The sequence below is a fragment of the Streptomyces sp. NPDC001781 genome, assembly GCF_053596035.1.
In genome coordinates this window covers 167696-224772 of record NZ_JBSFFI010000003.1, presented here as the reverse complement: position 1 = coordinate 224772, position 57077 = coordinate 167696, and the positions used below count along the sequence as shown (strand labels likewise).

General features: G+C 72.0%; 53 protein-coding genes and 1 pseudogene (2 of these 54 running past the window's edge). 40 read left to right on the top strand and 14 right to left on the bottom strand.

The genetic code is table 11. The features are described from left to right. The 14 genes from ACWCV3_RS04220 to recQ all read left to right on the top strand — a co-directional run. Positions 1-482, top strand: the 3' portion of a protein-coding gene (locus ACWCV3_RS04220) for a NuoB/complex I 20 kDa subunit family protein (RefSeq protein ID WP_364817752.1). 73 nt of this gene lie to the left of the window's left edge; the window shows 482 of its 555 coding nt (coding positions 74-555); its start codon lies off the left edge, out of view; it ends in the stop codon at positions 480-482. Further along, positions 479-1213, top strand: coding sequence for an NADH-quinone oxidoreductase subunit C (locus ACWCV3_RS04215; protein WP_451218030.1), 735 nt, complete (start codon positions 479-481; stop codon positions 1211-1213). The genes ACWCV3_RS04220 and ACWCV3_RS04215 overlap by 4 nt, the downstream gene beginning before the upstream one ends. After that, the gene (locus ACWCV3_RS04210) at positions 1210-2532 is read left to right on the top strand and encodes an NADH-quinone oxidoreductase subunit D (protein ID WP_451218027.1); all 1323 of its coding nucleotides are present in this window, start codon (positions 1210-1212) and stop codon (positions 2530-2532) included. The genes ACWCV3_RS04215 and ACWCV3_RS04210 overlap by 4 nt, the downstream gene beginning before the upstream one ends. Then, entirely contained in the window at positions 2529-3386 is an 858-nt protein-coding gene (nuoE, locus tag ACWCV3_RS04205; RefSeq protein ID WP_451218024.1) for an NADH-quinone oxidoreductase subunit NuoE, read from the top strand. The genes ACWCV3_RS04210 and nuoE overlap by 4 nt, the downstream gene beginning before the upstream one ends. After that, positions 3386-4735, top strand: coding sequence for an NADH-quinone oxidoreductase subunit NuoF (gene nuoF / locus ACWCV3_RS04200; protein WP_451218021.1), 1350 nt, complete (start codon positions 3386-3388; stop codon positions 4733-4735). Before nuoE ends, nuoF begins: the two co-directional genes overlap by 1 nt. Then, complete coding sequence (locus ACWCV3_RS04195; RefSeq protein WP_451218018.1) at positions 4732-7236, top strand: NADH-quinone oxidoreductase subunit G; 2505 nt, start codon at positions 4732-4734, stop codon at positions 7234-7236. Before nuoF ends, ACWCV3_RS04195 begins: the two co-directional genes overlap by 4 nt. Continuing rightward, complete coding sequence (gene nuoH, locus ACWCV3_RS04190; protein WP_451218015.1) at positions 7233-8594, top strand: NADH-quinone oxidoreductase subunit NuoH; 1362 nt, start codon at positions 7233-7235, stop codon at positions 8592-8594. The genes ACWCV3_RS04195 and nuoH overlap by 4 nt, the downstream gene beginning before the upstream one ends. Beyond that, entirely contained in the window at positions 8587-9216 is a 630-nt protein-coding gene (gene nuoI, locus ACWCV3_RS04185) for an NADH-quinone oxidoreductase subunit NuoI (protein WP_451218013.1), read from the top strand. The genes nuoH and nuoI overlap by 8 nt, the downstream gene beginning before the upstream one ends. After that, positions 9213-10055 (top strand): NADH-quinone oxidoreductase subunit J, encoded by an 843-nt coding sequence (locus ACWCV3_RS04180; RefSeq protein ID WP_451218010.1) that lies wholly within the window; start codon positions 9213-9215, stop codon positions 10053-10055. The genes nuoI and ACWCV3_RS04180 overlap by 4 nt, the downstream gene beginning before the upstream one ends. Then, on the top strand, positions 10052-10351 hold the full coding sequence (nuoK, locus tag ACWCV3_RS04175) for an NADH-quinone oxidoreductase subunit NuoK (RefSeq protein ID WP_030742982.1): 300 nt from the start codon (positions 10052-10054) through the stop codon (positions 10349-10351). Before ACWCV3_RS04180 ends, nuoK (ACWCV3_RS04175) begins: the two co-directional genes overlap by 4 nt. A 15-nt stretch (positions 10352-10366) precedes the next feature. Then, positions 10367-12262 (top strand): NADH-quinone oxidoreductase subunit L, encoded by a 1896-nt coding sequence (gene nuoL / locus ACWCV3_RS04170; RefSeq protein WP_451218007.1) that lies wholly within the window; start codon positions 10367-10369, stop codon positions 12260-12262. Positions 12263-12276: 14 nt separating this feature from the next. Next, positions 12277-13848 carry an NADH-quinone oxidoreductase subunit M gene (locus ACWCV3_RS04165; RefSeq protein ID WP_451218004.1) on the top strand — a complete coding sequence of 524 codons (1572 nt, stop codon included), beginning with the start codon at positions 12277-12279 and terminating at the stop codon, positions 13846-13848. Further along, positions 13845-15494 (top strand): NADH-quinone oxidoreductase subunit NuoN, encoded by a 1650-nt coding sequence (gene nuoN / locus ACWCV3_RS04160; protein WP_451218002.1) that lies wholly within the window; start codon positions 13845-13847, stop codon positions 15492-15494. Before ACWCV3_RS04165 ends, nuoN begins: the two co-directional genes overlap by 4 nt. 149 nt (positions 15495-15643) lie before the next feature. Continuing rightward, positions 15644-17650, top strand: a complete 2007-nt coding sequence (gene recQ, locus ACWCV3_RS04155) for a DNA helicase RecQ (protein ID WP_451217999.1) — start codon at positions 15644-15646, stop codon at positions 17648-17650. A gap of 9 nt (positions 17651-17659) precedes the next feature. Here the strand turns inward: recQ and ACWCV3_RS04150 are convergent, their stop codons facing one another. Then, positions 17660-18598 carry a M56 family metallopeptidase gene (locus tag ACWCV3_RS04150; protein ID WP_451217996.1) on the bottom strand — a complete coding sequence of 313 codons (939 nt, stop codon included), beginning with the start codon at positions 18596-18598 and terminating at the stop codon, positions 17660-17662. Positions 18599-18761: 163 nt separating this feature from the next. Then, positions 18762-19988, bottom strand: coding sequence for a fumarylacetoacetase (gene fahA / locus ACWCV3_RS04145; RefSeq protein WP_451218241.1), 1227 nt, complete (start codon positions 19986-19988; stop codon positions 18762-18764). Positions 19989-20233: 245 nt separating this feature from the next. Between fahA and ACWCV3_RS04140 the strand changes: the two genes are divergently transcribed. Together ACWCV3_RS04140 and ACWCV3_RS04135 are read left to right on the top strand one after the other, a co-directional pair. Beyond that, positions 20234-21505 (top strand): carboxylate--amine ligase, encoded by a 1272-nt coding sequence (locus ACWCV3_RS04140; protein WP_451217993.1) that lies wholly within the window; start codon positions 20234-20236, stop codon positions 21503-21505. A gap of 124 nt (positions 21506-21629) precedes the next feature. Further along, positions 21630-22448, top strand: a complete 819-nt coding sequence (locus ACWCV3_RS04135; protein WP_451217990.1) for an HAD family hydrolase — start codon at positions 21630-21632, stop codon at positions 22446-22448. Positions 22449-22513: 65 nt separating this feature from the next. Here the strand turns inward: ACWCV3_RS04135 and ACWCV3_RS04130 are convergent, their stop codons facing one another. Next, complete coding sequence (locus ACWCV3_RS04130; RefSeq protein WP_451217987.1) at positions 22514-22993, bottom strand: transglycosylase SLT domain-containing protein; 480 nt, start codon at positions 22991-22993, stop codon at positions 22514-22516. Between the two features lie 787 nt (positions 22994-23780). Here ACWCV3_RS04130 and ACWCV3_RS04125 point away from each other — a divergent pair. The 5 genes and pseudogenes from ACWCV3_RS04125 (at position 23781) to ACWCV3_RS04105 (ending at position 29503) form a co-directional block, all read left to right on the top strand. Next, complete coding sequence (locus ACWCV3_RS04125) at positions 23781-24791, top strand: polyprenyl synthetase family protein (RefSeq protein ID WP_451218238.1); 1011 nt, start codon at positions 23781-23783, stop codon at positions 24789-24791. A 375-nt stretch (positions 24792-25166) separates the two neighbouring features. Continuing rightward, positions 25167-26351, top strand: a complete 1185-nt coding sequence (locus tag ACWCV3_RS04120) for a LolA family protein (protein ID WP_451217984.1) — start codon at positions 25167-25169, stop codon at positions 26349-26351. A 37-nt stretch (positions 26352-26388) separates the two neighbouring features. Further along, positions 26389-27350, top strand: a pseudogene (locus tag ACWCV3_RS04115) (ABC transporter ATP-binding protein). Then, on the top strand, positions 27337-28209 hold the full coding sequence (locus ACWCV3_RS04110) for an ABC transporter permease (RefSeq protein WP_451217981.1): 873 nt from the start codon (positions 27337-27339) through the stop codon (positions 28207-28209). The pseudogene ACWCV3_RS04115 and the gene ACWCV3_RS04110 overlap by 14 nt, the downstream one beginning before the upstream one ends. Positions 28210-28474: 265 nt before the next feature. After that, the gene (locus tag ACWCV3_RS04105; RefSeq protein WP_451217978.1) at positions 28475-29503 is read left to right on the top strand and encodes a hypothetical protein; all 1029 of its coding nucleotides are present in this window, start codon (positions 28475-28477) and stop codon (positions 29501-29503) included. Between the two features lie 7 nt (positions 29504-29510). On the opposite strand, the gene ACWCV3_RS04100 is transcribed toward ACWCV3_RS04105, so the two are convergent. Then, positions 29511-29723 (bottom strand): hypothetical protein, encoded by a 213-nt coding sequence (locus tag ACWCV3_RS04100; protein WP_451217975.1) that lies wholly within the window; start codon positions 29721-29723, stop codon positions 29511-29513. Between the two features lie 155 nt (positions 29724-29878). Beyond that, positions 29879-30352, bottom strand: a complete 474-nt coding sequence (locus ACWCV3_RS04095) for a VOC family protein (RefSeq protein WP_451217972.1) — start codon at positions 30350-30352, stop codon at positions 29879-29881. Between the two features lie 271 nt (positions 30353-30623). On the opposite strand from ACWCV3_RS04095, the gene ACWCV3_RS04090 reads away from it, so the two are divergent. Then, positions 30624-30887: a hypothetical protein gene (locus ACWCV3_RS04090; RefSeq protein ID WP_451217969.1), complete on the top strand. Its 264-nt coding sequence runs from the start codon at positions 30624-30626 to the stop codon at positions 30885-30887. Positions 30888-30973: 86 nt separating this feature from the next. Here the strand turns inward: ACWCV3_RS04090 and ACWCV3_RS04085 are convergent, their stop codons facing one another. Beyond that, positions 30974-31417: a hypothetical protein gene (locus ACWCV3_RS04085; protein WP_451217966.1), complete on the bottom strand. Its 444-nt coding sequence runs from the start codon at positions 31415-31417 to the stop codon at positions 30974-30976. Between the two features lie 1019 nt (positions 31418-32436). On the opposite strand from ACWCV3_RS04085, the gene ACWCV3_RS04080 reads away from it, so the two are divergent. The 6 genes from ACWCV3_RS04080 to ACWCV3_RS04055 all read left to right on the top strand — a co-directional run bounded on the left by ACWCV3_RS04080 (position 32437) and on the right by ACWCV3_RS04055 (position 36831). Next, positions 32437-32649, top strand: a complete 213-nt coding sequence (locus ACWCV3_RS04080; RefSeq protein ID WP_451217963.1) for a hypothetical protein — start codon at positions 32437-32439, stop codon at positions 32647-32649. A 295-nt stretch (positions 32650-32944) separates the two neighbouring features. Then, positions 32945-34720: a hypothetical protein gene (locus ACWCV3_RS04075; protein ID WP_451217961.1), complete on the top strand. Its 1776-nt coding sequence runs from the start codon at positions 32945-32947 to the stop codon at positions 34718-34720. 33 nt (positions 34721-34753) lie between these two features. Next, a complete protein-coding gene (locus ACWCV3_RS04070) occupies positions 34754-35428 on the top strand; it encodes a hypothetical protein (RefSeq protein ID WP_451217958.1) in 675 nt (224 codons plus the stop codon). Positions 35429-35572: 144 nt separating this feature from the next. After that, entirely contained in the window at positions 35573-35830 is a 258-nt protein-coding gene (locus tag ACWCV3_RS04065) for a transposase (RefSeq protein WP_451217955.1), read from the top strand. 8 nt (positions 35831-35838) lie between these two features. Then, positions 35839-36585 carry an IS3 family transposase gene (locus ACWCV3_RS04060; RefSeq protein ID WP_451217952.1) on the top strand — a complete coding sequence of 249 codons (747 nt, stop codon included), beginning with the start codon at positions 35839-35841 and terminating at the stop codon, positions 36583-36585. Between the two features lie 9 nt (positions 36586-36594). Next, complete coding sequence (locus ACWCV3_RS04055; protein ID WP_451217949.1) at positions 36595-36831, top strand: hypothetical protein; 237 nt, start codon at positions 36595-36597, stop codon at positions 36829-36831. Positions 36832-36891: 60 nt separating this feature from the next. Here ACWCV3_RS04055 and ACWCV3_RS04050 read toward each other — a convergent pair whose 3' ends face one another. From ACWCV3_RS04050 to ACWCV3_RS04040, 3 genes are all read right to left on the bottom strand, one after another. Beyond that, the gene (locus ACWCV3_RS04050) at positions 36892-37254 is read right to left on the bottom strand and encodes a helix-turn-helix domain-containing protein (protein WP_451217946.1); all 363 of its coding nucleotides are present in this window, start codon (positions 37252-37254) and stop codon (positions 36892-36894) included. Between the two features lie 199 nt (positions 37255-37453). After that, positions 37454-38410, bottom strand: a complete 957-nt coding sequence (rarD, locus tag ACWCV3_RS04045) for an EamA family transporter RarD (RefSeq protein ID WP_451218235.1) — start codon at positions 38408-38410, stop codon at positions 37454-37456. Positions 38411-38542: 132 nt separating this feature from the next. Beyond that, on the bottom strand, positions 38543-39409 hold the full coding sequence (locus tag ACWCV3_RS04040) for an SDR family oxidoreductase (RefSeq protein ID WP_451217943.1): 867 nt from the start codon (positions 39407-39409) through the stop codon (positions 38543-38545). Positions 39410-39503: 94 nt separating this feature from the next. Here ACWCV3_RS04040 and ACWCV3_RS04035 point away from each other — a divergent pair, with 94 nt between their 5' ends. Then, entirely contained in the window at positions 39504-39902 is a 399-nt protein-coding gene (locus ACWCV3_RS04035; protein ID WP_451217940.1) for a winged helix-turn-helix transcriptional regulator, read from the top strand. 19 nt (positions 39903-39921) lie between these two features. Here ACWCV3_RS04035 and ACWCV3_RS04030 read toward each other — a convergent pair whose 3' ends face one another. The 5 genes from ACWCV3_RS04030 to ACWCV3_RS04010 all read right to left on the bottom strand — a co-directional run bounded on the left by ACWCV3_RS04030 (position 39922) and on the right by ACWCV3_RS04010 (position 46404). Further along, complete coding sequence (locus ACWCV3_RS04030; RefSeq protein WP_451217937.1) at positions 39922-40980, bottom strand: 2-oxoacid:ferredoxin oxidoreductase subunit beta; 1059 nt, start codon at positions 40978-40980, stop codon at positions 39922-39924. Then, positions 40973-42901 (bottom strand): 2-oxoacid:acceptor oxidoreductase subunit alpha, encoded by a 1929-nt coding sequence (locus tag ACWCV3_RS04025; RefSeq protein WP_451217934.1) that lies wholly within the window; start codon positions 42899-42901, stop codon positions 40973-40975. The genes ACWCV3_RS04030 and ACWCV3_RS04025 overlap by 8 nt, the downstream gene beginning before the upstream one ends. A 152-nt stretch (positions 42902-43053) precedes the next feature. Continuing rightward, positions 43054-43713, bottom strand: a complete 660-nt coding sequence (locus ACWCV3_RS04020; RefSeq protein WP_279628198.1) for a response regulator transcription factor — start codon at positions 43711-43713, stop codon at positions 43054-43056. A 66-nt stretch (positions 43714-43779) separates the two neighbouring features. After that, entirely contained in the window at positions 43780-45099 is a 1320-nt protein-coding gene (locus tag ACWCV3_RS04015; RefSeq protein ID WP_451217931.1) for a sensor histidine kinase, read from the bottom strand. Between the two features lie 105 nt (positions 45100-45204). Then, on the bottom strand, positions 45205-46404 hold the full coding sequence (locus ACWCV3_RS04010) for a sensor histidine kinase (protein WP_451217928.1): 1200 nt from the start codon (positions 46402-46404) through the stop codon (positions 45205-45207). A 221-nt stretch (positions 46405-46625) separates the two neighbouring features. On the opposite strand from ACWCV3_RS04010, the gene ACWCV3_RS04005 reads away from it, so the two are divergent. The 11 genes from ACWCV3_RS04005 to htpX form a co-directional block, all read left to right on the top strand. Next, positions 46626-47042 carry an NADH-quinone oxidoreductase subunit A gene (locus ACWCV3_RS04005; protein ID WP_451217925.1) on the top strand — a complete coding sequence of 139 codons (417 nt, stop codon included), beginning with the start codon at positions 46626-46628 and terminating at the stop codon, positions 47040-47042. Then, positions 47033-47650, top strand: coding sequence for an NADH-quinone oxidoreductase subunit B (locus ACWCV3_RS04000; RefSeq protein ID WP_451217922.1), 618 nt, complete (start codon positions 47033-47035; stop codon positions 47648-47650). Before ACWCV3_RS04005 ends, ACWCV3_RS04000 begins: the two co-directional genes overlap by 10 nt. Beyond that, the gene (locus ACWCV3_RS03995; RefSeq protein WP_451217919.1) at positions 47647-48861 is read left to right on the top strand and encodes an NADH-quinone oxidoreductase subunit C; all 1215 of its coding nucleotides are present in this window, start codon (positions 47647-47649) and stop codon (positions 48859-48861) included. Before ACWCV3_RS04000 ends, ACWCV3_RS03995 begins: the two co-directional genes overlap by 4 nt. After that, positions 48858-49826 carry a complex I subunit 1/NuoH family protein gene (locus tag ACWCV3_RS03990; RefSeq protein ID WP_451217916.1) on the top strand — a complete coding sequence of 323 codons (969 nt, stop codon included), beginning with the start codon at positions 48858-48860 and terminating at the stop codon, positions 49824-49826. The genes ACWCV3_RS03995 and ACWCV3_RS03990 overlap by 4 nt, the downstream gene beginning before the upstream one ends. Beyond that, positions 49826-50413, top strand: a complete 588-nt coding sequence (locus ACWCV3_RS03985; protein WP_451217913.1) for a NuoI/complex I 23 kDa subunit family protein — start codon at positions 49826-49828, stop codon at positions 50411-50413. The genes ACWCV3_RS03990 and ACWCV3_RS03985 overlap by 1 nt, the downstream gene beginning before the upstream one ends. Further along, on the top strand, positions 50410-51009 hold the full coding sequence (locus tag ACWCV3_RS03980; RefSeq protein WP_451217910.1) for an NADH-quinone oxidoreductase subunit J family protein: 600 nt from the start codon (positions 50410-50412) through the stop codon (positions 51007-51009). Before ACWCV3_RS03985 ends, ACWCV3_RS03980 begins: the two co-directional genes overlap by 4 nt. Further along, entirely contained in the window at positions 51009-51389 is a 381-nt protein-coding gene (gene nuoK, locus ACWCV3_RS03975) for an NADH-quinone oxidoreductase subunit NuoK (protein ID WP_451217907.1), read from the top strand. Before ACWCV3_RS03980 ends, nuoK (ACWCV3_RS03975) begins: the two co-directional genes overlap by 1 nt. After that, complete coding sequence (locus tag ACWCV3_RS03970; RefSeq protein ID WP_451217904.1) at positions 51386-53419, top strand: NADH-quinone oxidoreductase subunit 5 family protein; 2034 nt, start codon at positions 51386-51388, stop codon at positions 53417-53419. The genes nuoK (ACWCV3_RS03975) and ACWCV3_RS03970 overlap by 4 nt, the downstream gene beginning before the upstream one ends. A 6-nt stretch (positions 53420-53425) precedes the next feature. Then, the gene (locus ACWCV3_RS03965) at positions 53426-55000 is read left to right on the top strand and encodes a complex I subunit 4 family protein (protein ID WP_451217901.1); all 1575 of its coding nucleotides are present in this window, start codon (positions 53426-53428) and stop codon (positions 54998-55000) included. Continuing rightward, positions 54997-56556 carry an NADH-quinone oxidoreductase subunit N gene (locus ACWCV3_RS03960; RefSeq protein ID WP_451217898.1) on the top strand — a complete coding sequence of 520 codons (1560 nt, stop codon included), beginning with the start codon at positions 54997-54999 and terminating at the stop codon, positions 56554-56556. The genes ACWCV3_RS03965 and ACWCV3_RS03960 overlap by 4 nt, the downstream gene beginning before the upstream one ends. 144 nt (positions 56557-56700) lie before the next feature. After that, a protein-coding gene (htpX, locus tag ACWCV3_RS03955; RefSeq protein ID WP_135783667.1) for a zinc metalloprotease HtpX crosses the window boundary here: on the top strand, positions 56701-57077 show its 5' portion. Its footprint extends 487 nt past the window's final position; 377 of the gene's 864 nt are visible here — the first part of the coding sequence; it begins with the start codon at positions 56701-56703; its stop codon lies off the right edge, out of view.

Below are 57077 nucleotides of genomic sequence, written 5' to 3'. Positions count from 1 at the left end.
AGGCGTCCGTCTTCCCGGCCACCTTCGGACTCGCCTGCTGCGCCATCGAGATGATGACCACCGGCGCCGGACGCTACGACCTCGCCCGCTTCGGCATGGAGGTCTTCCGCGGCTCACCGCGCCAGGCCGACCTGATGATCGTCGCGGGCCGGGTCAGCCAGAAGATGGCGCCGGTGCTGCGGCAGGTCTACGACCAGATGCCCAACCCGAAGTGGGTCATCTCCATGGGCGTCTGCGCGTCCTCGGGCGGCATGTTCAACAACTACGCGATCGTCCAGGGCGTCGACCACATCGTGCCGGTCGACATCTACCTCCCCGGCTGCCCGCCCCGCCCCGAGATGCTGATGGACGCGATCCTCAAGCTCCACCAGAAGATCCAGGGCGGGAAGCTCGGCGTCAACGCCGAGGCGGCCGCCCGCGAGGCCGAGGAAGCCGCGCTCAAGGCACTGCCCACGATCGAGATGAAGGGGCTGCTGCGGTGAGCGACGACAACGGCGTGAACCCGGAGAAGGACCTCTCCGCCTCCAACCTCCCCGGCCAGCGCGGCCAGGGCGGCGAGGAGATCCGCGTCCAGCGCGGGATGTTCGGCGCCGACAACGGCGGCGACACCTCCGGTTACGGCGGCCTGGTCCGCTCGATCAGGCTCCCCGGCGCGGCGAGCCGCCCCTACGGCGGCTGGTTCGACGAGGTCGCCGACGAGCTGGAGGGCGCGCTGGAGGAGCAGGGCCTGCTCCCGGAGAACGCCGTCGAGCGCACCGTCGTCGACCGCGGCGAGCTGACCTTCCACATCGAGCGCGAGCACCTGGTCCGCGTCGCCCGCACCCTGCGCGACGACCCGGCGCTCCGCTTCGAGCTGTGCACCGGCGTCAGCGGGGTGCACTACCCGGGCGACAAGGGCCGCGAGCTGCACGCCGTCTACCACCTGCGCTCGATCACCCACAACCGGCTGATCCGGCTGGAGGTCAGCGCCCCCGACGCCGACCCGCGCATCCCGTCCCTGGTCGCGGTCTATCCGACCAACGACTGGCACGAGCGCGAGACGTACGACTTCTTCGGGATCGTCTTCGACGGCCACCCGGCCCTCACCCGGATCATGATGCCGGACGACTGGCAGGGCCACCCGCAGCGCAAGGACCATCCCCTCGGCGGCATCGCCGTCGAGTACAAGGGCGCCCAGATCCCGGCTCCGGACCAGCGGAGGTCGTACTCGTGAGCACTTCCCACGCGTCAGCGCGCGAGACCACCGAGGGGACCGTCTACACGGTCACCGGCGGCGACTGGGACGAGGTCGTCCAGTCCGCGGCCAGGGCGGACGACGAGCGCATCGTCGTCAACATGGGTCCGCAGCACCCGTCCACCCACGGAGTGCTGCGGCTCATCCTGGAGATCGAGGGCGAGACGGTCACCGAGGCCCGCTGCGGCATCGGCTATCTGCACACCGGAATCGAGAAGAACCTCGAGTACCGCACGTGGACGCAGGGCACCACCTTCGTCACGCGGATGGATTACCTGACGTCCTTCTTCAACGAGACCGCCTACTGCCTCGCCGTCGAGAAGCTGCTCGGCATCGAGGACCAGATCACCGAGCGGACCGACATCATCCGGGTGCTCCTGATGGAGCTGAACCGGCTCTCCTCGCACCTGGTGTGCATCGCCACCGGCGGTATGGAGCTGGGCTCCACCACGATCATGATCTACGGGTTCCGCGACCGGGAGATGATCCTCGACATCTACGAGCTGATCACCGGCCTGCGGATGAACCACGCGTACATCCGCCCCGGCGGCCTCGCACAGGACCTGCCGCCCGGCGCGGTCGACCAGATCCGCGAGTTCGTCAGGAAGATGAGGAAGAACCTCCCGGAGTACGACAAGCTCGCCACCGGCAACCCCATCTTCAAGGCCCGTATGCAGGACGTCGGCCACCTCGACCTGGCCGGCTGCATGGCACTCGGCGCCACCGGTCCGATCCTGCGCTCCACGGGCCTGCCGCACGACCTGCGCAAGGCGCAGCCGTACTGCGGTTACGAGACCTACGACTTCGACGTCCCGACCGCCGAGACCTGCGACTCCTACGGCCGCTTCCTCATCCGGCTGGAGGAGATGCGCCAGTCGCTCAGGATCATCGAGCAGTGCCTGGACCGGCTCCAGCCGGGCCCGGTCATGGTCGCCGACAAGAAGATCGCCTGGCCCGCGCAGCTCGCGCTCGGCCCGGACGGGCTCGGCAACTCCCTGGACCACATCAAGAAGATCATGGGTACCTCCATGGAGGCCCTGATCCACCACTTCAAGCTGGTCACCGAGGGCTTCCGGGTCCCGCCGGGCCAGGCGTACGCGGCCGTGGAGTCACCCAAGGGCGAACTCGGCGTGCACGCCGTCTCCGACGGCGGCACCCGCCCCTTCCGGGTCCACTTCCGCGACCCGTCCTTCACCAATCTCCAGGCCATGGCGGCGATGTGCGAGGGCGGCCAGGTCGCCGACGTCATCGTGGCCGTGGCGTCCATCGACCCCGTGATGGGAGGCGTCGACCGGTGACCACCTCTTCTTCCGAGCGGGGCGTCGGCCTGGGCATGCCGGAACTGCCCCCGCCCGCCTACCCGGACGACGTCCGGGCCCGGCTGGAGGCGGACGCGCGCGAGGTGATCGCGCGCTACCCCGACTCCCGATCCGCCCTGCTGCCGCTGCTGCACCTCGTGCAGTCCGAGGACGGCCACGTCACCCGGACCGGCATGAGGTTCTGCGCCGACGTGCTGGGGCTGACCACCGCCGAGGTCACCGCGGTCGCCACCTTCTACTCCATGTACCGGCGCCGCCCCTCCGGCGACTACCAGGTGGGCGTCTGCACCAACACCCTGTGCGCGGTCATGGGCGGCGACGCCATCTTCGAGACCCTCCAGGAGCACCTCGGCGTCGGCAACGGCGAGACCACCGGCGACGGCAAGGTCACCCTGGAGCACATCGAGTGCAACGCGGCCTGCGACTACGCGCCGGTGGTGATGGTCAACTGGGAGTTCTTCGACAACCAGACCCCGGCCAGCGCCACCCGCCTCGTCGACGACCTGCGCGCCGGGCAGCCCGTGGAGCCCACGCGCGGCGCGCGGCTGTGCACCTTCAAGGAGACCGCCCGCATCCTGGCCGGCTTCCCCGACGAGCGTCCCGGCGCCGTCGAGGAGGGCGGCAGCGCGGGCCACGCCTCCCTGGTCGGCCTGCGCCTGGCCAAGGGCGAGACCCAGCCGGCGCGCGTGGTCCACCCGCGCGACGCGGCCCCGCGCGAGGAGCCGGTGCACGAGCCCTCGCCCGCCGAGCGGCTCAGCTCCCACGACCCGGTCGACACCTCGGCCTCCGACCCGGCGCACCCGTCCGGACCGACCGCAGAGGAGGGGGAGTGATGACCGTGGTCACCGACGTCAAGGACGGCACCAGCCCCGAGAAGCTGCTCGCCCCCGTGCTCTCGGCCTTCTGGGACGAGGACCGCTCCTGGACGCTGGACGTCTACCGGCGGCACGACGGCTACGAGGGCCTGCGCAAGGCGCTCGCCATGGCCCCCGACGACCTGATCGCCTACGTCAAGGAATCCGGCCTGCGCGGCCGCGGCGGCGCGGGCTTCCCGACCGGCATGAAGTGGCAGTTCATCCCGCAGGGCGACGGCAAGCCGCACTACCTCGTCGTCAACGCCGACGAGTCCGAGCCCGGCACCTGCAAGGACATCCCGCTCCTCTACGCCAACCCGCACAGCCTGATCGAGGGCATCGTGATCGCCTGCTACGCGATCCGCTCCTCGCACGCCTTCATCTACCTGCGCGGCGAGGTCGTCCCCGTCCTGCGCCGCCTGCACGAGGCGGTGCGCGAGGCGTACGAGGCCGGGTTCCTCGGCACGGACGTCCTCGGCAGCGGACTCGACCTCGAACTCACCGTGCACGCGGGCGCGGGCGCCTACATCTGCGGTGAGGAGACCGCGCTGCTGGACTCGCTCGAGGGCCGCCGGGGCCAGCCGCGGCTGCGGCCCCCCTTCCCGGCCGTCGAGGGCCTCTACGCCTGCCCCACCGTGGTGAACAACGTCGAGTCGATCGCCTCGGTCCCCGCGATCATGCACCAGGGCAAGGAGTGGTTCCGCTCGATGGGCAGTGAGAAGTCGCCCGGCTTCACCCTGTACTCGCTCAGCGGGCACGTCGCCAGCCCCGGCCAGTACGAGGCGCCGCTCGGCATCACCCTGCGCCAGCTGCTCGACATGAGCGGCGGCATGCGCCCCGGCCACCGGCTGAAGTTCTGGACCCCGGGCGGCTCCTCCACCCCGATGTTCACCGACGAACACCTCGACGTCCCCCTCGACTACGAGGGCGTCGGCGCCGCCGGTTCCATGCTCGGCACCAAGGCGCTCCAGTGCTTCGACGAGACCACCTGCGTGGTGCGGGCGGTCACCCGCTGGACCGAGTTCTACGCCCACGAGTCCTGCGGCAAGTGCACGCCCTGCCGCGAAGGGACGTACTGGCTGGTGCAGCTGCTGCGGGACATCGAGGCGGGCAAGGGCTCGGCGGGCGACCTCGACAAGCTGGGCGACATCGCCGACAACATCAACGGCAAGTCCTTCTGCGCCCTGGGCGACGGCGCGGCCTCGCCGATCTTCTCCTCGCTGAAGTACTTCCGCGAGGAGTACGAGCAGCACATCACGGGCCGGGGCTGCCCCTTCGACCCGGCCAAGTCGACGGCCTGGGCGGACCGCCCGGAGGTGAACGCATGACCGTGACCACGAATGCCCCCTCAGGCGGGGGGCAGGCGGCGGTCCCGCCGGAGGACCTCGTCTCGCTGACGATCGACGGCATCGGGATCAGCGTGCCCAAGGGCACCCTGGTCATCCGGGCCGCCGAACAGCTCGGCATCGAGATCCCGCGCTTCTGCGACCACCCCCTGCTGGACCCGGCCGGCGCCTGCCGCCAGTGCATCGTGGAGGTGGAGGGCCAGCGCAAGCCGATGGCGTCCTGCACCATCACCTGCACCGACGGCATGGTGGTGAAGACCCAGCTCACCTCGCCGGTCGCCGAGAAGGCGCAGCACGGCGTGATGGAGCTGCTGCTCATCAACCACCCGCTGGACTGCCCGGTCTGCGACAAGGGCGGCGAGTGCCCGCTGCAGAACCAGGCCATGTCGCACGGCAACGCCGAGTCCCGCTTCGAGGGCCGCAAGCGCACCTACGCCAAGCCGCTCCCGATCTCCACCCAGGTGCTGCTCGACCGCGAGCGGTGCGTGCTGTGCGCCCGCTGCACCCGGTTCTCCAACCAGGTCGCGGGCGACCCGATGATCGAGCTGATCGAGCGGGGCGCGCTCCAGCAGGTCGGCACCGGTGAGGGCGACCCGTTCGAGTCGTACTTCTCCGGCAACACCATCCAGATCTGCCCGGTCGGCGCGCTCACCTCGGCCGCCTACCGGTTCCGGTCGCGCCCCTTCGACCTGATCTCCTCGCCGTCGGTGTGCGAGCACTGCTCGGGCGGCTGCGCCACCCGTACCGACCACCGGCGCGGCAAGGTCATGCGGCGGCTCGCCGCCAACGACCCGGAGGTCAACGAGGACTGGATCTGCGACAAGGGCCGGTTCGCGTTCCGCTACGCCCAGTCGCGGGACCGGCTCGACACCCCGCTGGTCCGCAACACCGAGGGCGTGCTGGAGCCCGCCTCCTGGCCGGAGGCGCTGGACGCGGCCGCGCGGGGCCTGGGCGCCGCCCGTTCCCGCGCCGGTGTGCTCACCGGGGGGCGGCTGACCGTCGAGGACGCCTACGCGTACAGCAAGTTCGCGCGGGTGGCGCTCGACACCAACGACATCGACTTCCGCGCCCGTGCGCACAGCGGCGAGGAGGCCGACTTCCTGGCCGCGCGGGTGGCCGGCCGGGGCCGTGACCTCGACGGCACCGGGGTCACGTACACCTCCCTGGAGCAGGCGCCCGCCGTGCTGCTGGTGGGGTTCGAGGCCGAGGAGGAGGCCCCCGGCGTCTTCCTCCGGCTGCGCAAGGCGTGGCGCAAGCGCGGCCAGAAGGTGTACGCCCTGGCCACGCACGCCACCCGGGGTCTGACCAAGGCGGGCGGCACGCTGCTGCCGGCCGCGCCCGGCACCGAACCCGAGTGGCTGGACGCGCTGGCCGGCGGGGTCGGCCTGGAGGAGGCCGGCACCGGGGCGGCCGAGGCGCTGCGCGCCGAGGGTGCCGTGATCGTGGTCGGCGAGCGGCTCGCCGGCGTCGCGGGCGGCCTGACGGCCGCCACCCGCGCGGCGGCCGCGACCGGCGCCCGCCTGGTGTGGATTCCCCGGCGCGCGGGGGAGCGCGGCGCCGTCGAGGCGGGCGCGCTGCCCACGCTGCTGCCGGGCGGCCGCCCGGCCACCGACCCCCGCGCGCGGGAGGAGGTCGCCGCCGCCTGGGGGCTGGCCGAACTCCCCGCCCGCCACGGCCGCGACACCCAGCAGATCGTGGAGGCCGCGGCCGCCGGCGAGCTGTCCGCGCTGCTCGTCGCCGGGGTGGAGGTCGCCGACCTGCCCGACCCGGCACGCGCGCGTGAGGCGCTCGACAGCGTCGGCTTCCTGGTCTCGCTGGAACTGCGGCCCAGCGAGGTCACCGAGCGCGCCGACGTGGTGCTGCCGGTCGCCGCGGTGGTCGAGAAGACGGGCACCTTCCTCAACTGGGAGGGCCGGGTCCGCTTCTTCGAGGCCGCGCTCAAGCCCGACCAGATGACCCGCCGGCTCGCCCCGGCCGACGCCCGCGTCCTGCAGATGCTGGCCGACGCCATGGACGTCCACCTGGGCCTGCCGGACCTGCGCACCACCCGCGCGGAGATCGACCGGCTCGGCGGCTGGACCGGGGGCACCGCGGCCGACCCGCTGCACAGCGGCGCCGCACTGCCCCGCCCGGCGGCCGGGGAGGCCGTGCTCGCCGGACACCGGCTCCTGCTCGACCTCGGCGTAATGCAGCAGGGCGACGAGGCGCTGGCCGGCACCCGGCACGCCGCCCACGCGCGCGTGTCCGCGGCCACGGCCGCCGAGGCGGGCGTCGAGGACGGCGACGCGCTCGCCGTCACCGGTCCCGCCGGGACGACCGAGTTCCCGCTGGAGGTCACGGAGATGCCCGACCGGGTGGTCTGGCTCCCGCTCGACTCGGCCGGCCGGGGCGTCGCCTCCGACACCGGGGCCCGGCCGGGCTCCCTCGTCCGTATCGGCCCGGCGGCACACGCCGACGAGGCCCCCAAGGAGGTTCGAGGATGAGCCCGTTCCTCGCCGCTGAAGACCTCTCGCTGTTCGGCCGCGACCCCTGGTGGCTGGTCGTCGTCAAGGCGGTGTTCTGCTTCGCGTTCCTGATGCTGACGGTGCTGCTGTCCATCGTCTGGGAGCGCAAGGTCGTCGCCTGGATGCAGCTGCGCATCGGCCCCAACCGGCACGGCCCCTGGGGCATGCTCCAGTCGCTCGCCGACGGCGTGAAGCTCATGCTGAAGGAGGACGTCGTCGTCAAGCGCGCGGACAAGGTGATCTACGTCCTCGCGCCGATCGTCGCGGTCATCCCGGCCTGCATGGCGATCGCGGTGATCCCCTTCGGCCCGTCCGGCAACGAGATCTCGATCTTCGGCCACCGCACCACGATGCAGCTCACCGACCTGCCGATCGCGATGCTGTACATCCTGGCCGTCGCCTCGATCGGCATCTACGGCATCGTGCTGGCCGGCTGGAGCTCCGGCTCGACCTACCCGCTCCTGGGCGGGCTGCGCAGCTGCGCCCAGATGATCTCGTACGAGATCGCGATGGGCGCCGCGTTCGCCTCGGTGTTCCTCTACTCGGGGTCGATGTCGACCTCCGCCATCGTGGAACAGCAGCACGACCGCTGGTACATCCTGCTGCTGCCGGTCTCCTTCATCCTCTACGTGATCACGATGGTGGGCGAGACGAACCGCGCCCCCTTCGACATGCCGGAGTCCGAGGGCGACCTGGTCGGCGGCTTCAACACCGAGTACTCGTCGATCAAGTTCGCGCTGTTCATGCTCGCCGAGTACATGAACATGGTGACGGTGTCCGCGGTGACGGCCACCCTGTTCCTCGGCGGCTGGCGGGCCCCCTGGCCCATCAGCACCTTCTGGGAGGGCGCCAACCACGGCTGGTGGCCGATGCTCTGGTTCGTCATCAAGGTCCAGCTGCTGCTGTTCTTCTTCATCTGGCTGCGCGGCACGCTCCCCCGTGTCCGCTACGACCAGCTCATGAAGCTCGGCTGGAAGGTCCTGATCCCGGTCTCGGTGGTCTGGCTGATGCTGGTGGCGACCGTGCGGGTGCTGCGCAACGAGAACTACGACTTCGCCGACATCGCGCTCTACGTGGGCGGCGGGGTGCTGGCCCTGCTGCTGATCTCCTTCGTCGCCGACATGTTCCGCGACAAGGCCAAGGCCGCCGAACAGCAGGCCGCACAGCCCGCGTTCGATCCGCTGGCGGGCGGATTCCCCGTACCGCCGCTGCCCGGGCAGCAGTTGCCCGCGGTGCCCAGGCGCCGTCCGCGTCAGGAGCGGGAGCTGATCGCCAGTGGCGGAACGGAGAGTGTCAATGACGGAACTTCGGATGGAAAGGAGGCGTCCGATGGCTGAGGAGCCGAAGGAGACCGCACCCGGTTTCCAGAATCCCGTGGCCGGCTTCGCCGTGACCTTCAAGGCCATGTTCAAGAAGCGGCTGACCGAGCAGTACCCGGAGCAGAAGAAGACCACCGCTCCCCGCTTCCACGGACGGCACCAGCTCAACCGCCATCCGGACGGCCTGGAGAAGTGCGTCGGCTGCGAGCTGTGCGCCTGGGCCTGCCCCGCCGACGCCATCTACGTCGAGGGCGCCGACAACACCGACGAGGAGCGCTACTCGCCGGGCGAGCGGTACGGCCGCGTCTACCAGATCAACTACGCCCGCTGCATCCTGTGCGGGCTGTGCATCGAGGCGTGCCCCACCCGCGCGCTCACGATGACCAACGAGTTCGAGCTGGCCGACTCCAGCCGGGCCAACCTCATCTACACCAAGGAGCAGTTGCTCGCCGGCCTGGACGAGGGCATGGTCGACTCCCCGCACTCGATCTTCCCCGGCACCGACGAACAGGACTACTACCGCGGACTGGTGACCGAGGCCGCCCCCGGCACGGTCCGCCAAGTGGCCGTCTCCAAGGGCGAACTGCATCAATCTGCAAGCGCTTCGGGCGCGGCAGAGGAGAAGGAGGCGGGGGCATGAGCGCACAGCTCGCCGCGTACTCGACCTCCACCGGTGAGGCGGTCCAGTTCTGGATCCTCGGCAGCGTCGCGGTGATCGGCGCCCTGTGCACCGTCCTGATGCGGCGCGCGGTGCACAGCGCGCTCTGTCTCGCCGGGACCATGATCATTCTGGCGGTGTTCTACCTCGCCAACGGCGCCTACTTCCTCGGGATCGTGCAGATCGTCGTCTACACGGGCGCGATCATGATGCTCTTCCTCTTCGTGGTGATGCTCGTCGGCGTGACCGCGGCGGACTCGCTGAAGGAGACCATCAGGGGACAACGCTGGCTGGCCCTGCTCTGCGGGCTCGGCTTCGGCGTCCTGCTGCTGGGCGGCATCGCCAACGCCTCGCTCACCCGGTTCAACGGCACCGGCCAGGCCAACGCGGGCGGCAACGTGGAGGGGCTGGCGACCCTCATCTTCACCAAGTACGTCTTCGCCTTCGAGCTGACCGGCGCCCTGCTGATCACCGCCGCGATCGGCGCCATGGTGCTCACCCACCGCGAGCGCACCGAACGGGCCAGGACCCAGCGCGAGCTGGCCGCCCAGCGCGTCCGCGAGAACAAGAACGTCCCCCCGCTGCCCGCCCCCGGCGTCTACGCCCGGCACAACGCGGTGGACATCGCGGGCCTGCTGCCCGACGGCACCCCCGCCGAGCTGAGCGTCAGCCGGACGCTGCGCGAACGCGGTCAGATCCGGGACGTCTCCGCCCAGGCCCTCGGCGACCTCAAGGCGCTGGAACAGCGCGCCGAGGACCGCCTGGAGCGCACGGAGAACGGACCGGCCACCTTCAAGCGGACGGAGGACGCGGCGCAGTGAACCCCGTCAACTACCTCTATCTCGCGGCCCTGTTGTTCACCATCGGCGCCACCGGCGTGCTGATCCGGCGGAACGCGATCGTGGTGTTCATGTGCGTGGAGCTGATGCTCAACGCCTGCAACCTCGCCTTCGTCACCTTCTCCCGGATGCACGGCAACCTCGACGGCCAGATCATCGCGTTCTTCACGATGGTCGTCGCCGCCGCGGAGGTCGTGGTGGGCCTGGCGATCATCGTGTCGCTGTTCCGCACCCGCCACTCGGCCTCGGTCGACGACGCCAGCCTGATGAAGCTGTAAGGGGTCGGAAGAATCGTGGAGAACCTGATCGCGCTGCTCATCGCGGCGCCCCTGCTCGGAGCCGTCGTGCTCCTGCTCGGCGGCCGGCGCCTCGACGCCGTCGGCCACTGGGTCGGCACCCTGCTGTCGACCGCCTCCTTCGCCGTCGGCCTGGTCCTCTTCGCCGGGCTCCTCGGCAAGGACGGCGAACACCGCACCTGGATCCAGCACCTGTGGAGCTGGATCCCGGTCGGCGGCTTCCAGGCCGACGTCACCCTGCGGCTCGACCAGCTGTCGATGACGTTCGTGCTGCTGATCACGGGCGTCGGCTCGCTGATCCACCTGTACTCCATCGGGTACATGGAGCACGACGAGCGGCGCCGCCGCTTCTTCGGCTACCTCAACCTGTTCCTCGCGGCGATGCTCCTGCTGGTCCTCGCCGACAACTACCTGCTGCTGTACGTCGGCTGGGAGGGCGTGGGTCTCGCCTCGTACCTGCTGATCGGCTTCTGGCAGCACAAGCCCAGCGCCGCGACCGCGGCGAAGAAGGCGTTCCTGGTCAACCGGGTCGGTGACGTGGGCCTGTCCGTCGCGATCATGCTGATGTTCACCACCTTCGGCACCTTCGCCTTCGGTCCCGTCCTGGAGCACGCGGGTGACGCGTCCGAGGGCCGCCTCACCGCGATCGGCCTGATGCTGCTGCTCGCCGCGTGCGGCAAGTCCGCCCAGGTGCCGCTCCAGTCCTGGCTCGGGGACGCGATGGAGGGCCCGACCCCGGTCTCGGCCCTCATCCACGCGGCCACCATGGTCACGGCGGGCGTCTACCTCATCGTCCGCTCCGCGGCGATCTTCAACGGCGCGCCGGACGCGCAGCTCGTGGTCACCGTCGTCGGCGGGGTCACGCTGCTGTTCGGCGCGATCGTCGGTTGCGCCAAGGACGACATCAAGAAGGCGCTGGCCGGCTCGACCATGTCGCAGATCGGCTACATGGTCCTCGCGGCCGGTCTCGGCCCGATCGGGTACGTCTTCGCGATCATGCACCTGGTCACCCACGGCTTCTTCAAGGCCGGGCTGTTCCTCGGCGCCGGTTCGGTGATGCACGGCATGAACGACGAGGTCGACATGCGCAGGTACGGCGGCCTGCGGAAGTACATGCCGATCACCTTCGTCACCTTCGGCCTCGGCTACCTCGCGATCATCGGCTTCCCGGGCCTGTCCGGCTTCTTCTCCAAGGACAAGATCATCGAGGCGGCCTTCGCCAAGGGCGGCACCGAGGGCTGGATCCTCGGCGGGGTGGCCCTGCTGGGCGCGGCGATCACCGCGTTCTACATGACCCGCGTGATGCTGATGACGTTCTTCGGCGAGAAGCGCTGGCAGCCCGATGCCGAGGGTCGTGAACCGCACCCGCACGAGTCGCCGCGGACCATGACGATCCCGATGGTCGTGCTGGCCGTCGGCTCGGTGGCCGGCGGTGCCTTCTTCGACGTGGGCGACCGCTTCCTGCACTGGCTGGAGCCGGTCACCGGGCACAGCGAGGGCCACTCCCCGCTGAGCGCCCTCACCGTCACCGGGGCCACCATGGTCTGCCTGGTCGTCGGCGTGGCCCTGGCCTGGGCGCAGTACGGCCGCAAGCCCGTACCCGCCGTCGCCCCGCGCGGCTCCGTGCTCACCCGCGCCGCCCGGCGCGACCTGTACCAGGACGACTTCAACCACGTCGTGCTGGTGCGCGGCGGCGAGCACCTGACGCGCTCGCTGGTCTACGTCGACCACACCCTGGTCGACGGTGTCGTCAACGGCTCGGCGGCCGGATTCGGCGGCCTGTCCGGCCGGCTGCGCCGTGTCCAGAACGGCTTCGTCCGCTCCTACGCGGTCTCGATGTTCGGCGGCGCGGCCCTCCTGGTCGCCGCGACGCTGCTGATGAGGGCGGTTTGATACCGATGGCTTCGATGTCGTTTCCCCTGCTGACCGCGACAGCCGCGCTCCCGGCGCTGGGAGCGGTGGCCACGGCCGCCGTGCCGGCCCGGCAGCGCACCGCCGCCAAGTGGCTGGCCCTGGTGGTCTCCCTGGCCACGCTCGCGCTCGCGATCGTCGTCCTCGTCCGCTTCGACCCGGACGGCGCCCGCTACCAGCTCACCGAGTCCCACTCCTGGATCAGGGACTTCGGGGTGCGCTACGAACTGGGCGTGGACGGCATCGCGGTGGCCCTGGTCGGGCTGACCGCGCTGCTGATGCCGTTCATCGTGCTGGCGGGGTGGCACGACGCCGACCCCCTGGAGACGGGCAGCAGGCGGTGGCGGCCCACGCAGGGCTTCTTCGCGCTGATCCTGGCCGTCGAGGCGATGGTGATCATCTCCTTCGAGGCGACCGACGTCTTCGTCTTCTACATCTTCTTCGAAGCCATGCTGATCCCGATGTACTTCCTCATCGGCGGCTTCGGGGACCGGGCCCACAGCCAGGGCGAGGAGGCCGCGTCCACCCAGCGGTCGTACGCGGCCGTGAAGTTCCTCCTCTACAACCTGGCCGGCGGTCTGATCATGCTGGCCGCGGTGATCGGGCTGTACGTGGTCGCCGGGAGCTTCAGCCTCCAGGAGATCGTCCAGGCACGGGCCGACGGCTCGCTGACCATGGCGACCAGCACCGAACGGTGGCTGTTCCTCGGCTTCTTCTTCGCCTTCGCGGTGAAGGCGCCGCTGTGGCCGCTGCACACCTGGCTGCCCAACGCCATGCAGGAGTCCACCGCGCCGGTCGCCGTCCTCATCACGGCGGTGGTCGACAAGGTCGGCACCTTCGCCATGCTCCGCTTCTGCCTCCAGCTCTTCCCGGAGGCCTCGAAGTGGGCGACGCCGGTGATCCTCGTCCTCGCGCTGATCAGCATCGTCTACGGGGCGCTGCTCGCGGTCGGCCAGCGGGACATCAAGCGGCTGGTGGCGTACGCGTCTATCTCGCACTTCGGCTTCATCGTCATGGGGATCTTCGCCATGACGACCCAGGGCCAGTCCGGCGCCACCCTCTACATGGTCAACCACGGCATCTCGACGGCCGCGCTGATGCTGGTCGCGGGCTTCCTGATCTCCCGGCGCGGCTCCCGGCTCATCGCGGACTACGGCGGCGTGCAGAAGGTCGCCCCGGTGCTCGCCGGCACCTTCCTGATCGGCGGCCTGGCGACCCTCTCGCTGCCCGGACTGGCGCCGTTCGTCAGCGAGTTCCTGGTGCTGGTCGGCACCTTCAGCCGGTACCCGGTGATCGGGATCATCGCCACGGTCGGCATCGTGCTGGCCGCGCTGTACACGCTGGTGCTGTACCAGCGCACGATGACCGGGCCGGTGAAGCCGGAGGTCTCGGCGATGCCCGACCTGAAGGCGCGTGAGGTGCTGGTGGTCGCGCCGCTGATCGTGCTGCTGGTCCTCCTCGGCGTCTATCCGAAGCCGCTGACCGGCATCGTCGACCCGGCGGTCAAGCAGACCATGTCCGATGTCCAGCAGAAGGACCCCAAGCCCGCGGTGGAGGCGGCCAAGTGAGCGCAGCAGCCGTCCACAGCCTGTGGACAACGGCGGCCGATCCGATCTCGAAGATCGACGCGCCGAAGATCGAATACGGACAACTGTCGCCGACGCTGATCGTCTTCGGCGCCGCCCTCATCGGGGTGCTCGTCGAGGCGTTCGTGCCGCGCCGCTCCCGCTACCACGCCCAGGTGTTCGTCTCCGCCGTGGCGCTGTGCGCCGCCTTCGCCGCGGTCGTCGCGCTCGCGGCGGGCGGGTACGGCACCACCAAGGCGCACATCGCGGCCATGGGCGCGGTCGCGATGGACGGACCGGCGCTGTTCCTGGAGGGCACGATCCTGCTGGCCGCGCTGGTCGGCCTGTTCACCTTCGCCGAGCGCCGGCTCGACCCGGCGGCGCACGGCAACCGGGTCGACTCCTTCGCGGCGCAGGCCGCCTCCGTGCCGGGCGGTGAGGGTGAGCGGGCGGCGGTGAAGGCCGGGTTCACCACCACCGAGGTGTTCCCGCTGCTGCTCTTCGCGGTCGCGGGCATGCTGGTCTTCCCGGCGGCGAACGACCTGCTGACGCTGTTCGTCGCCCTGGAGGTGCTCTCCCTGCCGCTGTACCTGCTGTGCGCGCTGGCCCGCCGCAAGCGGCTGATGTCGCAGGAGGCCGCGGTCAAGTACTTCCTGCTGGGCGCGTTCGCCTCGGCGTTCACCCTGTTCGGCATCGCCCTGCTGTACGGCTACGCGGGCTCGGTGTCCTACGCGCGCATCGCGCAGGTCGTGGACGGCACGGTCAGCGGGGTCGATCCGGCGCTCGCGGACACCATGGGCAACGACGCACTGCTGCTGATCGGCATGGCGCTGCTGGTGATGGGCCTGCTGTTCAAGGTGGGCGCGGTGCCGTTCCACATGTGGACCCCGGACGTGTACCAGGGCGCCCCGACCCCGGTGACCGGCTTCATGGCGGCCGCGACCAAGGTGGCCGCGTTCGGCGCGCTGCTGCGGCTGCTGTACGTGGTGCTGCCGGGGCTGCGCTGGGACTGGCGGCCGGTGATGTGGGGCGTGGCGATCGTCACCATGCTGGGCGGCGCGATCGTCGCCATCACCCAGACCGACATCAAGCGGCTGCTGGCGTACTCGTCCATCGCGCACGCGGGCTTCATCCTCGCCGGTGTGATCGCGACGACGGAGGACGGGGTCTCGGCGGTCCTCTTCTACCTCGCCGGGTACTCCTTCGTGACGATCGGCGCCTTCGCCGTGGTCACCCTGGTCCGCGACGCGGGCGGCGAGGCGACGCACCTCTCCCAGTGGGCGGGTCTCGGCCGCCGCTCACCGCTGGTCGCCGCGGTCTTCGCCGTCTTCCTGCTCGCCTTCGCCGGTATCCCGCTGACCAGCGGCTTCGCGGGTAAGTTCGCGGTCTTCCGGGCGGCGGCGGAGGGCGGAGCGGCGCCTCTGGTCGTGGTCGGTGTCATCTCCTCGGCCATCGCCGCCTTCTTCTACATCCGTGTCATCGTCCTCATGTTCTTCAGCGATCCCCAGCCCGACGGCCCCACGGTCGCGGTCCCGTCCCCGCTGACCATGACCGCCATCGCGGTGGGCGTGGCGGTCACGGTGGTCCTGGGTGTGGCGCCCCAGTACTTCCTGGACCTGGCGGGGAGCGCGGGGGTGTTCGTCCGCTGACCCGGCCCCGGCTGCCCGGTGCTCCTTCGGGGGTGCCGGGCAGCGGTGTGTACGGGTCCGGTCTGTCTGGATTGTGGATAACTCCAGGGGCTGTCCGTGGCGGCGCCTATGGTGGAGGCGGTGGTCGAGGTGCGGCGCACGGCGTGGCGATGAGTGGGACAGGTGGGATCGGCGAGATGGCAGTGGTGACCGAGGGGCCGGGCGCGGACCGGAGTGAGGCGCTGGCCACGCTGCACCGGGTGTTCGGATACGACGCGTTCCGGGGGGAGCAGGAAGCGGTCATCGAGCATGTGGTGGCCGGCGGGGACGCGCTGGTGCTCATGCCGACCGGTGGCGGCAAGTCCCTGTGCTACCAGATCCCGGCGCTGGTCAGGCCGGGCACCGGTGTGGTGGTCTCGCCGCTGATCGCGCTCATGCAGGACCAGGTGGACGCGCTGCGCGCGCTGGGCGTGCGGGCGGGGTTCATTAACTCCACGCAAGGTTTCGACGAGCGCCGCACGGTGGAGGCCGAGTTCCTCGCCGGTGAGCTGGACCTGCTCTACCTGGCCCCGGAGCGGCTGCGCGTGGAGGCCACGCTCGACCTGCTCTCCCGCGGCAGGATCTCCGTCTTCGCCATCGACGAGGCGCACTGCGTCTCCCAGTGGGGCCACGACTTCCGCCCCGACTACCTGAACCTCTCGCTGCTCGGCGAGCGCTGGCCGGACGTGCCCCGGATCGCCCTGACGGCTACGGCCACCCGCGCCACCCACCAGGAGATCACCCAGCGGCTGAACCTCCCCGAGGCCCGGCACTTCGTCGCCAGCTTCGACCGCCCCAACATCCAGTACCGCATCGTCCCCAAGGCCGACCCGAAGAAGCAGCTCCTCGCCTTCCTCCGAGAGGAGCACGCGGGCGACGCCGGCATCGTCTACTGCCTCTCCCGCAACTCCGTCGAGCGCACCGCCGAGTTCCTCACCGCGGGCGGCATCGCGGCCGTCCCGTACCACGCGGGTCTGGACGCGGCCACGCGCGCCCGGCACCAGTCCCGGTTCCTGCGCGAGGAGGGCCTGGTGGTCGTCGCCACCATCGCCTTCGGCATGGGCATCGACAAGCCCGACGTCCGCTTCGTCGCCCACCTCGACCTGCCCAAGTCCATCGAGGGCTACTACCAGGAGACCGGCCGCGCGGGCCGCGACGGACTGCCCTCCACGGCGTGGATGGCGTACGGCCTGAACGACGTCGTGCAGCAGCGCAAGCTGATCCAGTCCGGCGAGGGGGACGAGGCGTTCCGCCGCCGGGCCGCCTCCCACCTGGACGCGATGCTCGCCCTGTGCGAGACCGTCCGGTGCCGCCGGGGCCAGCTCCTCGCCTACTTCGGCCAGGACCCCGCCGAGGACGGCTGCGGCAACTGCGACACCTGTCTCACCCCGCCCGAGACCTGGGACGGCACGGTGGCCGCGCAGAAGGTCCTCTCCACCGTGGTGCGGCTGCAGCGCGAGCGCGGCCAGAAGTTCGGCACCGTGCAGATCGTGGACATCCTGCTCGGCAAACGCACCGCCAAGGTGATCCAGTTCGACCACGACCAGCTCTCCGTCTTCGGCATCGGCGATGACCTCGCCGAGGGCGAATGGCGTGGCGTGGTGCGGCAGTTGCTGGCGCAGGGGCTGCTGGCCGTGGAGGGGGAGTACGGCACGCTGGTGCTCACCGAGGCCAGCGGCGAGGTGCTGCGCCGCGAGCGCGAGGTGCCGCTGCGCAAGGAGCCCAAGCGCCCGACCACGGCCCGGGCCGCCGGCCGGGGCGACCGCAAGAGCAGGGCGGCGGCGGCCGAGCTGCCCGCCGAGCTGGTCCCCGTCTTCGAGGCGCTGCGCGCCTGGCGCGCGGAGCAGGCGAAGGAGCAGGGCGTCCCGGCGTACGTCATCTTCCACGACGCCACGCTCCGCGAGATCGCCGGCAGCCGCCCCCGCTCGGTGGCCGAGCTGGGCACGCTGAACGGGGTCGGCGAGAAGAAGCTCGCCACGTACGGCGAGGGGGTGCTGGCGGTGCTGGAGGCCCAGTCGTCCCCTGCCGGCGCCCCGGAAGCGGCACCGAAGGCCCCGGCCGGCCCCGTCCCGGCGCCCGTCGCCGATTCCCCCGACCTGCACTGGCCCGAGGGCGAGGAGGAGCCCGACTGGTCCTGACCGGCGGGTCTAGGCCAGCGCCGTCAGCCCCGGCGCGAACGTGATCAGCAGCGGCAGCAACGGCACCAGCGCCGCCACGGCCGCGGTCAGTGCCCGGTGTCCGCGCGGCAGCCGGGGCGGTGGCTCCAGCAGCCGGTCGACCCGCTCCCCGAGCAGCCGGCGGCTGGAGGCGCAGGACAGCACACCCCGGTGCTGGTTCAGCTCGATCAGCGCCAGCGCGGTGGTGACGTGCCCGCAGCGCCGCGAGGCGGCGTCGTCGGCGGCCAGCTCCACCAGCCGGTGCGTCTGGTCGCAGAAGTGGGCGAAGAGCGGGATGCGCGGAAAGCCCGTGGCGAGCGCGCTGGACAGATGCAGCAGCCAGTCGTGGTGGGCGCGGGCGTGCCCGCGCTCATGGGTGAGCACCGCGTCGACCTGGTGCCCGGTGAGCCGCTGCAGCGCGCCCGTGGTCACCACCAGCTGCGCCGGATGGCCGGGCATCCACCAGGCGTCCGGGTACTCGTCCTCCAGCACCAGCAGCGGACCACGCGCCGGCGGCAGCCCGCCGGGCAGGTCCGGAGCCCGCTCCCGCAGCTGCGCGCGGGCCACCCCGCGCCGCCGCCGCGCCTCGGTCAGCTCGCGGCCCAGCATCGCCGTGGTCCAGGCCGCGCCGGCGGCCAGCAGCAGGGTCAGGGCGGCGGCCCAGGCCGGTGCGGCCGACAGGTCGTAGGCGGCGGTCACGGCGGGCGGGGCCGGGGCGAAGACGTGGTCGCGGACGGTGTGGAAGACGGCCGCCGCGCCCAGGACCAGCGCGGTCAGGCAGCACAGCAGCACCGTGGCGACCAGGCACTGCCACACCCAGAGCGCCACCACCGGCTCCCGCTCCGGCCACGCGGCACGGGTCAGCGCCCGGGGCGCCGGTACGGCGGCGGCCAGGGCGAGGACGGTCAGCAGGAGCAGGCAGACGGTCATGCCGGGGCTCCGGTTCCTGGTCGGACGTGCCTGGTCGGAAGGGTGCGCGGCCCGCCGCGGAGCAGGGTGCGGGCCGCCTGTTGCGTACACCGCCAGTATGACGGCCCGCGCCCGCCGAAGACAGGCGTACGGCCGCACACCCGCCCCTGCATCCGGCCCCGCCTCAGCCGCCGGCGATCCGGCCCTCGACCTCGCCCAGCCCGATCCGTCCCCCGTCCTTCCCCGGTGCCCACGCCGTGAGGGTCACCACGTCCCCGTCCTCCAGGAACGCCCGCTTGCCGTCGGCGAGATCGAGCGGGTCACGGCCGTTCCAGGTCAGCTCCAGCAGCGACCCCCGCTGCCCCTGACCGGGACCGCTGACCGTGCCCGAGGCGTAGAGGTCGCCGGTGCGCAGCGAGGCACCGTTCACCGTGAGGTGGGCGAGCTGCTGGGCGGCGGTCCAGTACATGGTGGAGAAGGGCGGCTCGGCCACCACCTGGCCGTTGACGGCGACGGAGATCCGCAGGTCGTAGCCGCCGGGCTCGACGCCGGGTGCGGAGTCGTCGAGGTAGGGCAGCAGCGGGTGGGTGCGCTCGGGCGGGGCCACCCGCGCGTCCTCCAGCGCGGCCAGCGGGGTGATCCACGCCGAGACCGAGGTGGCGAAGGACTTGCCGAGGAAGGGCCCGAGGGGCACGTACTCCCACGCCTGGATGTCGCGCGCGGACCAGTCGTTGAGCAGGCAGAGACCGAAGACGTGGTCCCGGAACCCGGTCAGCGGGACCGGCGTGCCCTGCGCGGAGGGCACGCCCACCACGAAGCCGACCTCCGCCTCGATGTCCAGCCGGATCGAGGGTCCGAAGACCGGTGCCGGGTCGGCGGGGGCCTTGCGCTGGCCGCGGGGGCGGACCACATCGGTGCCGGATACCACGATCGTGCCCGCACGGCCGTGGTAACCGATCGGCAGGTGCTTCCAGTTGGGGGTGAGTGGGTCGGGGGAGTCGGGGCGGAAGATCTGGCCGACGTTGCGGGCGTGGTGCTCGGAGGCGTAGAAGTCGACGTAGTCGGCCACCTCGAAGGGCAGGTGCAGGGCGACCTGCGACAGCTCGTGGAAGTGGGGCTCGACGGCAGCCCGGTGCGCGGGCAGCGTGACCCACCCGGTGAGGGCCGCGCGCACCTCGGACCAGACGGCGGGCCCGGCGGCCAGCAGCGCATTGAGGTTCGGCGCGGTGAGCAGGTCCGCGTGCGGGAAGTCCAGCGCGCGGGCGGCGCCGCCCGCGTCCAGGACGTGGTCGCCGAGCCGGACACCGACCCGGCGACCGGTGCCGTCGGTGTGGTCGGCGGGCGAGAACACGCCATAGGGAAGGTTGTGCGGACCGAAGGGGTCGCCCTCGGGAACGTCGAACGGTGGCACGGGGGGCATGGGGTGCTGCCTCACTCTCATCCGCTTCGGCCTGGGTTGATGATCCATAGCGTCGGGCCACACGTTACGGCCGGAAGCGGTGTGTTGGGCAGGGCGCGGCGGCCGGCGGGAGCCGTGTCTAAAGAGTTCGCAATGCCCGAATAGCACTTGTCGGAGGGAAGTGTTCCGGCTTAGCGTCCTCCGGGGGACACGGACGGGGTGGGTCCGGTCCGAAGCGGAGACACGTGGGGGGACCCGTGGCCGGAAGACGCTTTGGCGCGCCCGTCGAGGCGGACTGCGAAGTGCCGGGCCTGATAGTCAAGTTCGGCGGATATCCGCTGCACCACGGCGGTGTCGGCGCGATCCGCAGCCTCGGCCGGCTGGGTGTGCCGATGTACGCCGTCACCGAGGACCCGTACACCCCGGCCGCGGCCTCCCGCTATCTGGAGCGGGCCTTCGTCTGGCCGACCACCGGCGCGGAGGAGCCGGAGCACCTGGTGGAGGGGCTGCGCCGGATCGGCCGCCGCATCGGCCGCCCCGCCGTGCTGATCCCGACCGACGAGGAAGCGGCCGTACTGATCGCCGAGCACCAGGACGAGCTGTGCGGCGCCTTCCTCTTCCCGCCCGTCGACCCGGCCCTGCCGAGGCGGCTGGCCAGCAAGCAGGGACTGCACGAGCTGTGCGAGGAGCACGGCGTCGCGAGCCCCGCGACCGTCTTCCCGTCCTCGTACGACGAGGTCGTGGCCTTCGCCGACGAGGCGCTGTTCCCGGTGGTGGCCAAGAACCGGGAGGCGTTCGTCCGGCGCAGCCGCCCCGCCGTGGGCGGCACCACCCGGATCGGCAGCCGCTCCGCTCTGCTGGCCCTCGCCCGCGACTGGGGCGACGACCCCGGTGTGATCCTCCAGGAGTACCTGCCGAGGGAGGCGGCCGAGGACTGGATCGTGCACGCCTGCTTCGACGCGGACGCGAACCCGCTCGCCGTCTTCACCGGGGTCAAGGTCCGCTCCTGGCCCCCGCACGCGGGCATGACGGCCCACGCCTACGTCGTCGACAACCCCGAACTCGCCGATCTGGCGACGAGGTTCGTCAAGCAGCTCGGCTTCGCCGGCGTCGTCGACCTCGACCTGCGCTTCGACCGCCGCGACGGCCAGTACAAGCTGCTGGACTTCAACCCCCGGATGGGCGCCCAGTTCCGGCTCTTCGAGAGCGAGTCGGGCGTGGACGTCGTACGGGCCCTGCACCTGAACCTCACCGGCCGGGCCGTCCCCGAGGGGGAGCAGCGGGCCGGGCGGCGTTTCGTCGTGGAGAACATCGACCTGCCCGCGCTGCTCGCCTACCGGCGCAGTGGCTACACCACGCCGTCCGCCCCCGTACGTGCCGAGGGCACGGAGCTGGCGTGGCTGGCGGGCGACGACCCGATGCCGTTCCTCACGATGCTCGCCCGCTTCGGCCGCCCCGGCGCCAAGCACCTGTACCAGCTCTGGCGGACCAGCCGCCGGGGCGGCGGCCCCGCGCGGCCCGCGAAGTAGGCGGGGTCACGCACCCGCACGGCGTGCCGGCCGCCGCCCGTTTGCGGGCGCGCGGAGCTGAGCGGCGTCAACTCCGTTATCGGGGTGGTGAATCGGGAGGACGGGTGATCCGTATTCTCTGATCATGGCCGCTCCATCCCCTCTCTTCCGTCCCTCGCTCATCGCCACCGACCTGGACGGGACGCTCCTGCGCGGTGACGACACGGTCTCCGCCAGATCGCTCGCCGCGCTCGCGGAGGCGGCACGGGCCGGGGCCCGGCACCTGGTGGTGACGGGCCGTCCCGCGCCCCGCGTGCGCCCCCTGCTGGCCGCGCTCGGCGGTACCGGTCTCGCGGTGTGCGCGCAGGGTGCCCAGGTGTACGACGCCGCCACCGGCGCCCTGCTGTGGTCGGTCCAGCTGGACCGGGAACTGGCCGAGACCGCGCTCGGCAAGATCGAGGCCGAGGTCGGCCAGGTGCACGCGGCCGCCGACCAGGACGGCGTCGACGGGCTGACCCTGATCGAGGCCGGCTACCGGATGCCGCATCCGACCCTGCCCGCGGTACGGGTGGAGCGGCGCGAGCAGCTCTGGCGGGCGCCGATCAGCAAGGTCCTGCTGCGCCACGACCGGCTGTCCGACGACGAACTGGCGGCCACCGCCCGCTCGGTCGTCGGCTCGCTGGCCACGGTCACCATGTCGGGCCCCGGCACGGTCGAGCTGCAGCCCTGCGGGATCACCAAGGCGACCGGTCTCGCGCTGGCCGCCGGGCATCTGGGCCTCGGCGGCGCGGACACCGTCGCCTTCGGTGACATGCCGAACGACATCCCCATGTTCCGGTGGGCGGCCCACGGCGTCGCGATGGCCGGCGCCCACCCGGAACTGAAGGCGGTCGCCGACGAGGTCACCCTCTCCAACGAGGAGGACGGGGTGGCCGTCGTCCTGGAGCGCCTGTTCGCCCCCTGAAGCCGACAGCGCCCCCGCCGCACGCGTGAGGCGTGGGACGGGGGCGCCGCGACGGCCGTACCGGCTCAGTACGCGCTGTTGACGTTGTCGATCGAGCCGTAGCGGTGGTACGCGTAGTTGCAGGCGGCGGTGATGTTGGCGACCGGGTCGTACGGGTCGAAGGACGTCCCGGCGACGTGGTACGTCCGGAAGGTCGGGTCGATCACCTGGAGCAGGCCCTTGGACGGGGTGCCGTTGACGGCGTTGATGTCCCAGTTGTTGATGGCGAGCGGGTTGCCCGAGGACTCGCGCATCACGTTGCGGTGGATGCCGTCGTAGGTGCCCGGTATGCCCTTCTGGGCCATGATCGCCAGGGACTGGCGGATCCAGCCGTCGAGGTTGTTCGGGTACGCGGCGGAGGCGGCGGGCTTGGCGGCCGGGGCGGCGGAGGCGCTGGTGGCGCCGACGAGGGGGAGCGCGAACATCGCGGCACCGGTACCGGCGACGGCGAGCGTGCGGACGAGGCGCTTGGTGCGGGCACGGCGCGGCTGAGCAGCAGCAGACATGTCGGTGTTTCCTCTCCGTCGCCTGCGAGGTGAGCTGTCGGGTTCGGGCGGGGAGGTGCCCGGCCGCGTCGCCCCCGGTGCCCGACGGGCACCGGGGGCGATGTCGGCTTCACCCCGAGCCGTCCCGGCGCGACACGGGTCGCACCGGTCCGGCGGCTTACCTGGGTCCCCCGCTCCTGCCGTACGAATGAGTTCGTGGGTGGGTGTGTCAGACGCGGCAGGATTCGGCGTTCGCCTGACAGGGCGGGAACGTATGCGACCGCACATGTCCGGAACAAGTACCGGATTAACCCAAAGCGCTAGTTGACCTTGGTGTGTCCGGAATGGCCCGCTTGATCCTTTGTGGTCGCCACCGCTCAACTTCCTTGCCGGGAAAGGCGGGAAGGGGGTGAGGGGGGATCGTGCGGGGGTATTCCCGGCCGGGTGGTCCGCGTGAGCCAACTCACGGAATCGCAAAATACGCAAAATCAGACATGGGGGATTATGTGGATTTGAGGCGTCTATGCGTATCAAGGGTTATTGGTCCCCCGTGGCCGGAACCTCGCGGGCTCTCCCGTTCGTTGGCCTGGTGTGACCCCGGAGTGCCGGATCGTCCGGCCGACTACTCCCATACCGTCCGTCGTCCACCCATCCGGTACACGACGGACGAAATCCGATACCTCACCAGCTGGACCGGTGGGTGCGATCGGTGATCGAAAGAGGACCGGATACGCTGACTTGACTGATGGCAGCGACCTATCGACAAGCCGTGAAGTCGCCAGCAGACACCAGCAGACAGGAGAACCTCGTGACCGTCGTCGGGCCGTTCGGGCTGAGCGTGCGGGACCAGGCACTGGAAGCCGATGTCCAGGCCGGACTGGCGGCTGTCGAGGCGGGCCTGCTAGAAGCCACCAAGAGCGACGTCCCCTTCATCACCGGGTCCGCGCAGCACCTGGTGCGGGCCGGCGGCAAGCGGTTCCGCCCGCTGCTCGTGCTGCTGTCCGCCCAGTTCGGTGACGGGCACGCCCCGCGCGTCATCCCCTCGGCCGTCGTCGTCGAGCTGACCCACCTGGCCACGCTCTACCACGACGACGTCATGGACGAGGCGACCGTGCGACGCGGCGTGGACAGCGCCAACACCCGCTGGGGCAACTCCGTCGCGGTGCTCACCGGCGACTTCCTCTTCGCCCGTGCCACGCAGATACTCGCCGATCTCGGCCCCGAGGCCGTCCGGGTGCAGGCCCTCGCCTTCGAGCGCCTCGTCACCGGCCAGATAATGGAGACCGCGGGTCCCCAGGACGGCCGCGACCCGGTCGAGCACTACCTCGACGTGCTCTCCGGCAAGACGGGCTCGCTGGTCGCCGTCTCCTGCCGGTTCGGTGCCATGATGTCCGGCGCCGACGAGAGCGTGATCGACGTGCTCGCCCAGTACGGCGAGCGGCTCGGCGTCGCCTTCCAGCTCGCCGACGACGTTCTGGACATCGCCTCCGAGTCCGACGAGTCCGGCAAGACCCCCGGCACCGACCTGCGCGAGGGCGTGCCCACGCTGCCCGTGCTCCGGCTGCGCGAGCGCGCCGCCCGGCTGGGCGAGCCCGCCGACCTCGCGCTGTGCGAGCTGCTGGACTCCGACCTCAGCGACGACGCCCGGCTCGCCGAGGCGCTCACCGCCCTGCGCGCCCACCCCGCGCTGGACCAGGCCCGCCGTGACGCGGTCCGGTACGCGGAGGAGGCCCGCGCGGCCCTCGCCCCGCTGCCGGACTGCTCGGCCAAGACGGCGCTGATCGAGCTCTGCGACGCCGTGGTCCACCGGGCCGGCTAAGGGCTGTCCCGTACCCCCGGCGGACGCGCGACGCCGGCCACGGCGCCCCGCCGCTTTGCCGGATCGCCCGCACCCGCCCGGTATGAGGACGGCCCTCCGCCTCGCGGCGCACCGCGTCCGACGCCGCGCGCCGGTCCACCTGGGATCACGGGACAGGGCACCCGCCCGACCCCTACGGGTCGGCGTGGGCGTCCGGCGCGTAGGTCATACCGCAGGTGTAGGCCGAGTTGGCTCCGTGGGCTGACGCCGCAGGACTGCCGAATTGGTCTGATGGGAACCAGGGAAACCACCACCCCTCACCGATCCGGGTGAGAATGGCGGCTCGGGTGGACCCCGCAGAGCGCAGCCGCCGCCGACGACGGAGGTAAGGCAGACATGGCCCCGTACGAATCCGACCACGCGACCGGCACCGGACCCGACGAGGACCCGCGTACCGGCCGCCGCAAGGCCGCCAGGTACGTCGTGCCCGTCGCGGTGGTGGGTGTCGCGGCCGCCACCATCGGACTGGTCCCGGCGCTCGCCGCCTCCGGCGACCCGGACCTGCCGGAGATCACCGCGCAGCAGCTCGTCGAGAAGATCGCCAAGTCCGACGTCCAGCGGATGTCCGGCACCGTCAAGATCAGCACCGACCTCGGCCTGCCCGACCTCGGCAGCCTCCAGAACGCGATGGGCTCCGCCCAGGGCGGCGACGGCTCCTCCGCCGACCCGCGGACCAGGCTGACCGAGCTGGCGTCCGGCACCCACACCCTGCGCGTGGCCGCCGACGGTCCCGAGAAGCAGAAGGTCTCGCTGCTGGAGCGCGACGCCGAGTACAGCCTCATCCACGACGGCAAGGACGTGTGGGGCTACGACAGCGCGAGCAACGAGGTCTTCCACACCACGGACCCGGACCCCGGTGAGAAGCCTGGGCACCGGCCCGGCGCCACGCCCGACGACTTCGCCGAGGAGGCGCTGAAGTCGGTCGACGCCACCACCTCGGTCACCGTCGACGGCACCGCCCGCATCGCCGGCCGGGACGCCTACCAGCTCGTGATCAAGCCCAGGCAGTCCGGCTCCACGGTCCGAGACGTCACCATCGGCGTCGACGCGAAGACCGGCCTGCCGCTGAAGTTCACCCTCACCCCGAAGAGCGGCGGCGCCCCCGTCCTCGACGCGGGCTTCACCAAGGTCTCCTTCGCCGCCCCGCCCGCCTCCACCTTCGACTTCCGCCCGCCCAAGGGCGCGAAGGTGACCGAGGAGAAGCCGGGCGGGCACGAGCACGCCCCCGGCATCGGCGGGCAGTTCACGCCGGGCGACCTCGGCGGTGCCGACACCATCGGCGAGGGCTGGACCACCATCGCCACGTTCGACACCGGCGCCGAGGGCGGCAAGACCTCGCTGCCCGGCGGCCCGATGGGCGGCTTCCTCGGCTCGCTCGGCGACCAGGTCTCCGGCGGATTCGGAAAGGGCACCGTCTTCTCCACCCGCCTGGTCAACGCCCTGATCACCGACGACGGCAAGGTCTACGCGGGCGCGGTCACCAAGGACGCCCTGGTCAAGGCGGCCGACGCGGACAAGTGACCCGCCCGCCGGACCACCCGGGACACGAGGGGAACCGATGGAGCCACCGTCAGCCACGGGGTACGAGGCCGCGCCCGTCATCGCCACGCGCGGCCTCACCAAGCGGTACCGGGGCGGACAGCTCGCCGTGGACGGCCTGGACCTGACCGTCCCGGCGGGCAGCGTCTTCGGCTTCCTCGGCCCCAACGGCTCGGGCAAGACCACCACCATCCGCATGCTGATGGGCCTGATCGAACCGACCTCGGGCACCGCGCACGTCCTGGGCCGCCCCATGCCGGGCGCCACCCGCGCCGTCCTGCCCGAGGTCGGCGCCCTCATCGAGGGCCCCGCGCTCTACGGCTTCCTCTCCGGCCGGGACAACCTGCTGCGCTACGACGCCGCGGACCCGGCCGCCGACCCCCGTACCCGGCGGGCCCGCACCGCCGCCGCGCTGGAGCGGGTGGGGCTCGCCGCGGCCGGGGGCAAGAAGGCGAGGGCGTACTCGCTCGGTATGAAGCAGCGCCTCGGCCTGGCCGCCGCGCTGCTCCGGCCGCGCCGCCTGCTCGTGCTGGTCGAGCCCACCAACGGGCTCGACCCGCAGGGGATGCGCGAGATCCGCGGCCTGATCCGGGAACTGGCCGCCGACGGGACCACCGTCTTCCTCTCCTCCCACCTCCTCGACGAGATCGAGCAGGTCTGCACCCACGCGGCGGTGATGACCCGCGGCCGGCTCGTGATCCAGGGCGCGGTGCCGACCTGTCCGCCGGGGCGCGCCGCCGGCTCGCCGTGACCACCCCGGACCCGGCCGACGCGGCCCGTGTGCTCGAGGAGCAGGGCGTCACCGGCCTCACCGTGACCGGCGAGACGGTCACCGGGGAACCGCCCGACCGCGACCTCGCCGAGGTGAACGCCGCCCTGGTCGCCGCGGGCGTGCGGGTACGGGGGTTCACGCCGGAACGAGCCTCGCTGGAGGACGCGTTCGTGGCACTGACCGGAGAGGGCTTCGATGTCGCGGGCTGAGACCACCCACCCGGGCGCGCCCCGGCCGCTGTGGACCTTCGGGTTGCTGCGCAGCGAGCTGGTGACCACCCTGCGGCGCCTGCGGACGCTGGTGCTGCTCGCGGTACTGGCCGCGGTGCCGGTGCTGATCGGGATCGCGGTGCGGGCCGAGACGGGAGGCGGCGGGAGCGCGGACCGGGGCGGTGAGGGGCCGGCGTTCATCGCTCAGGTCACCAACAACGGGCTGTTCCTGGTCTTCACCGCGCTCGCGGCGACCCTGCCGTTCTTCCTGCCGATGGCCGTCGGGGTGATCGCCGGGGACGCGGTGGCGGGGGAGGCGGGCGCGGGCACGCTGCGCTATCTGCTGGTCGCCCCGGCCGGCCGTACCCGGCTGCTGCTGACCAAGTACGCGACCGTGCTGGCCTTCTGCCTGCTGGCCACCCTGGTCGTCGCGGTGTCCGCGCTGGCCGTGGGCGCGCTGCTGTTCCCGCTGGGCGAGGTGACGACGATCTCCGGCACCCGGATCGGCTTCGGCGAGGGCCTGCTCCGCGCGCTGCTGATCGCCCTGGTGGTGGCCGCCTCGCTGGTCGGGGTGGCGGCGCTCGGGCTCTTCGTGTCGACGCTGACCAACAGCGGGATCGCGGCCATGGCGACCACGGTGGGGCTGCTGATCACCGTCCAGATCCTCGACCAGATCCCGCAGCTCCACGCGATCCAGCCGTACCTGTTCTCCCACTACTGGCTGTCCTTCGCCGACCTCCTGCGCGACCCGGTCCTCTGGGACGACCTGCGCCGCGACCTGGTCCTCCAGGGGATCTACGCGGCGGTGTTCGGCACGGCCGCGTGGGCGCGGTTCACGGCGAAGGACATCACGGCCTGAGGGCTGTCGTCGCGCGCCCGCCGGGGACGACGGGACAGCCCTCGGGATCTTTCGTCCGGATCGGTCGGGGCACGTGGTCGCTGTCGTGCCGCAGGTCCGCCGCCTCGGGCGACGGCAGCCCGGCGAGCCTGCTCCACTCCTGCTGCGAGGGCGGCTGGTGCGAGGCTGTGACGTCGCGGTGACGCACGAGGGCGCCGTGGGCGGCGAGACTGGACGCAGGAGGCGTACGACCGGGTGTGACGCCGGGGGGAATGAGGGAAATCGGATGTCTCGACTCAGCTTCGAGAAGCGGCGCGAGGACCGGCCGGTCCAGGTCCGCGTCTCGGCCACCGGCGCGGCGTCGGTCGCCGGCACCCCCGTTCTGCGGACGCCGGGCGAGGACATCCACGACGCCGTCCTCAACCACCTCCACCACCTGGCCGTGTCCCACGGCGCCCCGATCCGGGCCGCCATCCACGACGACGCGGCGGGCTGCCTGGTCCCGCTGGAGGTCTCGCCGGACGGGACGACACGGATGACGGGGGAGCCGACGAGGCTGCCCGCCGCGCCGGGGACCGTGCAGCCGCCCCGTGGGGTGTTCGGGCCGCCGCCCGTGATGGGGGCCGAGCAGGTGGAGCCCATACCGCAGCCGAAGCCCCGGGCTGCTCCAGGAAGCGTCGACTTCCGGAAGCGCAAGCCCGGTCCGGCGCCCAGAACCGCACCCGAGCCGGATCCCGGCCTCGTCCTCGTCGACCGGCCCGCTGCCGAGACCGAGCCCCAGCCCGTTCCGCCGAGCCGGTTCGACGCCATCGCCGAGGAGATGCTCGCGGAGGTGCCGGTGGGGGAGACGCCGGACGGGGCCCAGGTGTGGACGACCGCGCTGGGGCGTGTCGGGGACGCCGTACGGGACGGAGAGGTCGAGCGGGCCGCCGAGTTGGCCAGCCGGGCGGTGGCGAAGGCGTCCGGTGCGCTGGGTCCGCGGCACCCCGAGGTGCTGCATCTGCGCGAACTGTGCGCGTACATCGCGTACTTGACCGGCGACCCGGCCCGCGCCTTCGACCTCTCGCTGGACCTGGCCCGCAAGCGCGCCGAGTCGGGCGACCCGGTGGCGGCCTACGGCAACGTCCGCAGCGCGGCGACCGCCTGGCGCTCGGTGGGCGACGCGGAGCAGGCCCTCCGGATGGGCCGCGAACTCATCGACGTATGGACCACCTTGGCCTCGAACCCCGGCCCGGCCGCATCCGACCCCCGCCCCCTGGAGTCGGCCCACACCCGCATGACCCGGCTGACGGCCCGGGCGGCGGCCGGGACGTGAGCCCGGCTCAGGCGCAGCTCTCGGCGGCCCGCACCACCCCGAGCACGACCGGGTAGCCGGTGATCTGCCGGTTCGGTCCCGGCCGGGTCTCGCAGATCTTCCACTCGGCCGGGTCGTCCACCGAACGCCCCTTGCCGCTCACGTCCTTGAAGGCCACTTCGGTGTCGGGGCCCATCTGCTCGGCCGCGCGGCCGGCGTTGCCGCCGACGACGTCCGGCATGGTGGCGGTGACGGGCCGCGGGCGCGCACTCGGGGACGCGGAAGCGCCGGCCGCGGGGGCGGGTCCCTCCGCCCTCGCGCACGCGCCGGCCGGGGCCAGCAGAACGACGGCGACGAGGGGTCCCAGCAACGGTCTTTTAGTCATGCCCCTGTCTACTACTGCACGCAGAACTCGTTTCCCTCGGGGTCCGCCAGCACCGTCCACGCGCCCGCCGGCCCGCTCACCTCGCGCAGCACGGTCGCTCCCAGCGCGGTGAGCCGGGCGACCTCCTCGACGCGCCCCTCCGGCCCGGCGTGCAGGTCGAGATGGAGCCGGTTCTTGCCGCTCCTGGCCTCCGGCACCCGCTGGAAGAGCACCCGCCGCCCCAGCCCGGTCCCCGTATCCGGGTCGTACGGATCCCCGGGGTGCCGCACGGCCACCAGATCCCGGAACGCCGGCCGACCGTGGTACTCCACGGTCGCCTCCCCGGGCAACGCCCCCGCCGCCAGCAGCCGCTCGATCAAAGCGCTGTTGTCCTCCGGCTCGTAGTGCAGGGCCGCCCCCCAGAAGTCGGCCTGCGTGTGCGGATCGACGGCGTCGACGACGATTTTCCAGTGCAGTGGCCGGGCCTGCGACGAAGAAGAATTCATGGTGGCGTTATAGCGCTTCCCGCCGCACGGCACGACCGCCCGGACCGTGCGCGGGCCATGTCGTGCCCGCCCTGTGTCCGTCGTACGGACCGCGAGGCTGTCGAGGCCGTGAAGGCCGCCGGGGGAGGGCGGAGGCGGCCGCACCCCCGATCGGCCGTGTGTGCGATCCGGGCCTGACTGCGGAATGCGCCGAAAAGGAGCGATGCTTCCCGATATCATTATGCGGTTCCTGAGCGGGTCGTGCGTCACGCCCCGGCGAGAGGAGTTGCACGTGCTCTTCGTGCAGGGAGCGTCAGTGACCGCCGTGGTGCGCGGCAGTCTCGGAGAGCCGGTGATCCTGCTCGCCGGTGAATCCTGTCCAGGAATGCTGGACACGCGCTGGATCGAGGTAATCCGGGCGGCGGCGATCATGCTTGATGCCGCAGAACTGGAATGCCTGTGGGCCGCGATGTGCACATTGAGCATGCGGACTCCGGATTCCCTCGTCGCGGCCGACGAGAATGTGCTCGCCCTGTACAAGGTGTCGCCGGCCTGACCCGGTCCCCGCGTCCCGAATCCGGACACGGTAAGGCCGCCCGTGGTCGAGAACCCCGACCACGGGCGGCATGGAAGACGGAGGGGCTAGCGCCGCCAGTAGGGGAAGCACATCCAGCGGTGGTGGAAGCGGTCCCACCGGTAGCGGTACGTCATGCGGTGACCGTAGTCGTACCACCGGCAGGAGCGGGCCCGGTCGCGCCAGTCGTGGTCGGACCAGCGGCCGTTGTCATACCAGCGGTCGTCGTCGTACCGGCGGCCGTTGTCGTACCAGCGGTCGTCGTCGTACCGGCGGCCGTTGTCGTTCCAGCGTCCGTCGTCGTACCGGCGGTCGCCGCGGTCGGCGTGACGCAGCCCCCCGAGGCCGCGGTCCATGTGCCGGCCGCCGTCGAATCCGTCGCGGTGCGAGGCCGACGGCGCCGAGACGACGGAACCGTCGAGCGGGGCGGCGGAGGCCTGCGTGGCCAACGGTGCCACCACCGCGCCCACGGCCAGGAGTGCGCCTGCCACTCCCTTGGCAATATTCTTCACTGCTTCTCCTTTCGAGCCGGGATGGAGCGGTTTTCCGTTCCACCGGCGGGCCGAAGCTATCCCAAATTCCCTGTCCGTCATCGACGGTGAATTCCCCGCACCCTGTGACCGGTGGAGTGTGCGGATGAGGAAAGTACAGGTCAAAGGCGCTTTCTCGGCGGGCCTTCCGTGGCCTGTTCCTGAACTGTCGGGGCCACTCCAAAAGGTGAACCGGCAGGCGGGTCCAGGAGTGGGGGAAGTGGTGAGCTGTGATCTCCGGCGTTGTCCGGGCGCCCCTCGGAAATCGGAGTGCCGCGTGGAAAAGGGCCGGGCCCGAACGGTGTGGGGTGAGAATTCCGTGCGGAGGCCGCCCCTCGTTACGTCGAGGGCGCCGGCGGGAAAGGTGCGGGGCGAGGGATCGCCCGGAGGGCGTAGTGCCGGCGGATCGCGCCCCCGGTGCCGGTGTGTCGGCGTCGTGCGCCCGACGGTCCGGCGGCTCCGGCCGGTGGCCCTCCCTCGGAAGCCCGGGGGCTGTCCCGCAACCCTCGGCGGGCGTGCGCCGTTCCCGTGGACGGCGTGCCGGTCCACGGCCCCGGCCGCGCCGGACGGCGCCGAACGCCTTCTCGCCGATGTGGAGAACGGACCACGCTGTCCGCAACCACCCCTGCGAGCTGCGGCTTTGTGATGAGTCGACTCTCAACTATTGAACGGTCGAGCGAATTTGAACGCATGTCGGACATGGAAGGTTTGCATCGGAGCTCCGCTTTCGGCTACCGTCCAAGCTCTCCGGACGAAACGTCCAGAGACATTGGACAGTGGATGTGTTGCACGACTACGAATTCCCTTCTCGTAGTGCCGCTGTTCAGGCCGCTGCGGCCGGGCGCCCTACGCCCGGCCGCAGCGGAACGGAGAAGCCGCCGGACCGGTTCCGTCGCGCCTCGGGTGCCCATCCGAGCCGACGGCCGGCCCCGGAGGGGCCTCCTGATCGCCGTGCGGCCGCACACCGGCCGCGCGTTCTTACCCGAATGAGAGGAACTCCCATGGACATCAAGCAGCTCGACGCCGAGACCGCGGAACTGCTGCCTGGCCGCGAGGCGCTGGCCCGGTTCTCCTTCAACCTCATGAAGTCGACGTCCATCTCGAAGAAGCTGCTGAACCTGGACGCCCACAACGAGTCCGCGGCCGTGAACCAGTTCTCGCCGCTGGCCGTCGCGCAGTCTGCGTCCTCGCAGGCCATCAACGTCCACCAGTAGTACGTCGACGCCGCGGGGCAGGCGCAATCTGCCCCGCGGCGTCCGCCGGGCGCCGTCCCCTCCGGGTCGACCCGGGCGGGACGGTGCTCCCGGCTTCCTCCGGCGGTCCCTCGCGGGTGCCGCGAGGAGTCCGAGCGACACCCGCGCCGCGGAGAAGACTATGACGCTGCCCGCAGAACACAGCTCGTCCCACACCCGGAACGCTCCCACGGTCCCCCTGCCCGGCTTGCCGCCTCCCGGCGAGGGACGGCCCGTCGGACCACGGGACGCGTCCACGGCCACGACACCCCTCGCGATGACCGGGGGCGTGCCGCCCGCCGGACCGGTGCCCCACCTCACCAACGGACTGAGCACCCTCGGCCAGTACCAGGGCTCCGGCTTCACCGACCGCAGATACGTCGTCCGACGCGGCGACGGCCAGGTCCTGATGCTGTCCCATCTGCTCTACCTCGTCGTCGCCTCCGTCGACGGCGTGCGCACCGTCGAGACCATCTCCCACCGAGTCAGCGGCCGGTTCGGGCAAGAGGTCACCGAGGACAACATCGCCCACCTCATCAACAACCGGCTCACTCCCCTCGGAGTCACGGTCCCGCTGGGAGAACTTCCGCGAGACTGCGAGAACGCACCGTCCTCCGACCTCCTGCTGGCCCTGCGCGGTCACCGTGTGCTCCTCGGCGAGGCACGGGTGGCCCGGGTCGCCGCCGCCCTGAGCTGGCTGCACCGCCCACCGGTGGTGGGGATCGTGCTGGCCGGAACCGCTGCCGTGGACGTGTGGCTCTTCGCGGTCCACGGCGCCATGACACCGCTGCTGCGCGTGCTGGAACAGCCGGTCTGGATGCTCGCGGTGTTCCTGCTGACTCTCCTCTCCCTTCTGTTCCACGAGTTCGGCCACGCCTCGGCCTGCCGGTACAGCGGTGCCGCCCCGGGGAAGATCGGGTTCGGCATCTACCTGATCTGGCCCGCCCTCTACACCGACGTCACCGACGTCTACCGGATCGGCAGGGGAGGCCGGCTGCGTACGGGGCTCGGCGGCGTCTACTTCAACGCCGTCTTCATCCTCGCGCTCACCGTCGGCTACCTGCTGACGGGACAGGCGTTCTTCCTGGCCGCCGTCTACCTCGCGCACTTCGAGGTACTGGAGCAGCTGATGCCGGCGCTGCGGCTCGACGGCTACTACATCCTCGGCGACCTGGCCGGCGTGCCCGACCTGCTCGGCAAGGTCAAGCCGATCCTGCTCAGCCTGCTGCCCGGCCGCACGCCCGCCGGGGCCGCCGACCTGAAGCGCTCGGCGCGCGTCATCGTCTCCTCCTGGGTGCTGACGATGATCCCCCTGCTCCTCGCGGAAGTGTGCTACCTGCTGTGGAACCTGCCCCGGCTGGCCACCACCGCCTTCCGCAGCCTCGCGGAGCAGGTGACGGGCACCGTCCAGGCGTTCGGGGCGGGCCACCCGGCCGCGGGCACCGTCGGTGTGATCGGCGCCCTCATGATCGCCTGCCCGATGGCGGGCGGGGTCTACCTCGCGGGCCGGGTGACGGCGCGGCTCGTGCGGGCCGCCGCACGGGTCACCCGGGGCAGACCCGCCCTGCGCCTGGCCGCGGTCACCGCGGTCTGCGCCACCGCCTGCGTCCTCGGTGCCGCCTGGTGGCAGGACATGACCCCCGCGCCGCTGCCGCCGGCGGCCCCCGTGACTCCCGCGCTGCAGCCCGGCGTGCCCCGCATCCGGATCGCGAAGAGCCCCGCCGCCGTGCCGCCCCGGACCCCGCCGGTGACCCGGCCGAGCCGGGGCCCGTACCCCACCGGACACGCGTCGGCGCCGGGCACGCGCGTCGTTCCGCCCACGGCCGCCGCCTCCTCGTCCGCCCCGGCCGCCCGCCCCGCGCCCGTCCGGTCCTCCCTCCCGCCGCGCGCGGCCACCTCCTCACCCCCCGTCAGCAGGCCCGCCCCGGCGCCCGTGCCCAGTACCGGGCCCGAGGTGACGCCGTCGAGCCCGCCGTCGCCCTCCGTGCCCGGCCCGGTGACCTCTCCCCCCTCCGCTTCGGCGATCCCGTCGCCGAGCCCCAGCACGACCTGACTCCCCCCGTCGCACCGTTCTCAGGAGACTGACATGAAGCACCGCAAGCCCAGTACGAGCACCGTGGCCCGGGCCGCCGTGAACATCGGAGTGGCCGCCGGCGCCGGTCTGGCCATCACCGCCACCACCGCCTCGGCCACCACCGGTCCGACCGGTGGTGCCGCCATCGCCGTGGACATGGCGCACAGCCGCGCCTACCGAACCCACGTCACCGACTTCGACGAGACCTTCCGGATCCACGAGTACGGTCCGTCGGTCGCCGTGACGGCGGACAACCGTGCGCTGGCCGAGTCGGTCGGATGCTCCCCGCTCTCGCCGTGCCGGTCCGTGGCCCTCTCGTTCCAGATCGTCACCACCTCCGGCAGCAACGCCCGGCTGATCCGCGCCACCAACATCGGCCGTGCGGCGAACGAGCACTGCCCGTCCTGCCAGACCTTCGCCGGGGCCTACCAGTTCGTGGTGTCCACCCCGCGGGCCTTCACGCTCGGAGCGGGCGCCCGGCGGGAGCTGGCGGCGCTGGGCCACCGCGCGGCGGAACTGCGGTCCTCGCGGCTGCCGGTCTCCGTGATCCGGCAGCGCGCCGACGCGCTCTCCCACGAGGTCAAGGCGGTTCTCGACCGGGAGGCCGCTCGGGCCCCCCGGGCCCGCAAGGGTGACCCCGGGGCGGACTTCGCCCCCTTCGTCACGATGCGCCGTCACGTCGACTGACACCCGTCCGGCCAACCGCTCCCGGCCCGGCGGTCATCCGGCCCGGACGTCCCCGCCCCGCCGGCGACGTCCGGGCCGCCGCCTCACCCGCGGCCGCCGGCCCCGCCAACCCCGTCACCGTCCCACCCCGGAAGATCCGAGAACGTGACCAGTCCGCATCCCGCAACATCGCGCGTGCGCGTCCTCCAGCTCCTCTCCGAAGGACACGCGGCGCAGGACGTCGCCCGGAGGCTGGGCATCCCGGCCAGCACCGTCTACCGCTGGCGGCGCTCCCTCGACGTCCCGGACGGCCCGTCCCCGGCCCCCGGCCGCGTGCAGGAACTCGAGGCCGAACTGCTGCTGTGCCGCAGGACGATCGACGCCCTGAACGACGTGATGCCCCCAAAAGACGCTACGAGGTGATCGCACGCGTGGCGGCGCAGGGTTTTCCCGCGCGCAGGGTCGCCGCCCTGCTGCACGTCTCCGAGTCCGGCTACTACGCGTGGCGTGAGCGCCCCGCGTCGGACAGGGACCTGCGGCACGCCTGGCTGACCCGGCTGATCACCGACCTCCACCGGCAGTCGGGGTCCTCCTGGGGCTACCGGCGCATCCACGCGGAACTCGACCGTCGTCTCGGGATCAAGGTCAGTCACGGGACCGTGGAACGGCTCATGCGGCGGTCCGGTCTGCGGGGGACGCCCGGACGCCTCCCGGCGGCCGGCGGCTCCGGGGAGTTCGCCCGGCCCGGCACCCGGTGGGTCGTGGACACGGCCGTGTGCGCCACACGGGAGGGCGACCTCTGCGTCGCGGTCGTCCTGGACGCCGTCGGACGGCACCTGCTGAGCTGGCGAGCCACCGCCGCGCCGGACCACGGGCTCCTCACGCGCACACTTCAGGCGGCTCTGGCCCGGCGGGCGAGCACGCCCGTCCCGCCGGCGTCCGGCTTCAGCTGTGTCTTCACCGAGCGGACCGTGGCGTCCGGCTGGGCACCACCCGGCGCCGTCAGGGGCGAGTGGTACGACCACGCGGTGGCCGAGACCTTCTGGGAGCACGTGCGCCGCGCGCCGCCGGGAACTCCTGCGGGCCTGCCGCCGCCGCGTCCGGAACTGTCGAGGGTGCTGAACCGCCTGGCCCGTCAGGGGCCGACGAGCCGCGAACCGAACCTTCCCCTCCCGTAAGGCGGACACATGGATCTCACCCCACCCCTGCCCCGCTCCGGAACCTCCCGGTCGTGCACGGCCAGGAGTCCGGCCGCTCCGCAGGCGCACCGCGTGCTGCTGTACTACGCCCTGGAGGCGGCGGGCCGCTCGCTGGAGGCCGACGACGTGCAGGCCGTCTTCGCCGTGGCCGAACTGGACGACGTCACCGTCCAGGCCGTCATCACCTGGATCACGACCGCGGGGAAACCAGCCCTCGCCGGGTGAGCGGTCCGGTGGCCCGCGGCGCGGCCGGTTCCGACCGGCGACGGCCGTGCCGGGAGCAGGTCAGCCCCGCTCGGGCTCGACCCCGCGCGCCTCGAGCAGCGACTCCACCAGAACCGCGACGTGCCGCCGGTCCTTCGGGCTCAACCGCTGCACGCTAGCGATGAGGATCTCCACCTCGGGGTCGGTCACCGCGGGAGCGTCCTCGAAGTACAGGTTGACCCCCGCCGCCTCCACGGCGGCCCGCTGAACGGGAGCCACCGGGATGCCGAGTCCCCTGGCGAGGCCCTCCAGCGTGGCCTTCTGCGGCACTTGGGCCAGCCGTCCCGACGTGGCCAGATGATGCACCGTCGAACGTGAGATGCCGCCCCGGCGCGCCACGTCGTTGTAGGACCAGCCGTTCTGGTCCAGCCGACCCTTGATCATTTGCTGCAGTGTGTTGAGCACCACCGCTTCTTCCTGTCGGGGAGAGGCAGCCTGTCAATGAGTCTAACGGCCCGATCCTCGGCCGGTTCCTCATGTTTCCGCTTTCGCTCCCGTGCGCCACTTCGTGCGCCCTGCGCCGTGCGGTGGCCGCCGGAGTCCGGCTCGGGACCGCCCGGGACGCACCGCGGCGGCGGGGCGTTCAGACGTCCAGCGCGTCGACCGCCGCGGCGGCCGGGTCCGTCCGGCGGGACATCGCCACCACCCGGGCCCGGTGCGCGGAGCGCATCGCGTCCCAGGTCAGGAGGGCCAGTGCCAGCCAGACCAGGGCGAAGCCCGCCCAGCGCTCCGGGGGCATGGCCTCGTGGAAGTAGAGGATGCCGAGGAGGAACTGGAAGACGGGGGCCAGGTACTGGAGGAGGCCGAGGGTGGAGAGGGGGACCCGGATGGCGGCGGCACCGAAGCAGACCAGGGGGAGGGCCGTGACGATGCCGGTGGAGGCGAGGAGGGCGGCGTGGCCGGGTCCCTCCGTCGCGAAGGTGAGGTCGCCGCGGGTGCCGAGCCAGATCAGGTAGGCGAGGGCGGGCAGGAACTGGACGGCCGTCTCGGCGGCCAGGGACTCCACGCCGCCCAGACCGACCTTCTTCTTCACCAGGCCGTACGTCGCGAAGCTCACCGCGAGGCAGAGGGAGATCCACGGGGGCCGGCCGTAGCCCACGGTCAGGACGACCACGGACGCGAAACCGACGCCCACCGCCGCCCACTGCGCCGGCCGGAGCCGCTCCTTCAGCAGCAGCACGCCCAGCGCGATGGTCATCAGCGGGTTGATGAAGTACCCGAGGGACGCCTCCACCACGTGACCCGAGTTCACGGCCCAGATGTAGACGCCCCAGTTCACCGTGATGACGGCGGCCGCCACCGCGATCAGCGCCAGCCGCCGCGGCCGGCGCAGCAGTTCGCCCGCCCACGCCCACCGGCGGACGAACCCCAGGGCCGCGGCGACGAACACGAGGGACCACACCATGCGGTGGGCCAGGATCTCCATGGCCCCGGCCGGCTTCAGCAGCGGCCAGAAGAGGGGAACGAGCCCCCACATCCCGTACGCCGCGATGCCGTTGAGCAGCCCTGTTCGGTGTTCACCCTTGGACGTCCCGGCCACGGGCTCCTCCTTCTCGCGATCCGCCACGCGAGAACGAAGGTAGCGCTGCCCCGCCCTCCATGTCATGTACGTATCGCCATACGGTCATGACCGGAGGGAGAGAGGGGAAGCGCACCCGTCCGGCTCGGTGCCTCAGCTCGCCTCGGCCTCCTTCAGCCCCTCCTCCACCGCCACGGCCAGCGGCGTCGTCGGGCGCCCGATCAGCCGCGACAGTTCGCCGCCCGGAACGACCAGCTCGCCCCGCTCGATCGACGCGTCCACCCCGGCCAGCATCTCCGCGAGCGCGTCCGGCAGCCCCGCCCCGGCCAGGATTCCCTTGAGGGTCTCGCCGGAGACGGGCCGGTAGCCGATCGGCCGCCCGGTCCGCGCGCTCAGCTCGGCCGCGTACTCGTCGAAGCCCCACGCCACGTCACCGCCCAGCTCGTAGGTGGTGTTCTCGTGGCCCTCGCCGGTCAGTACGGCGACCGCCGCGGCGGCGTAGTCGGCTCGTGCGGCGGAGGACACGCGGCCCTCGCCCGCCGCCGCGACCACCGCGTCGTGGGCCAGGACGGGGGCCAGGTTCTCGGTGTAGTTCTCGTGGTACCAGCCGTTGCGCAGCAGCGAGTACGGCAGCCCGGAGGCGAGCACCGCCTCTTCGGTCGCCCGGTGGTCGTCGGCCAGCGCCGCGGTCAGGGTGCCCGGCGCGCTGGTGTACGCGAGCAGCGCCACCCCCGCCGCCTTCGCCGCGTCGATGACCGCCTGGTGCTGGGACACCCGGCCCTTGTCGAACTCGTTGCCCGAGATCAGCAGCACCTTGTCGCCGGCCGAGAGGAGGCCGTCGAAGGTCTCGGGGGCGTTGTAGTCGGCGACGGCCAGCCGCACACCGCGCTCTGCGAACCCGGCGCCCTTGGCCTGGTCCCGCACGACCGCGGTGATCTCCTCGGCGGGGACTCGCTCCAGCAGTTGGGCGATCACGTGGCGGCCGAGGTGTCCGGTGGCTCCGGTGACGACGATGCTCATGGGGTTGCTCCTAGGGGAACGTCGAGGTTGTGACGCTAACCCTAAGATGGGCGCTAACTTAAAGATAGTACTTACTTCAAAGTAAGCTACTGCTGTGGAAGTAAGTAACCAGGCCGGCGACACCCAGTACCCCCAGCGGCTGGTGCTGGAGCATGTGACGAGCCGCTGGGGCACGCTCGTCCTCATCGAACTGCTGGACCGCTCCTACCGGTTCGGCGAGCTGCGGCGGGCGGTCGGCCGCTGGGGCGGGCGCGAGGTGAGCGAGAAGATGCTCACCCAGACCCTCCAGACGCTGGAGCGGGACGGCCTGGTCGACCGGGACGCCAAGCCGGTCATCCCGCCCCGCGTGGACTACTCCCTCACCGGCCTGGGCCGCGAGGCCGCCGAGCGGGTCAGGGCGCTGGCCGTCTGGACCCAGGACCGCTTGGAGCAGGTGGAGGAGGCCCGCCGCGCATACGACGAGGTCCGGGAGACACGCTCCCGGACCTCGTAGGACACACCGCTCGGGGGTCTCAGCCGACGACCGTCCAGGTGTCCCCGCCCGCCAGCAGCGTGGCCAGGTCGCCCTTGCCCTGCTGCTCGATCGCGGTGTCCAGCTGCTCGGCCATCAGACTGTCGTAGACCGGCCGGTCCACCGCACGGAACACCCCGATCGGGGTGTGGTGCAGGGTGTCCTGGTCGGCCAGCCGGGACAGCGCGAACGCCGTGGTGGGCGAGGCCGCGTGCGCGTCGTGGACGAGCAGGTCCGCCTCGTTGTCCGGGGTCACGGTGACCACCGTCAGCTCACCGGTCCGGTCCCGTACGACACCCCGCGAGCCGTCCGTGCCGAACCGCACCGGCTGCCCGTGCTCCAGCCGGATCAGCGCCTCCCCGGCCCGCCGGCTGTCCTTCAGTGCGTCGAAGGCGCCGTCGTTGAAGATGTTGCAGTTCTGGTAGATCTCGATCAGCGCCGTGCCCGGGTGGTCGGCGGCAGCCCGCAGCACCTCGGTCAGATGCTTGCGGTCGGAGTCGATGGTCCGTGCCACGAACGACGCCTCCGCGCCCAGCGCCAGCGACACCGGGTTGAAGGGCGCGTCCAGCGACCCCATCGGCGTCGACTTGGTGATCTTGCCGAGTTCGGAGGTCGGGGAGTACTGGCCCTTGGTGAGGCCGTAGATCCGGTTGTTGAACAGCAGGATCTTCAGGTTCACGTTGCGGCGCAGAGCGTGGATCAGATGGTTGCCGCCGATGGACAGCGCGTCCCCGTCACCGGTGACGACCCACACCGACAGGTCCCGCCGCGAGGAGGCGAGCCCGGTGGCGATGGCCGGGGCGCGGCCGTGGATGGAGTGCATCCCGTAGGTGTTCATGTAGTACGGGAAGCGGGAGGAGCAGCCGATGCCCGAGACGAAGACGATGTTCTCCTTCGCCAGGCCGAGTTCGGGCATGAAGCCCTGCACGGCCGCGAGGATCGCGTAGTCCCCGCAGCCGGGGCACCAGCGGACCTCCTGGTCGGACTTGAAGTCCTTCATCGACTGCTTGGCCCCGGCCTTGGGGACGAGCTGGAGCAGCTCGCGTGCGGAGTCAGTCATCGATGGCCTCCTTGAGCGCGGCGGCGAGCTGTTCCGCCTTGAACGGCATGCCGTTGACCTGGTTGAACGAGCGGGCGTCGACCAGGTACTTCGCCCGGACCAGGGTGGCGAGCTGCCCCAGGTTCATCTCCGGGACCACCACCTTGCCGTAGCCCTTCAGCACCTCGCCGAGGTTGGCCGGGAAGGGGCTGAGGTGGCGCAGGTGGGCCTGCGCGACGGACTCCCCGGCCGTGCGCAGCCGCCGGACCGCCGCCGTGATCGGGCCGTACGTCGAACCCCAGCCGAGCACCAGCGTCCCGGCGCCGTCCGGGTCGTCCACCTCGATGTCGGGGACGTCGATGCCGTCGATCTTGGCCTGGCGGGTGCGGACCATCAGGTCGTGGTTGGCCGGGTCGTAGGAGATGTTGCCCGTGCCGTCCTGCTTCTCGATGCCGCCGATGCGGTGCTCCAGCCCCGGCGTGCCCGGCACCGCCCAGGGGCGGGCCAGCGTCCGCGGGTCCCGTTTGTAGGGCCAGAAGACCTCGGTGCCGTCGTCGAGCCGGTGGTTCGGGCCCTGCGCGAACTGCACCTGGAGGTCGGGGAGCTCGTCGAGGTCCGGGATGCGCCACGGCTCGGAGCCGTTGGCCAGGTAGCCGTCGGAGAGCAGGAACACCGGGGTGCGGTACGTGAGTGCGATCCGGGCCGCCTCCAGAGCCGCGTCGAAACAGTCGGCCGGGGTGCGCGGTGCCACCACCGGCACCGGCGCCTCGCCGTTGCGCCCGTACATGGCCTGGAGCAGGTCGGCCTGCTCGGTCTTGGTGGGCAGACCCGTCGACGGGCCGCCTCGCTGGATGTCGATCACCAGCAGGGGCAGCTCCAGCGAGACCGCGAGCCCGATCGTCTCGCTCTTGAGCGCCACCCCCGGCCCCGAGGTCGTCGTCACCGCGAGCGAACCGCCGAACGCCGCGCCCAGCGCCGCGCCGATGCCCGCGATCTCGTCCTCGGCCTGGAAGGTCCGCACACCGAAGTTCTTGTGCTTCGACAACTCGTGCAGGATGTCGGAGGCCGGGGTGATCGGGTACGAGCCCAGGAACAGCGGGAGGTCGGCCTGCCGGGAGGCCGCGATCAGCCCGTAGGCCAGGGCCAGGTTGCCGGAGATGTTGCGGTAGACACCGGGCGGGAAGGCCCGCGAGGCCGGCGCCACCTCGTAGGAGACGGCGAAGTCCTCGGTCGTCTCCCCGAAGTTCCAGCCCGCCCGGAACGCGGCCACGTTGGCCGCCGCGATGTCCGGCTTCTTCGCGAACTTGGTGGTCAGGAACTTCTCGGTGGCCTCGGTGGGCCGGTGGTACATCCAGCTCAGCAGCCCCAGCGCGAACATGTTCTTGCTGCGCTCGGCCTCCTTGCGGGAGAGGTCGAACTCCTTCAGCGCCTCCACCGTCAGCGTGGTCAGCGGCACCGGGTGCAGGTGGTAACCGTCGAGCGAGCCGTCGTCCAGCGGGGAATCGGCGTAGCCCACCTTCGCCAGCGCCCGCTTGGTGAACTCGTCCGTGTCGACGATGATCTCGGCGCCGCGCGGCAGGTCGCCGACGTTGGCCTTGAGCGCGGCCGGGTTCATGGCGACCAGCACGTTCGGCGCGTCGCCCGGGGTGAGGATGTCGTGGTCGGCGAAGTGGAGCTGGAAAGAGGAGACGCCGGGCAGCGTGCCGGCGGGCGCGCGGATCTCGGCGGGGAAGTTGGGAAGGGTGGAGAGGTCGTTGCCGAAGGACGCGGTCTGAGAGGTGAACCGGTCCCCGGTGAGCTGCATACCGTCACCGGAGTCCCCCGCGAACCGGATGATCACCCGGTCCAGGCGCCGTACGTCCTTCGCTCCGCCCGGACCGCGCTGCCTGCCGGCGGCGTTCTCATCGGCCTGCTCCGCCGGGCTGCTGACCTGACTGGTCACTGAACTGGACCTCCTTCGAGGCGGCCGTCCGGGGGAGGTCTTCCCCCGGACCAATCCCAGGGTCAACCCTACGTCGCTCAGGGTCGGCTTCCGAGGATCGCTTGGGTATCTCCCGTCATGTGGACTCGCCACGCCGTCCAGTCTGGGCGCCGTCAGGAGTTCAGATACGTCAGCACGGCCAGAACACGCCGGTGGTCTCCGTCGCTCGGGGTCAGGCCCAGCTTCATGAAGATGTTGCTGACGTGCTTCTCCACCGCGCCGTCGCTCACCACGAGCTGCCGGGCCACGGCCGAGTTGGTCCGTCCCTCCGCCATCAGCCCCAGCACCTCCCGCTCGCGCGGGGTCAGCGCGGCCAGCACGTCCTGCTTGCGGCTGCGGCCCAGCAACTGCGCCACCACCTCCGGGTCCAGCGCGGTACCGCCCTGCGCGACCCGCTCCACGGCGGCGACGAACTCGCGCACGTCCGCGACCCGGTCCTTGAGCAGATAGCCGACGCCCCGGCTGGACCCGGCCAGCAGCTCGGTGGCGTACCGCTCCTCCACGTACTGCGACAGCACCAGCACCCCGAGGTCCGGGTGGCGGCCGCGCAGCTCCACGGCGGCCCGCACCCCTTCGTCGGTGTGCGTCGGCGGCATCCGCACGTCCGCCACCACCACGTCCGGCAGCTCGTCCCGGCCGGCCAGCTCCGCGATGGTGGCGAGCAGCGCCTCCGCGTCCGCGACCCCGGCCACCACCTCGTGGCCGAGGTCGGTCAGCAGCCGGGTCAGCCCCTCTCTCAGCAGCACCGAGTCCTCGGCGATGACCACACGCACCTTGTTCTCCACGATTCCCCGAGCCCCCGCACACCTGTCGACAGGAGGCCCAGCATTGCAGCTTCCTCAGGCCCGCCAGGGCAGTTCTGCGGTGACGACGGTCGGTCCGCCGGGTGGGGAGTCCACGCGGAGGACTCCGTCGACCGCGTCGAGGCGTTCGGTGAGTCCGGCGAGTCCTGATCCGTGGGCGGGGTCGGCTCCGCCGATTCCGTCGTCGCGGATCTGGAGCATGAGGTGGTGGGGGGTGTGCCAGAGGTCGAGGGTGGCGTGGTGGGCGTGGCTGTGTTTGCTGATGTTCTGGAGGAGTTCGCTGGCGGTGTAGTAGGTGATGCCTTCGATGGCGGGTGCGGGGCGGGTGGGGAGGTCGACGGTGAGGGTGACGGGGACGGTGCAGCGTGCGGCGATGGCGGAGAGGGCTGCGTCGAGTCCTCGGTCGGTGAGGACGGCGGGGTGGATGCCCCGGGCGAGGTCGCGGAGTTCCTTGAGGGCGGTTTTGACCTCGCCGTGGGCTTCTTCGACCATGCGGGCGGCGGTTTCGGGGTCGTGGTGGAGTTTCTCCTTGGCGAGGCCGAGTCCCATGGCGAGGTTGACCAGGCGTGCCTGTGCTCCGTCGTGCAGGTCCCGTTCGATACGGCGCAGGTCGGCGGCGGCGGTGTCGACGACCACACCCCGGTCCGACTCCAGCTCCTCCACGCGGGCCGTCAGCCGGGAGGGGCCGAGCAGGCCGCGCACCAGCAGCCCGTCCACCGTGGTCAGGCCGCGCAGCAGCCACGGGGTGAGCAGCGTGAACACCAGCCCCACCAGCGCGGTCGCGGTGATCTCGAAGGGATTGTCCAGGTAGACGCTGTGGTGGTCGTCCCCGTAGAGCTGGATGCCGCCCTGCCCGGCCCACATCGGGAACACCCAGAACCACAGGGGGTACGTCAGCAGCGCCCAGCCGTACGTCCAGAAGCTGATGGCGACCGAGAAGGAGAACACCGCCCACGGGAAGTGCACCAGCGCGTACACCAGGTGCCGCCAGGACGAGCCGCTCCTGAGCACCGCGCCGAGCCAGGGCAGCAGCCCCGGCCCGCTGGGCTCCAGCGGTTCCGGCGCGGCCACCCGCACCTTCAGCAGCGCCCCGGCCCGCGCCCGCTCCAGCGCCCCGAAGCCCCGGCAGCCGACCAGGGCCAGCGCGAGCACCGGCACCCCGACGAAGGTGACCAGCAGGCCGGCGCCGAGCGAGATCATCGTTACCGTCCACACGAACAGGGCGACGGCCACCGGCAGTCCGGTCAGCGCGTATCCCAGCTGCCGCCAGGTCCGCGCCTCCAGCGGCGCCCGCAGCGCGGCGGGAAGGCGGTGGCGGCCCGGCTCTTCCCGGTACGTCGTGAGTTGCGTGGCCATCGGTGTGGTCCCCGTTCTCCTGGTGTGGGCTTGTCCGACCAGACTCCTGCTCGGGGCCGGGTGCGGACCATGACGTGGGTCCCCGTCTCGGACGGGGGGTTCTCCCTACCGTCCGGCGGGGTGCTCGTCGTCGCGGTCCCGCCAGGGCAGTTCTGCGGTGACGACGGTCGGTCCGCCGGGTGGGGAGTCCACGCGGAGGACTCCGTCGACCGCGTCGAGGCGTTCGGTGAGTCCGGCGAGTCCTGATCCGTGGGCGGGGTCGGCTCCGCCGATTCCGTCGTCGCGGATCTGGAGCATGAGGTGGTGGGGGGTGTGCCAGAGGTCGAGGGTGGCGTGGTGGGCGTGGCTGTGTTTGCTGATGTTCTGGAGGAGTTCGCTGGCGGTGTAGTAGGTGATGCCTTCGATGGCGGGTGCGGGGCGGGTGGGGAGGTCGACGGTGAGGGTGACGGGGACGGTGCAGCGTGCGGCGATGGCGGAGAGGGCTGCGTCGAGTCCTCGGTCGGTGAGGACGGCGGGGTGGATGCCCCGGGCGAGGTCGCGGAGTTCCTTGAGGGCGGTTTTGACCTCGCCGTGGGCTTCTTCGACCATGCGGGCGGCGGTTTCGGGGTCGTGGTGGAGTTTCTCCTTGGCGAGGCCGAGTCCCATGGCGAGGTTGACCAGGCGTGCCTGTGCTCCGTCGTGCAGGTCCCGTTCGATACGGCGCAGGTCGGCGGCGGCGGTGTCGACGACCACACCCCGGTCCGACTCCAGCTCCGCTATCCGGCGCTCCAGTTCGTCCGACGGCGCCAGCAGCGAGCGGGCCAGCGCCCGGTCCACGTTCGCCAGACCCCGCGCCAGAAGGCCGAGCACCGGCCACAGCACGAAGAACGAGACCAGCATCGCGGTGAAGGTCAGAACGCCCCAGGGCAGCCGGATCAGGCAGTAGAGCAGCGACCGCCAGCCCACCGGGTCCCGCAGCGCCTGCCACAGCCGGCGCACCACCCCGCCGCCCCGCGCGAACGGCAGCGGTGACGGCTCCGGCACCCGCACCCCGAGCAGCACCCGCACCCGCGCACGCTCCAGCCTGCCCAGCAGCCGGGCACCCAGCAGGGACCCCGCCAGCAGCGGCAGCCCGAGCACCGTGACGGTGAGGCCCCCGCTCACGGACAGCACGGTCACCGCGTACACGAAGCCCGCCACCGCCAGCGGCAGGTTCAGCAGGAGATGCGCCACCTCCTTCCAGGTGTGCGCGTCGAAGGCGAGCCGGGCGGACGGCGGACGTTCGGTGTCGCCGGCCGGTCCGGCGGCGGGAGGGGGAACGGTCATGGCGGTCAGCCTGCCGTGCCCGAAGGCCCGTACGCCATGCGGTGGACCGCCTCCCGGGCCCTGGGGAAAACCCCACCCCCGGCCTCCCCGGGCGTCACGGCCTGCTTACCGGCGCTTTATCAGGGCCTAGACTCCCGTGCGTACGCAAACCTCCGGCCGCATCCGTCACACGGTGCGCGGAGGTCACGGAGGACACCCGGTCAGGGAGCGAGGGACGGACGGTGCGGGAGACGTTGGGGGTGACGACGGTCGCCGCGGGCGGCGCAGCGTCGGACTACTTCGGGTCCTACGCGGTCGTGGGCCTGCTCGCCGTCGTCGGCGTGCTCTTCGTCGCGGCCGCCTTCGGCGCGGGCCGCCTGCTGCGCCCCGTGGTGCCCACCCCCGAGAAGCTGATGACCTACGAGTGCGGGGTGGACCCCGTCGGGGAGGGCTGGGCCCACACCCAGGTCCGGTACTACGTCTACGCGTTCCTGTACGTCGTCTTCGCCGTCGACTCGATCTTCCTGTTCCCCTGGGCGACGGTCTTCGCCGCCCCCGGTTACGGCGCGGCCACCCTGGTGGAGATGTTCGTCTTCCTGGGCTTCCTCGCCGTCGGCCTGCTGTACGCCTACAAGAAGGGCGTCCTGACATGGACGTGAACCCGGCCGCCCCCGAGCCGGTGCTGCTGCCCGAGCCGAAGCGTCTGGGCGCACTGGCCCGGCTGGCCCCCGAGCCGATGAAGGTCGTCCTCAACTGGGGCCGCCGCTACTCGCTCTGGGTCTTCAACTTCGGCCTCGCCTGCTGCGCGATCGAGTTCATCGCCGCGTCGATGGCCCGCCACGACTTCATCCGGCTCGGCGTCATCCCCTTCGCGCCGGGCCCCCGCCAGGCCGACCTGATGGTGGTCTCCGGCACGGTCACCGACAAGATGGCCCCTGCCGTGAAGCGGCTGTACGAGCAGATGCCCGAGCCGAAGTACGTCATCTCCTTCGGCGCCTGCTCCAACTGCGGCGGGCCGTACTGGGACTCCTACTCCGTCACCAAGGGCGTCGACCAGATCATCCCGGTCGACGTGTACGTGCCGGGCTGCCCGCCCCGCCCCGAGGCGCTGCTCCAGGGCATCCTCAAGCTCCAGGAGAAGATCGCCCGCGAGTCCCTGGCGGAGCGGTACGGCGAGGGGGGCGCCGCCCGCCCGTCCGCCGCCGCGCTCCAAAGCGGCCTGGTCCGTCCGCCGGCGGCTCCCTCCTCCAAGGGGGAAGCGCGATGAGCACCGGCTGGCTGCCCGCCCCCGCGGACGAACTCTTCGGTCCCGACGCCACCGCCGAGGAGTCCTACGACGTCCTCACCGTCGACGTGCCCCCGGTCGCGTGGCTCACCGCGCTGGAGACGGCTCGTACCACGCTGACCTGCACCTATTTCGACTGGCTGAGCGCGGTGGACGAACCCGGCACCGGGTTCAGGGTCTCCGCCCACGTCGTCGCCCTGCACCCGGTCCGCCGCCTGCTGGTGCGCACGACCGTCCCGCACGGGGCGCCGGTGCTGCCGAGCGCCGTCGGCGTGTACGCGGGCGCCGCCTGGCACGAGCGGGAGACCCACGAGATGTTCGGGGTCGACTTCACCGGCCATCCCGCGCTGGACCACCTGCTCCTGCCGGAGAACTTCGAGGGCCACCCCCTCCGCAAGGACTTCGTCCTCGCCGCCCGCGTCGCCAAGGCGTGGCCGGGGGCGAAGGAGCCGGGGGAGCCGGAACACGGCGGGCCCAGGCGACGGCAGATGCTGCCGCCTGGCGTGCCCGATCCGAACGAGTGGGGCCCGCTGAAGGGCCAGTTGCCGCCCGCGCCCGCGCGTCCCGCGAGGGGAGTGGCGGCGGGCGAGCGGCCGGCTCGGCGGCCCCGGCCCGCGGGGGAGCCGGTGTCCGGCGCGGAAGAGGCCGTGCGGCCGCGCCGGGCGCGGAGCGCGAGTGAGGGGTCGGCGAGTCAGGCTGCTCCGGAGCCGGGGGCTGCGTCGCCTCGGCGGACGCGGAGTGCCGGCGAGGGCTCGGCGAGCCAGGGTTCGGCGGAGCCGGCTGCCGGGGCGCCGCCGCGTCGGATGCGGAGTGCCTCGCAGGGGTCGGCCAGTCAGGAGGGCGCGGAGGCTCCGGCCGGGACGCCGGGCGGGCCGCGCAGGTCGCGCAGCGCCTCGCAGGGGTCGGCTTCGCAGCGTGCGGAGACGCCGGAGCCGACGGAGCGTGCCGAGTCCTCGGGATCGAGCGAGCCGACAGGGCCGGCCGAGCCGGCCGGAGCTGCTGAGCCGGGCGAGCCGACGAAACCCGCCAAACCGGCCGAGCCGGCGCGGCGTCGCAGCGCCGACGCGCCCTGGCACCATGCCCGTCCGGCCTTCGAGGAGGCCGACGAGGCCGCCGAGCCGCCCAGGACACCCCCTGCTCCCGAGCCCGGACCCGCCGAGAACCCCGACGACCCCGCAGGAGGCGCGCAGTGAACGACGTGCTGGACGTCGCCCTGCGACTCGTCGTCGTGTTCGTCGTGTTCCTGACGTTGCCACTGGTCATCGGCCAGACCGAGCACAAGGTGATGGCGCACATGCAGGGCCGCCTCGGCCCGATGTACGCGGGCGGCTTCCACGGCTGGGCCCAACTCGTGGCGGACGGAGTGAAGTTCGCACAGAAGGAGGACGTGGTCCCGGCGGACGCCGATCGCCGCGTCTTCCAGCTGGCCCCCGCGGTCGCCCTGCTGCCGTACCTCGTCGTGCTGCTCGCCATCCCGGTCGGCCCGAGCGCCGGTGCCGTCGGCCAGGTGCTGGACGCGGGCATCTTCTTCGTGCTCGCGGTGATGGGCGTGGGCGTCCTCGGCTCGCTGATGGCGGGCTGGGCCAGCGCGAACAAGTTCTCCCTGCTCGGCGGCCTGCGTACCGCCGCCCAGCTGCTCGCCTACGAACTGCCCATGCTGCTCGCCGCCGCCTCCGTGGCGATGGCGGCCGGCACGGTCTCGCTGCCCGGCATCGCCGACGCCTTCCACTGGTGGTGGCTGCCCTGGCAGCTCACCGGCGCGGTGGTGTTCTTCGTCGCCGGACTCGCCGAGCTGCAACGGCCGCCGTTCGACATGCCGGTGGCCGACTCGGAGATCATCTTCGGTGCGTACACCGAGTACACCGGGCTGCGCTTCGCCCTGTTCCTGCTCGCCGAGTACGCGGGGATCGTCGTCCTGTGCGGTCTGACCACCGTCCTCTTCCTGGGCGGCTGGCACGGCCCCTGGGGTGCCGACGGGCTCGGCTGGGTGTGGACCCTGGTGAAGACCGCGCTCCTCGCCTTCCTGGTGATCTGGCTCCGGGTCACCTACCCCCGGCTGCGCGAGGACCAGCTCCAGAAGCTGTCCTGGACCGTCCTCGTCCCGCTCGCCCTCGCCCAGATCGCCCTCACCGGCGTCGTCAAGGTGGTGACCGCCTGATGTCCGTCCCCTTCTCCGGCCTTGCCAAGGGCCTCGCCGTCACCCTGCGCACGATGACGAGGAAGACGGTCACCGAGCAGTACCCCGACGTGCAGCCCGACCTCCCGCCCCGCACACGCGGGGTGATCGGCCTGTTCGAGGAGAACTGCACGGTCTGCATGCTCTGCGCCCGCGAGTGCCCCGACTGGTGCATCTACATCGACTCCCACAAGGAGACCGTCCCGGCCGCCGCACCCGGCGGACGGGAGCGCAGCCGGAACGTCCTCGACCGGTTCGCCATCGACTTCTCCCTCTGCATGTACTGCGGCATCTGCATCGAGGTCTGCCCCTTCGACGCGCTGTTCTGGTCCCCGGAGTTCGAGTACGCCGAGACCGACATCCGCGAACTGACCCACGAGCGCGACAAGCTCCGCGAGTGGATGTGGACCGTCCCGGCCCCGCCCGCGCCGGACCCACACGCGGAGGAACCGAAGGAGATCGCCGCGGCCCGCAAGAGCGCCGACAGGCTGGCCGCCGCCCAGGCCGCCGAGCAGGCTCGGGCCGCCGAGCAGGCCGGCCAGGACCCGGACCAGGAGGGAGAGCAGTGAGCCTCGCCGCCACCGCCCCGCACGGCTTCCTGTCCCCGACCGGAGTCGAGGTCGCGTTCCTCCTCGTCGGCCTGGTCACCCTCGGCGCCGCGCTGATCACCGTCACCACGCGCCAACTGGTGCACGCCGCCCTGTGGCTGGTGGTCACCCTCGGCGGCCTGGCCGTCGAATACCTCCTGCTCACCGCCGAGTTCATCGCCTGGGTGCAGGTCCTCATCTACGTCGGCTCCGTCGTCGTCCTCCTGCTCTTCGGACTGATGCTCACCCGGGCCCCCATCGGCCGCTCCCCGGACGCGGATTCGGGCAACCGGCTGCCCGCGCTCGTCGTCGCCGCGGGCTCGGCGGGTGCCCTGGTCTGGGTGGTGACGGACGCGTTCCGCGCCACCTGGATCGACCTGGACGGCCCGGCCGCCGGCACCACACGCGTCACCGGCGAGAGCCTCTTCAGCCACTGGGTGCTGCCCTTCGAGGCGCTCTCCGTGCTGCTCCTCGCGGCCCTGGTCGGCGCGATCGTGCTGTCCCGCAAGACCAAGGCGGAGGCGGCCGGCACCCCGGGCCCGGCCAGGACCTCCGGCGACGAGGAAGGCGCCCGCTGATGCACCTCGCCTACCCCGCCGTACTCGCCGCCCTCCTCTTCTGCACCGGCGTCTACGGCGTCCTCGCCCGCCGCAACGCGATCCTGGTCCTGATGTCGGTCGAGCTGATGCTCAACGCCGTCAACCTCAACCTCGTCGCCTTCGACGTCTGGCTCAGCCGGGCCGCCAGGGACACCCTGCACTCCGGCCAGGCGCTGACCCTGTTCACCATCGCCGTCGCGGCCGCCGAGATCGGCATCGGCCTGGCGATCGTCCTCGCCGTCCACCGCGACCGGGGCACTGCCGACATCGACCGGCTCCGCGACACCGCCGAGACCCCCGACGACGACCCCGGCCGTCCCGACGCCTCCGGGACCGAGAAGGCAGAGGCCACCGCGTGACCACCACCACCCTCGCCGCTCTCGTCCCCCTCCTGCCGTTCCTCGGCGCCGTGGCCGGACTCCTGCTGGGCCGCACCGCGCCCGGCTTCGTCCGCCCGCTCGCCGTGCTGCCGCCGCTGGCCTCGCTCGTGCTGGCCGCGCTGGTCGCGGTCCGTCAGGGCGGCGGCCGGCCCGTCGACGCGTACACCCTGCTGACGCCCACCGGCTCGGTCCCCGTCGACCTGGCGCTGAACGTCGACGGCTTCGCCGCGCTCGTCGCGATCCTGGTGGCCTTCGTGGCGACCTGCGTGCAGGTCTACTCCACCGGCTACCTGCGCGACGACCCCCGCTACCCCTCCTACGCGGCCCTGGTCTCCCTCTTCACCTCCGCGATGCTCCTCGTCGTCTACTCCGGCGACCTGATCGTGCTGCTGGTCGGCTGGGAGGTCATGGGCATCTGCTCCTACTTCCTCGTCGGCCACTACTGGGGCACCCCCGAGGCCCGCGCCGCCTCCCTCAAGGCGTTCCTGGTCACCAAGCTCGGTGACGTCCCGTTCCTGATCGGCCTGTTCGCGCTCGGCACCGACGCCGGGTCCTTCCGCATCACCCGCGTCCTCGGCGCCGTGGCGAGCGGCGGACTCCACCACCCCACCCTGATCGCGCTGCTGCTCCTGGCCGGCGTGGCGGGCAAGTCGGCGCAGTTCCCGCTGCACACCTGGCTCCCCGACGCGATGGCGGGCCCCACGCCCGTCTCCGCGCTGATCCACGCCGCCACGATGGTCGCCGCCGGTGTCTACTTCGTGGCCCGCCTCCTCCCCGTGTTCGAGGCGTCCGCCGCCGCGATGACCGTCCTCGCGGTGATGGCCGCCGTCACCATGGTGGGCTCCGGTCTCGCCGCGCTCGCGCAGGACGACATCAAGCGCGTCCTCGCCTACTCGACGATCGGCCAGCTCGGCTACATGACCGGTGCCCTCGCCGTCGGCGACCGCAGTGCCGCCGTCTTCCACCTCCTCGCCCACGGCGCCTTCAAGGCGCTGCTGTTCCTCGCCGCCGGAGCCGTCATCCACGCCGCCGGCACCAACTCGCTGGCCGCCATGTCCCGGATGAGCCACCTGCGCGACCGTGTCCCGGACGCCTTCTGGACGATGACCGTGGCCCTCCTCGCGCTGGCCGCGATCCCGCCCTTCAGCGGGTTCTTCTCCAAGGAATCCGTCCTCGGCGCCGCCGAACGCCTCGCCACCGGCCACCCCGGCCCGGCGCCGGGCGCCGCCGGCTGGATCGTGCTCGTCGCCGCGCTGGCGACGGCCCTGCTCACCGCCGCCTACGCCACCCGCCTCTGGCTGCTGGCCTTCCGCGGCCGGGGTGCCGAGGCCCCCGGCCTTCCCCAAGCTCTCAACTCCGTTCGAGCAGGGGAGAACCCGATCCGCCAGCCGCTCACCATGACCGTCGTGCTCTGGGTGCTGGCCGTGCCCTCACTGGCCTTCGGCGCGCTCGCCTACCGCACGCTCCCCGGCTGGTTCGACGGCGTGAGCCTCGCGCCGACCCTGCTCACCTCCGTCCTCGGCACCGGCCTCGCGGTGGTCGGCGGCCTGCTGGCCCACGGCGCCTGGCAACGCGCCGCCGCCCGCGCACCCCGGATCCCGCTGGGTGCCGTCGCCGCCCATCCGGAGGGCGACGCGGGGCTGGTCGAGGCCGAGGCCATCGCCGCCCACGAACCGGCGTACGGCGACATCGCCAAGGCCCCCGACCCGGCCGACCCCGGCCGCCTGCTGCTCGGCCCGCTGTACGGGCCCGCCGCCTCGGGATTCCACCTGGACGCCGTGTACTCGGCGCTGTTCGTCCGCCCGGTACTGGGCGCGGCGAGCCTGGTCCGCTTCCTGGACCGCGAGGTCGTCGACACCTACGTGCGCGGCGCCGCCGCCCTGCCCCGGCTGCTGGGCGCGGCCGTACGGCGGGCGCAGACCGGCAATGTGCAGACCTATGTGAGCGCGCTGCTCGCCGGCACCGTCGTCCTGACGGTCGCCGTCCTCCTCGTCGCCTCGGGAGCGTGAGCGGGCGTGATCGGTATCAGCGGATCAGTGATGCAGTTCCTTCTGGTGTTCGTCGTCGCCGTGCCGCTCCTCGGCGCGGCCGCCGCCCTCCTGCCCGCCCCGCCCGGACTGAGGGGGAAGTCGCCCGACCAGGCCGTGCTCCGGCACGGCGTGACCGTGACCGGCGTGGTCCTCGTCGCCGCGATCGTCCTGGCGCTCGGTCTCGACCACGACCACCCCTCGAAGATGCAGGCCACGACCGACATCAGCTGGATTCCCGCACTCCATGTGCGCATCCACCTCGGCATCGACGGCATCTCCCTCCCCCTTCTCCTGCTGACCGCGCTGCTGACCTTCCTCTGCGCGCTCCACTCCTACTTCAAGCCGCCCGCGGGGCCCTCCCCGAAGGGCTTCACCGCCCTGGTCCTGCTGCTGGAAGGCGGCACCCTCGCCTCCTTCGCCGTGCTCGACCTCGTCCTGTTCTTCCTGGCCTTCGAGACCGTGCTGATCCCGATGTACTTCCTCATCGCCCGCTGGGGCGGCGAGGGCCGGACCCGCGCCGCGTGGAAGTTCATCCTGTACACGCTGCTCGGCTCCGTGGTCATGCTGCTCGGCCTGCTGCTGATCGGGATCAGGGCGGGCACGTTCGACATGGTGGCACTCGCCACTGACAATGGCCGGTCGCTCACCATGTCCGTGCAGTTCATCGCCGTCCTGGCGATCGGGATCGGCCTCGCGGTCAAGGCACCGATGTGGCCCCTGCACAGCTGGCTCCCCGACGCCCACACCGCCGCCCCGACCACCGGCTCGGTGCTGCTCGCCGGCGTGCTGCTGAAGATGGGCACGTACGGGTTCGTCCGCATCCTGCTCCCGGTGGCGCCCGACGGTTTCCGGGTCTTCGCCCCGTACCTCGCCGCGTTCGCCGTCGTCGGGATCGTCTACGGGTCCCTGGCCTGCCTCTCCCTTGCCAGGCGGGGCGCCAAGGGCGACCTGAAGCGGCTGATCGCGTACTCCTCGGTCGGCCACATGGGCTTCGTGCTGCTCGGCATCTCCACCATGACCCCCACCGGCGTCAACGGCGCGCTGTTCGCCAACATCGCCCACGGCCTCATCACCGGTCTGCTGTTCTTCCTGGTCGGCGCTCTGAAGGACCGCACCGGCGGCACCGACCTCGACACCCTTGCCGCGCACGGCGGGGGTGCCCTGTACGGCCGCGCCCCGCGTCTCGGCGGCCTGCTCGCCTTCGGCGCCGTCGCCTCGCTCGGTCTGCCCGGACTCGCCGGGTTCTGGGGCGAGATGCTCGCGCTGTTCGGCGCGTTCCAGCCCGCCGCCGGGCTCAGCCGGGCCGCCTACCTGGTGTTCCTGGCGATCGGCGCCTTCGGCACCCTGCTGACCGCCGCGTACCTGCTGGTCGTGGTCCGCCGGGTCTGCATGGGCGATCCGCGCCAGGACCTGCCCGAGCTCGCCGACGTACGCGGCTACGAGTTCGCCGCCTGGACCCCGCTCGTCGTCCTCACCGTCCTCGCCGGACTCTGGCCCAGGGCCCTGCTCGGCCTCAGCGACCCGGCCGTGCAGCAACTCCTCGCGGGAGGCACCCGATGACCGCCCCGGCCCAGCCCCTCGCCCAGGCCACAGCGGGACACCTGGCCGCACCGGCGGTCAACGCCCTGGTCCAGTCCGTCGACTGGCTGGCCATCGCCCCGCCCGTCGTCGTCGCCGTCACGGCCCTCGCCGTGCTCGTCACCGACCTGTTCCTGCCCGAGGACCGCAAACGCCTCCTCGGCTGGTTCTCCGTCGCGGGCCTGGCCGCCGCCGGGCTCATGCTGCTGCCGCTGCTGGACGGCGACCGCGCCACCTTCTGCCTGGCCCGCTCCACGCGCGCGTGCAGCTACACCGCCGACCACTTCACCGTCGTCATCCAGTTCCTCGTCCTCGGCGGCGCCCTGCTCGCGGCCCTGCTGTCCGTGACCGCCGTCCAGGACGACCGGCGGCGCGTCCCGGCCGGGGAGTTCTGGTTCCTGCTGCTCTCCTCGGCGGCCGGTGCCGCGCTGCTGCCCGCCTCCCGCGACCTCGCCACCCTGATCGTCGCCCTGGAGGTCGCCTCCCTGCCCGCGTTCGCCCTGGTCGGCATCCGGCACGGCGAGGCACGCTCGGCCGAGGCCGCCCTGAAGTTCTTCCTCTCCTCGGTCACCGCCACCGCCGTCAGCCTGCTGGGCGTCAGCTTCGTCTACGCCGCCACAGGCACCCTGCACCTCACCGAGATCGCCCGCCGCCTGCCCCAGACCGACGGCCAGCTCCACACCCTCGTCCAGACCGGTGTCGTCCTGACCCTGGTCGGCTTCGCCTTCAAGACCGCCGCCGTGCCCTTCCACTTCTGGGTCCCCGAGACCTATGTGGGCGCGCCGCTCCCGGTCGCCGCCTACCTCTCGGTCGTCGGCAAGGCGGTCGGCTTCTCCGGCCTGATCCTCGTCACCGTGATCGCCTTCCCGTCGTACGCCGACGTCTGGGGCCCCGCCCTCGCCGTCCTGGCCGCGCTCACCATGACGGCGGGCAACGCCGGCGCCCTCCGGCAGCGGGCCACGCGCGCGTACAGCGCCGTACGCCTGCTCGCCTGGTCCTCGATCGGCCAGGCCGGCTACCTCCTGGTCCCGATCGCCGCCGCCGGGTACACACGGGACGGCGAGAGGGCGATCGGCTCCACCGTCGCCTACGCCCTGATGTACGCCGCCGTGAACCTCGGCGCCTTCGCGGTGGCAGCCCTGGTGGGCCGCACGAAGCCGCTCAACCGGATCGCGGACTACCGGGGCCTGTACGCCACCAACCCCGTCACCGCCGTCCTCCTGGCCTTCTTCCTGCTCTGCCTGGCCGGGCTCCCGCCGGGCGTGATCGGCCTGTTCGCCAAGGTCACGGTCTTCTCGGCGGCCGTGGACGCCGGGCTCGGCTGGCTCGCCGTGGTCATGGCCGTCAACGTGGTGATCGCGCTCTACTACTACCTCCGGTGGACGTCCCTGCTGTTCCGCGCCCCCGAGGGCGAGCCCGTACGCCACCGGGTCCCGGCCCCGCTCACCGTCGCGCTCGCCCTCACCGCGGCCGCCGGCGTGGCCCTCTCCGGCGCGCCCCAGCTGGTGCTGCGCTTCGCCGCCACCACCCTCTTCTGACGGCCCGGCCGATCCCGCTCACTCGTACGGACGTCCGCGCCACCGCGCCCACCTGGGAACTCGCCGCCTTCGCCTGGCGTTGTCCTGAACGGGAGGGTCCACTGGACCGAAGGGTTCCCGCGCCGCACGATCGGGAGGGTCAGGGTGCACCGCCGGCACAACGGGCTCAGGACCGCAGTACTTCTCGGGGCACTGTCGGCGATCATCATCGTCATCGGCAGCTTCTTCGGCCGTACGGGGCTGATCGTCGCGGTCCTGGTGGCGCTCGGCACGAACGCGTACGCGTACTGGAACAGCGACAAGCTGGCCCTGCGCGCGATGCGGGCACGACCGGTGAGCGAGTTCGAGGCCCCCGAGCTGTACCGGATCGTCCGTGAGCTCTCGACGCAGGCGCGCCAGCCCATGCCCCGGCTGTACATCTCGCCCACGGAGGCGCCCAACGCCTTCGCCACCGGCCGCAACCCGCGTCACGCGGCCGTCTGCTGCACCGAGGGCATCCTGCGCCTGCTGGACCCGCGCGA

Coding starts and splice junctions, on each gene's coding strand:
- nuoF (WP_451218021.1), top strand. CDS start 3,386: ATGACCGTGGTCACCGACGTCAAGGACGGCACCAGCCCCGAGAAGCTG.
- ACWCV3_RS04195 (WP_451218018.1), top strand. CDS start 4,732: ATGACCGTGACCACGAATGCCCCCTCAGGCGGGGGGCAGGCGGCGGTC.
- nuoH (WP_451218015.1), top strand. CDS start 7,233: ATGAGCCCGTTCCTCGCCGCTGAAGACCTCTCGCTGTTCGGCCGCGAC.
- nuoI (WP_451218013.1), top strand. CDS start 8,587: ATGGCTGAGGAGCCGAAGGAGACCGCACCCGGTTTCCAGAATCCCGTG.
- ACWCV3_RS04180 (WP_451218010.1), top strand. CDS start 9,213: ATGAGCGCACAGCTCGCCGCGTACTCGACCTCCACCGGTGAGGCGGTC.
- ACWCV3_RS04165 (WP_451218004.1), top strand. CDS start 12,277: ATGTCGTTTCCCCTGCTGACCGCGACAGCCGCGCTCCCGGCGCTGGGA.
- recQ (WP_451217999.1), top strand. CDS start 15,644: ATGAGTGGGACAGGTGGGATCGGCGAGATGGCAGTGGTGACCGAGGGG.
- ACWCV3_RS04150 (WP_451217996.1), bottom strand. CDS start 18,598: ATGACCGTCTGCCTGCTCCTGCTGACCGTCCTCGCCCTGGCCGCCGCC.
- ACWCV3_RS04135 (WP_451217990.1), top strand. CDS start 21,630: ATGGCCGCTCCATCCCCTCTCTTCCGTCCCTCGCTCATCGCCACCGAC.
- ACWCV3_RS04130 (WP_451217987.1), bottom strand. CDS start 22,993: ATGTCTGCTGCTGCTCAGCCGCGCCGTGCCCGCACCAAGCGCCTCGTC.
- ACWCV3_RS04120 (WP_451217984.1), top strand. CDS start 25,167: ATGGCCCCGTACGAATCCGACCACGCGACCGGCACCGGACCCGACGAG.
- ACWCV3_RS04110 (WP_451217981.1), top strand. CDS start 27,337: ATGTCGCGGGCTGAGACCACCCACCCGGGCGCGCCCCGGCCGCTGTGG.
- ACWCV3_RS04105 (WP_451217978.1), top strand. CDS start 28,475: ATGTCTCGACTCAGCTTCGAGAAGCGGCGCGAGGACCGGCCGGTCCAG.
- ACWCV3_RS04100 (WP_451217975.1), bottom strand. CDS start 29,723: ATGCCGGACGTCGTCGGCGGCAACGCCGGCCGCGCGGCCGAGCAGATG.
- ACWCV3_RS04095 (WP_451217972.1), bottom strand. CDS start 30,352: ATGAATTCTTCTTCGTCGCAGGCCCGGCCACTGCACTGGAAAATCGTC.
- ACWCV3_RS04080 (WP_451217963.1), top strand. CDS start 32,437: ATGGACATCAAGCAGCTCGACGCCGAGACCGCGGAACTGCTGCCTGGC.
- ACWCV3_RS04075 (WP_451217961.1), top strand. CDS start 32,945: ATGACCGGGGGCGTGCCGCCCGCCGGACCGGTGCCCCACCTCACCAAC.
- ACWCV3_RS04070 (WP_451217958.1), top strand. CDS start 34,754: ATGAAGCACCGCAAGCCCAGTACGAGCACCGTGGCCCGGGCCGCCGTG.
- ACWCV3_RS04055 (WP_451217949.1), top strand. CDS start 36,595: ATGGATCTCACCCCACCCCTGCCCCGCTCCGGAACCTCCCGGTCGTGC.
- ACWCV3_RS04050 (WP_451217946.1), bottom strand. CDS start 37,254: ATGATCAAGGGTCGGCTGGACCAGAACGGCTGGTCCTACAACGACGTG.
- ACWCV3_RS04040 (WP_451217943.1), bottom strand. CDS start 39,409: ATGAGCATCGTCGTCACCGGAGCCACCGGACACCTCGGCCGCCACGTG.
- ACWCV3_RS04030 (WP_451217937.1), bottom strand. CDS start 40,980: ATGACTGACTCCGCACGCGAGCTGCTCCAGCTCGTCCCCAAGGCCGGG.
- ACWCV3_RS04015 (WP_451217931.1), bottom strand. CDS start 45,099: ATGGCCACGCAACTCACGACGTACCGGGAAGAGCCGGGCCGCCACCGC.
- ACWCV3_RS04010 (WP_451217928.1), bottom strand. CDS start 46,404: ATGACCGTTCCCCCTCCCGCCGCCGGACCGGCCGGCGACACCGAACGT.
- ACWCV3_RS04000 (WP_451217922.1), top strand. CDS start 47,033: ATGGACGTGAACCCGGCCGCCCCCGAGCCGGTGCTGCTGCCCGAGCCG.
- ACWCV3_RS03995 (WP_451217919.1), top strand. CDS start 47,647: ATGAGCACCGGCTGGCTGCCCGCCCCCGCGGACGAACTCTTCGGTCCC.
- ACWCV3_RS03985 (WP_451217913.1), top strand. CDS start 49,826: ATGTCCGTCCCCTTCTCCGGCCTTGCCAAGGGCCTCGCCGTCACCCTG.
- nuoK (WP_451217907.1), top strand. CDS start 51,009: ATGCACCTCGCCTACCCCGCCGTACTCGCCGCCCTCCTCTTCTGCACC.
- ACWCV3_RS03960 (WP_451217898.1), top strand. CDS start 54,997: ATGACCGCCCCGGCCCAGCCCCTCGCCCAGGCCACAGCGGGACACCTG.